Source organism: Collinsella sp. CLA-AA-H167, from assembly GCF_040095305.1.
Lineage (GTDB): Bacteria > Actinomycetota > Coriobacteriia > Coriobacteriales > Coriobacteriaceae > Collinsella.
Genome location: NZ_JBBNGA010000012.1, coordinates 1 through 56,288, shown reverse-complemented (window position 1 = coordinate 56,288; position 56,288 = coordinate 1). Strand labels below are relative to the sequence as shown.

57 protein-coding genes and 1 riboswitch (1 of these 58 running past the window's edge) are annotated in these 56,288 nt (G+C 60.8%); of the genes, 44 read left to right on the top strand and 13 right to left on the bottom strand.

Features of this window, described 5'->3' with window-relative positions:
* The 5 genes from AAAT03_RS08160 to xdh all read left to right on the top strand — a co-directional run.
* A protein-coding gene (locus tag AAAT03_RS08160; RefSeq protein WP_055285183.1) for a solute carrier family 23 protein crosses the window boundary here: on the top strand, positions 1–632 show its end. 763 nt of this gene lie to the left of the window's left edge; 632 of the gene's 1,395 nt are visible here — the last part of the coding sequence; its start codon lies off the left edge, out of view; the stop codon is at positions 630–632.
* A 195-nt stretch (positions 633–827) separates the two neighbouring features.
* Positions 828–2,183, top strand: a complete 1,356-nt coding sequence (gene ssnA, locus AAAT03_RS08155) for a putative aminohydrolase SsnA (protein ID WP_349103064.1) — start codon at positions 828–830, stop codon at positions 2,181–2,183.
* Between the two features lie 149 nt (positions 2,184–2,332).
* Positions 2,333–5,332 (top strand): putative selenate reductase subunit YgfK, encoded by a 3,000-nt coding sequence (ygfK, locus tag AAAT03_RS08150; protein ID WP_349103063.1) that lies wholly within the window; start codon positions 2,333–2,335, stop codon positions 5,330–5,332.
* An 11-nt stretch (positions 5,333–5,343) separates the two neighbouring features.
* The gene (locus AAAT03_RS08145) at positions 5,344–5,823 is read left to right on the top strand and encodes a 4Fe-4S binding protein (protein WP_117778544.1); all 480 of its coding nucleotides are present in this window, start codon (positions 5,344–5,346) and stop codon (positions 5,821–5,823) included.
* A 12-nt stretch (positions 5,824–5,835) separates the two neighbouring features.
* The gene (xdh, locus tag AAAT03_RS08140) at positions 5,836–8,613 is read left to right on the top strand and encodes a selenium-dependent xanthine dehydrogenase (protein ID WP_349103062.1); all 2,778 of its coding nucleotides are present in this window, start codon (positions 5,836–5,838) and stop codon (positions 8,611–8,613) included.
* Between the two features lie 653 nt (positions 8,614–9,266).
* Here xdh and AAAT03_RS08135 read toward each other — a convergent pair.
* Positions 9,267–10,265: a hypothetical protein gene (locus AAAT03_RS08135; RefSeq protein ID WP_349103061.1), complete on the bottom strand. Its 999-nt coding sequence runs from the start codon at positions 10,263–10,265 to the stop codon at positions 9,267–9,269.
* Between the two features lie 820 nt (positions 10,266–11,085).
* Here AAAT03_RS08135 and AAAT03_RS08130 point away from each other — a divergent pair.
* On the top strand, positions 11,086–11,493 hold the full coding sequence (locus tag AAAT03_RS08130; RefSeq protein WP_233508999.1) for a DUF4143 domain-containing protein: 408 nt from the start codon (positions 11,086–11,088) through the stop codon (positions 11,491–11,493).
* A gap of 75 nt (positions 11,494–11,568) precedes the next feature.
* Entirely contained in the window at positions 11,569–11,697 is a 129-nt protein-coding gene (locus AAAT03_RS08125; protein ID WP_255413173.1) for a hypothetical protein, read from the top strand.
* A 139-nt stretch (positions 11,698–11,836) separates the two neighbouring features.
* Here AAAT03_RS08125 and AAAT03_RS08120 read toward each other — a convergent pair whose 3' ends face one another.
* Positions 11,837–11,962 carry a hypothetical protein gene (locus tag AAAT03_RS08120; RefSeq protein WP_255413174.1) on the bottom strand — a complete coding sequence of 42 codons (126 nt, stop codon included), beginning with the start codon at positions 11,960–11,962 and terminating at the stop codon, positions 11,837–11,839.
* A gap of 257 nt (positions 11,963–12,219) precedes the next feature.
* On the opposite strand from AAAT03_RS08120, the gene AAAT03_RS08115 reads away from it, so the two are divergent.
* Positions 12,220–12,810, top strand: coding sequence for a 3'-5' exonuclease (locus tag AAAT03_RS08115; protein WP_349103060.1), 591 nt, complete (start codon positions 12,220–12,222; stop codon positions 12,808–12,810).
* Between the two features lie 221 nt (positions 12,811–13,031).
* Here AAAT03_RS08115 and AAAT03_RS08110 read toward each other — a convergent pair whose 3' ends face one another.
* The 3 genes from AAAT03_RS08110 to AAAT03_RS08100 all read right to left on the bottom strand — a co-directional run bounded on the left by AAAT03_RS08110 (position 13,032) and on the right by AAAT03_RS08100 (position 15,641).
* Complete coding sequence (locus tag AAAT03_RS08110) at positions 13,032–13,484, bottom strand: hypothetical protein (protein ID WP_349103059.1); 453 nt, start codon at positions 13,482–13,484, stop codon at positions 13,032–13,034.
* Positions 13,485–13,492: 8 nt separating this feature from the next.
* Positions 13,493–13,583, bottom strand: a riboswitch (SAM riboswitch).
* A 297-nt stretch (positions 13,584–13,880) separates the two neighbouring features.
* Positions 13,881–14,864, bottom strand: coding sequence for a hypothetical protein (locus tag AAAT03_RS08105; RefSeq protein WP_349103058.1), 984 nt, complete (start codon positions 14,862–14,864; stop codon positions 13,881–13,883).
* A 123-nt stretch (positions 14,865–14,987) separates the two neighbouring features.
* Complete coding sequence (locus AAAT03_RS08100) at positions 14,988–15,641, bottom strand: helix-turn-helix transcriptional regulator (RefSeq protein WP_349103057.1); 654 nt, start codon at positions 15,639–15,641, stop codon at positions 14,988–14,990.
* Positions 15,642–15,918: 277 nt separating this feature from the next.
* On the opposite strand from AAAT03_RS08100, the gene dpaL reads away from it, so the two are divergent.
* The 6 genes from dpaL (at position 15,919) to hydA (ending at position 23,129) form a co-directional block, all read left to right on the top strand.
* Entirely contained in the window at positions 15,919–17,133 is a 1,215-nt protein-coding gene (dpaL, locus tag AAAT03_RS08095) for a diaminopropionate ammonia-lyase (protein WP_349103055.1), read from the top strand.
* Positions 17,134–17,205: 72 nt separating this feature from the next.
* Entirely contained in the window at positions 17,206–18,591 is a 1,386-nt protein-coding gene (locus AAAT03_RS08090) for a YgeY family selenium metabolism-linked hydrolase (RefSeq protein ID WP_099432046.1), read from the top strand.
* A gap of 201 nt (positions 18,592–18,792) precedes the next feature.
* Entirely contained in the window at positions 18,793–19,995 is a 1,203-nt protein-coding gene (ygeW, locus tag AAAT03_RS08085; protein ID WP_055252229.1) for a knotted carbamoyltransferase YgeW, read from the top strand.
* Between the two features lie 14 nt (positions 19,996–20,009).
* A complete protein-coding gene (arcC, locus tag AAAT03_RS08080; RefSeq protein WP_117746609.1) occupies positions 20,010–20,960 on the top strand; it encodes a carbamate kinase in 951 nt (316 codons plus the stop codon).
* 177 nt (positions 20,961–21,137) lie between these two features.
* The gene (locus tag AAAT03_RS08075; protein ID WP_117854464.1) at positions 21,138–21,752 is read left to right on the top strand and encodes a nucleotidyltransferase family protein; all 615 of its coding nucleotides are present in this window, start codon (positions 21,138–21,140) and stop codon (positions 21,750–21,752) included.
* A 9-nt stretch (positions 21,753–21,761) separates the two neighbouring features.
* Positions 21,762–23,129 (top strand): dihydropyrimidinase, encoded by a 1,368-nt coding sequence (gene hydA, locus AAAT03_RS08070; protein WP_117758830.1) that lies wholly within the window; start codon positions 21,762–21,764, stop codon positions 23,127–23,129.
* Between the two features lie 79 nt (positions 23,130–23,208).
* On the opposite strand, the gene yqeC is transcribed toward hydA, so the two are convergent.
* Positions 23,209–23,946 carry a selenium cofactor biosynthesis protein YqeC gene (gene yqeC, locus AAAT03_RS08065; RefSeq protein ID WP_349103053.1) on the bottom strand — a complete coding sequence of 246 codons (738 nt, stop codon included), beginning with the start codon at positions 23,944–23,946 and terminating at the stop codon, positions 23,209–23,211.
* 102 nt (positions 23,947–24,048) lie between these two features.
* Between yqeC and yqeB the strand changes: the two genes are divergently transcribed.
* From yqeB to AAAT03_RS07950, 23 genes are all read left to right on the top strand, one after another.
* Entirely contained in the window at positions 24,049–24,843 is a 795-nt protein-coding gene (gene yqeB / locus AAAT03_RS08060; RefSeq protein WP_349103052.1) for a selenium-dependent molybdenum cofactor biosynthesis protein YqeB, read from the top strand.
* 9 nt (positions 24,844–24,852) lie between these two features.
* A complete protein-coding gene (locus AAAT03_RS08055; protein WP_349103051.1) occupies positions 24,853–25,896 on the top strand; it encodes an XdhC family protein in 1,044 nt (347 codons plus the stop codon).
* A 325-nt stretch (positions 25,897–26,221) separates the two neighbouring features.
* Positions 26,222–26,779: a 50S ribosomal protein L5 gene (gene rplE, locus AAAT03_RS08050; RefSeq protein WP_006235260.1), complete on the top strand. Its 558-nt coding sequence runs from the start codon at positions 26,222–26,224 to the stop codon at positions 26,777–26,779.
* A gap of 79 nt (positions 26,780–26,858) precedes the next feature.
* Positions 26,859–27,044: a type Z 30S ribosomal protein S14 gene (locus tag AAAT03_RS08045; RefSeq protein WP_022094280.1), complete on the top strand. Its 186-nt coding sequence runs from the start codon at positions 26,859–26,861 to the stop codon at positions 27,042–27,044.
* Positions 27,045–27,163: 119 nt separating this feature from the next.
* Positions 27,164–27,562 (top strand): 30S ribosomal protein S8, encoded by a 399-nt coding sequence (gene rpsH, locus AAAT03_RS08040; RefSeq protein WP_006235262.1) that lies wholly within the window; start codon positions 27,164–27,166, stop codon positions 27,560–27,562.
* Positions 27,563–27,595: 33 nt separating this feature from the next.
* A complete protein-coding gene (gene rplF, locus AAAT03_RS08035) occupies positions 27,596–28,132 on the top strand; it encodes a 50S ribosomal protein L6 (RefSeq protein WP_117564182.1) in 537 nt (178 codons plus the stop codon).
* Positions 28,133–28,207: 75 nt separating this feature from the next.
* Positions 28,208–28,576, top strand: a complete 369-nt coding sequence (gene rplR, locus AAAT03_RS08030; RefSeq protein ID WP_006235264.1) for a 50S ribosomal protein L18 — start codon at positions 28,208–28,210, stop codon at positions 28,574–28,576.
* 14 nt (positions 28,577–28,590) lie between these two features.
* On the top strand, positions 28,591–29,115 hold the full coding sequence (gene rpsE, locus AAAT03_RS08025; protein ID WP_055252236.1) for a 30S ribosomal protein S5: 525 nt from the start codon (positions 28,591–28,593) through the stop codon (positions 29,113–29,115).
* Positions 29,116–29,117: 2 nt separating this feature from the next.
* Positions 29,118–29,300 carry a 50S ribosomal protein L30 gene (rpmD, locus tag AAAT03_RS08020; RefSeq protein ID WP_006235266.1) on the top strand — a complete coding sequence of 61 codons (183 nt, stop codon included), beginning with the start codon at positions 29,118–29,120 and terminating at the stop codon, positions 29,298–29,300.
* Between the two features lie 3 nt (positions 29,301–29,303).
* The gene (gene rplO / locus AAAT03_RS08015) at positions 29,304–29,753 is read left to right on the top strand and encodes a 50S ribosomal protein L15 (RefSeq protein WP_006235267.1); all 450 of its coding nucleotides are present in this window, start codon (positions 29,304–29,306) and stop codon (positions 29,751–29,753) included.
* Positions 29,747–31,033 carry a preprotein translocase subunit SecY gene (secY, locus tag AAAT03_RS08010; RefSeq protein ID WP_035137447.1) on the top strand — a complete coding sequence of 429 codons (1,287 nt, stop codon included), beginning with the start codon at positions 29,747–29,749 and terminating at the stop codon, positions 31,031–31,033. The genes rplO and secY overlap by 7 nt, the downstream gene beginning before the upstream one ends.
* 18 nt (positions 31,034–31,051) lie before the next feature.
* Positions 31,052–31,678: an adenylate kinase gene (locus AAAT03_RS08005; protein ID WP_349103050.1), complete on the top strand. Its 627-nt coding sequence runs from the start codon at positions 31,052–31,054 to the stop codon at positions 31,676–31,678.
* A complete protein-coding gene (gene map, locus AAAT03_RS08000) occupies positions 31,675–32,463 on the top strand; it encodes a type I methionyl aminopeptidase (protein ID WP_117639640.1) in 789 nt (262 codons plus the stop codon). Before AAAT03_RS08005 ends, map begins: the two co-directional genes overlap by 4 nt.
* A gap of 148 nt (positions 32,464–32,611) precedes the next feature.
* Positions 32,612–32,830, top strand: coding sequence for a translation initiation factor IF-1 (infA, locus tag AAAT03_RS07995; protein WP_035137443.1), 219 nt, complete (start codon positions 32,612–32,614; stop codon positions 32,828–32,830).
* Between the two features lie 150 nt (positions 32,831–32,980).
* Positions 32,981–33,094 carry a 50S ribosomal protein L36 gene (rpmJ, locus tag AAAT03_RS07990; protein WP_349103049.1) on the top strand — a complete coding sequence of 38 codons (114 nt, stop codon included), beginning with the start codon at positions 32,981–32,983 and terminating at the stop codon, positions 33,092–33,094.
* A 14-nt stretch (positions 33,095–33,108) separates the two neighbouring features.
* Positions 33,109–33,483: a 30S ribosomal protein S13 gene (rpsM, locus tag AAAT03_RS07985; RefSeq protein ID WP_022094275.1), complete on the top strand. Its 375-nt coding sequence runs from the start codon at positions 33,109–33,111 to the stop codon at positions 33,481–33,483.
* Positions 33,484–33,497: 14 nt separating this feature from the next.
* Positions 33,498–33,902, top strand: a complete 405-nt coding sequence (gene rpsK, locus AAAT03_RS07980) for a 30S ribosomal protein S11 (RefSeq protein WP_006235274.1) — start codon at positions 33,498–33,500, stop codon at positions 33,900–33,902.
* Between the two features lie 19 nt (positions 33,903–33,921).
* The gene (gene rpsD / locus AAAT03_RS07975) at positions 33,922–34,518 is read left to right on the top strand and encodes a 30S ribosomal protein S4 (RefSeq protein WP_006235275.1); all 597 of its coding nucleotides are present in this window, start codon (positions 33,922–33,924) and stop codon (positions 34,516–34,518) included.
* 32 nt (positions 34,519–34,550) lie between these two features.
* The gene (locus tag AAAT03_RS07970) at positions 34,551–35,492 is read left to right on the top strand and encodes a DNA-directed RNA polymerase subunit alpha (RefSeq protein WP_006235276.1); all 942 of its coding nucleotides are present in this window, start codon (positions 34,551–34,553) and stop codon (positions 35,490–35,492) included.
* A gap of 30 nt (positions 35,493–35,522) precedes the next feature.
* The gene (gene rplQ / locus AAAT03_RS07965) at positions 35,523–35,990 is read left to right on the top strand and encodes a 50S ribosomal protein L17 (RefSeq protein WP_006235277.1); all 468 of its coding nucleotides are present in this window, start codon (positions 35,523–35,525) and stop codon (positions 35,988–35,990) included.
* A 92-nt stretch (positions 35,991–36,082) separates the two neighbouring features.
* Positions 36,083–36,907, top strand: a complete 825-nt coding sequence (gene truA / locus AAAT03_RS07960) for a tRNA pseudouridine(38-40) synthase TruA (protein WP_117629206.1) — start codon at positions 36,083–36,085, stop codon at positions 36,905–36,907.
* A 203-nt stretch (positions 36,908–37,110) separates the two neighbouring features.
* Entirely contained in the window at positions 37,111–38,109 is a 999-nt protein-coding gene (locus AAAT03_RS07955; protein ID WP_349103048.1) for a glycosyltransferase, read from the top strand.
* Between the two features lie 132 nt (positions 38,110–38,241).
* Positions 38,242–38,679 carry an ArgR family transcriptional regulator gene (locus AAAT03_RS07950; RefSeq protein ID WP_006235280.1) on the top strand — a complete coding sequence of 146 codons (438 nt, stop codon included), beginning with the start codon at positions 38,242–38,244 and terminating at the stop codon, positions 38,677–38,679.
* Between the two features lie 184 nt (positions 38,680–38,863).
* On the opposite strand, the gene AAAT03_RS07945 is transcribed toward AAAT03_RS07950, so the two are convergent.
* Entirely contained in the window at positions 38,864–41,080 is a 2,217-nt protein-coding gene (locus AAAT03_RS07945) for a PBP1A family penicillin-binding protein (protein ID WP_349103047.1), read from the bottom strand.
* Positions 41,081–41,242: 162 nt separating this feature from the next.
* Between AAAT03_RS07945 and AAAT03_RS07940 the strand changes: the two genes are divergently transcribed.
* The 4 genes from AAAT03_RS07940 to AAAT03_RS07925 all read left to right on the top strand — a co-directional run bounded on the left by AAAT03_RS07940 (position 41,243) and on the right by AAAT03_RS07925 (position 47,546).
* Positions 41,243–43,201 carry a peptidase U32 family protein gene (locus tag AAAT03_RS07940; RefSeq protein WP_349103046.1) on the top strand — a complete coding sequence of 653 codons (1,959 nt, stop codon included), beginning with the start codon at positions 41,243–41,245 and terminating at the stop codon, positions 43,199–43,201.
* Between the two features lie 97 nt (positions 43,202–43,298).
* Entirely contained in the window at positions 43,299–44,510 is a 1,212-nt protein-coding gene (tyrS, locus tag AAAT03_RS07935; RefSeq protein WP_117629202.1) for a tyrosine--tRNA ligase, read from the top strand.
* 222 nt (positions 44,511–44,732) lie between these two features.
* Positions 44,733–46,553, top strand: coding sequence for an adenine deaminase C-terminal domain-containing protein (locus tag AAAT03_RS07930; protein ID WP_118206522.1), 1,821 nt, complete (start codon positions 44,733–44,735; stop codon positions 46,551–46,553).
* Positions 46,554–46,751: 198 nt separating this feature from the next.
* On the top strand, positions 46,752–47,546 hold the full coding sequence (locus tag AAAT03_RS07925; protein ID WP_118206523.1) for an HAD family hydrolase: 795 nt from the start codon (positions 46,752–46,754) through the stop codon (positions 47,544–47,546).
* A 116-nt stretch (positions 47,547–47,662) separates the two neighbouring features.
* On the opposite strand, the gene AAAT03_RS07920 is transcribed toward AAAT03_RS07925, so the two are convergent.
* From AAAT03_RS07920 to AAAT03_RS07895, 6 genes are all read right to left on the bottom strand, one after another.
* Positions 47,663–48,505 (bottom strand): Cof-type HAD-IIB family hydrolase, encoded by an 843-nt coding sequence (locus tag AAAT03_RS07920; RefSeq protein ID WP_349103045.1) that lies wholly within the window; start codon positions 48,503–48,505, stop codon positions 47,663–47,665.
* An 85-nt stretch (positions 48,506–48,590) separates the two neighbouring features.
* Complete coding sequence (locus tag AAAT03_RS07915) at positions 48,591–50,009, bottom strand: citrate synthase (RefSeq protein WP_349103044.1); 1,419 nt, start codon at positions 50,007–50,009, stop codon at positions 48,591–48,593.
* Between the two features lie 79 nt (positions 50,010–50,088).
* Positions 50,089–50,376: an ACT domain-containing protein gene (locus AAAT03_RS07910; protein WP_006235289.1), complete on the bottom strand. Its 288-nt coding sequence runs from the start codon at positions 50,374–50,376 to the stop codon at positions 50,089–50,091.
* 396 nt (positions 50,377–50,772) lie between these two features.
* Complete coding sequence (locus tag AAAT03_RS07905) at positions 50,773–51,480, bottom strand: site-specific integrase (RefSeq protein WP_255413538.1); 708 nt, start codon at positions 51,478–51,480, stop codon at positions 50,773–50,775.
* An 18-nt stretch (positions 51,481–51,498) separates the two neighbouring features.
* A complete protein-coding gene (locus AAAT03_RS07900) occupies positions 51,499–51,750 on the bottom strand; it encodes a helix-turn-helix transcriptional regulator (RefSeq protein ID WP_006235292.1) in 252 nt (83 codons plus the stop codon).
* 9 nt (positions 51,751–51,759) lie between these two features.
* On the bottom strand, positions 51,760–52,272 hold the full coding sequence (locus AAAT03_RS07895; RefSeq protein ID WP_006235293.1) for a DUF2975 domain-containing protein: 513 nt from the start codon (positions 52,270–52,272) through the stop codon (positions 51,760–51,762).
* A 552-nt stretch (positions 52,273–52,824) separates the two neighbouring features.
* Between AAAT03_RS07895 and AAAT03_RS07890 the strand changes: the two genes are divergently transcribed.
* From AAAT03_RS07890 to AAAT03_RS07880, 3 genes are all read left to right on the top strand, one after another.
* Entirely contained in the window at positions 52,825–55,047 is a 2,223-nt protein-coding gene (locus AAAT03_RS07890) for a hypothetical protein (RefSeq protein ID WP_349103043.1), read from the top strand.
* A 5-nt stretch (positions 55,048–55,052) separates the two neighbouring features.
* Positions 55,053–55,793 (top strand): ABC transporter ATP-binding protein, encoded by a 741-nt coding sequence (locus AAAT03_RS07885; protein ID WP_117769450.1) that lies wholly within the window; start codon positions 55,053–55,055, stop codon positions 55,791–55,793.
* Between the two features lie 153 nt (positions 55,794–55,946).
* Positions 55,947–56,288 (top strand): hypothetical protein (locus AAAT03_RS07880; protein ID WP_349103042.1); only part of this gene is annotated, 342 nt, incomplete at its 3' end.

Genomic DNA, 56,288 nt, shown 5'->3' with positions numbered 1-56,288 from the left:
TCGTGTTCCCCATGGTTGCCATCCAGGTTATCGGTGACGTCTCCGCCGCCTGCCTGGGCTCCATCGACCGTATGCCCACCGAGCGCGAGCTCTCCGGCGCTATCGTGTCCCAGGGCCTCACTTCTATGGTCGGCGGCCTGCTGGGCGGTCTTCCCACCAGCGCCCTTGGCCAGAACGTGGGCATCATCTGCTCCAACAAGGTCGTCAACAAGTGGGTCTTTGTGATCATTGCGGCCGTCTTTGCCATCGCCGGTCTGTTCCCGCAGCTCTCTGCCGTCCTTTCCGCTATCCCGCAGCCCGTCATCGGCGGTGCTACCGTGGGCGTGTTTGGCACCATCACCATGAACGGCGTGCGCATGTTCACCCGCGAGGGCCTCACGCAGCGCACTACCACCATCGTCGGTACCTCCGTCGTCTTTGGCCTGGGTATCTGGATGGCCAGCGGTTGCCTTGCCGGCGAGGGTATGCCCGCCTGGGTGTCCACCGTCATCGGCTCCAATGCCGTAACCCCCACCGCCATCATGGCCATCGTCCTTAACCTGATTCTTCCGCAGACGCCGGTCGTGGCTCAGCACATCGATGCTGCCAAGGACGCTGCCGTGGATCTGGTCTTGCCCGAGAGCAAGAAGTAACCAATTCGGTGCTATTCGTCGGCGGACGCATCGCCTCGTCCGCCGACGTCATGCGGCGTCAAGCCGCACTTCAAAGGGTTTGTCCCTTTGGTGAAGCGTTGACGGGAGAGGGCCCGTTTCCGGTGTAGGCCGGCGCTTCGCACTCCGCCATGTCAGAGGTGTCAAACCCCGCCCCTGATGTTGAAGGGAGCATCCATGCTTCTGGTCGCTAACGGTTCTGTCTTTACCCGCAATGCTCAGACCCCGTTCATTCCAAACGGTGCGGTCGCCATTGACGGAGATACGATCGTCGAAGTGGGCCCCGAGTGCGAGCTCAAGGCCAAGTACCCGGATGCCGAGTACGTCGACGCCCAGGGCAACCTCATCATGCCCGGACTCATCAATTGCCACACCCACATCTACTCGGGTCTGGCCCGCGGCCTTGCCATTAAGGGCTGCAACCCCACCAACTTCCTGGAGAATCTTGAGCAGCAGTGGTGGAAGATCGATGACAACCTGACGCTCGACGGCACCAAGGCGAGCGCCTATGCCACGATTCTTGACTCCATCCGCGATGGCGTCACCACGATCTTCGATCACCATGCGAGCTTCTGCGAAATCCCGGGAAGCCTCTTTACCATTAAGGATGCAGCTCAGGAGCTGGGCATGCGTTCGTGCCTGTGCTACGAGGTCTCCGACCGCCGCGGCCAGGAAAAATGCGACCAGGCCATTGCCGAGAACGCCGAGTTTGCCCAGTGGGCCGCCAAGGAGCGTCGCGATAACGACAACCACATGATCGCCGCCATGTTTGGCGGTCACGCCACCTTTACGCTGTCGGACGAGACCATGGATAAGATGGCCGAGGCCAACAACGGCCTGACCGGCTTCCACATCCATGTGTGCGAGGGCATGAATGACGTGTGGGACTCCCGCCTCAACCGCGGTGGCATCAGCCCCGTCGAGCGCCTGCTGCAGCACAATTTGCTGGGTCCCGACACCATGCTCGGCCACTGCATCCACGTGACGCCCGCCGAGATGGATATCGTCAAGGAGTCCGGTACCTGGCTCGTCAACAACCCCGAATCCAATATGGGCAACGCCGTGGGCTGCGCCCCCGTGCTCGAGTTCTTCCGCCGCGGCATCCCCGTGTGCATGGGCACCGACGCCTACACCCACGATATGTTCGAGAGCCTTAAGGTCTTCCTGATCATTCAGCGACACAACGCCGCCATGCCCAACGTGGGCTGGTGCGAGGCCATGACCATGCTGTTCGAGAACAACGCCAAGATGGCGAGCAAGTACTTCGATCGCAAGCTCGGCGTGCTCGAGGCCGGCGCTGCCGCCGATGTCATCGTCATGGACTACAAGCCCTTTACGCCGCTGAGCGAGGAGAATATCGACGGCCACATGCTCTTTGGCATGATGGGCAAAAACTGCCGCACCACCATCATCAACGGCCGCGTCCTGTACAAGGATCGCGAGTTCGTTGGCATTGATGAGGACAAGATCAACGCGTGGACCATGGCCGAGTCCAAGAAGCTCTGGAGCACGCTCAACGATCGAACCTACTAATTCACAAGTAGATTCGCGCGCGTCGGATGTTTCGCCGCATCCGACGCGCGCATAGGCGGCCTCCGCGGGGTCGCCGGCGCTGTGCTAGCGCTACACCGTATTTGCGCCCGCCGCGCGGTCTCGCCGGGCGTTACAGAGAGGAGCTCACTATGAGCGACATCATGAGGCCGATCCCGTTTTCGCAGCTGATGAACTGGATCATCGAGGAGCACAAGACCCAGGACGCCATCTTTGGCGTGCGTAAGATGGTCACGACCAACCAGGAGGGTGCGCTTCCCATTTTTGACGAGCGCATCGAGACTCCGTTTGGCCCGGCTGCCGGTCCCAATACGCAGCTGGCCCAGAACATCGTGGCCTCTTATGTGGCCGGTTCTCGCTTCTTTGAGCTCAAGACCGTCCAGGTTATGGACGGCGAGGAGCTCTCCAAGTGCGTCAACAAGCCCTGCATCGTGGCTCAGGACGAGTGCTACAACTGCGAATGGTCGACCGAGCTCGAGGTTCCGCAGGCCTTTGCCGAGTACGTGAAGGCATGGTTTGCCTGCCACCTGATCGCTCGCGAGTACGGTCTGGGCAGCCCGGACGGCTTTGTCTTCAACATGTCGGTGGGCTATGACCTGGAGGGTATTAAGAGCCCCAAGGTCGATGCCTACATCGAGGGCATGAAGGACGCCAGTGGCTCCGACGCCTGGAACGAGTGCCGCGCATGGGCGCTCGCCAACCTGGACAAGTTTGAGCATGTCGACGCCGCGTTTGTCGAGTCCATCCCGGCACGCGTCTCCAACTCCATTACCGAGTCTACCCTGCACGGCTGCCCGCCGGCGGAGATCGAGCGCATCGCGACCTACCTCATCACCGAGAAGGGCCTCAACACCTACATCAAGTGCAACCCCACGCTGCTGGGCTATGAGTTTGCACGTCAGCGCCTCAACGAGCTGGGCTTTGACTATATCGTCTTCGATGACACACACTTCCGCGAGGACCTGCAGTGGGTCGACGCCGTGCCCATGTTCGAGCGCCTGATTGCCCTGTGCGCCGAGCGCGGCCTGGAGTTTGGCGTCAAGCTCACCAACACCTTCCCCGTCGACGTGACGAGGAACGAGCTGCCTTCCACCGAGATGTATATGTCCGGCCGTTCGTTGTTCTCGCTGACCATCGAGGCTGCCCGCCGCATTACCGAGCAGTTTGACGGCAAGCTGCGCATCAGCTACTCCGGTGGTGCCACGGTCTACAACATCCGCGCCCTGTATGATGCCGGTATTTGGCCCGTTACCCTGGCGACCGACGTGCTCAAGCCCGGTGGATACGAGCGCTTTAGCCAGATGGCCGGCGAGTTTACCGACCTGGATGGCAAGCCGTTCGCGGGCGTCTCTCTCGAGGCCGTGACTGCGATCCAGACCGACTCGCTCACCAACCCGCTCTACAAGAAGCCGCTGCGCCCGCTGCCCGACCGCAAGGTCGCCGGTAAGAGCCCGCTTTCCGACTGCTTTACCACGCCTTGCCGTACGAGCTGCCCCATCCAGCAGGATATCCCTGCCTATCTGGCGGCTGTTGACGAGGGCCGCTACGAGGACGCGCTCAACATCATCATCGAGCGCAACGCCCTGCCGTTCATTACCGGTACCATCTGCCCGCATCCCTGCGGCCGTGCCTGCGAGCGTGCATTCTACGAGCCCGAGGGCGCCCAGATTCGCGCCAGCAAGCTCAAGGCCGCCCGCGAGGCCATGACCGCCGTGCTGCCCAAGCTGCGCGCCCAGGCCATTGCCAACGACGCCGAGCGCAACGTTGCCGTTATCGGCGGCGGCCCGGCCGGTCTGGCGACGGCGTTCTTCCTGACGCGCGCCGGCGTGCCCGTCACTATCTTCGAGGCCCGCGACTCTCTCGGCGGCGTGGTCCGTCACGTGATTCCCGAGTTCCGTATCGCAAGCGACGATATCTCGCACGACGCCGAGCTCTGCCTGGCCTTTGGCGCCAAGGTTCAGCTTAACGCCCGCGTGGAGTCCATTGACGAGCTCAAGGCCCAGGGCTTTACCGACGTGGTCGTGGCCACCGGTGCCTGGATGCCCGGCTCTGCGGGCCTGGGCGAGGGCGCCGAGCTCGACGTGCTGGAGTTCCTCGAGGCCGCCAAGAAGGGCGAGAAGCTCGAGCTGGGCGAGGACGTCGTGGTCATTGGAGCCGGCAACACCGCTATGGACGCCGCCCGCGTGGCCAAGCGCCTGGCCGGCGTGAAGAACGTGCGTCTGGTGTATCGCCGTACCAAGAAGCAGATGCCCGCCGACGAGGAAGAGCTCGATCTTGCTCTTGCCGACGGCGTTGAGTTCTGTGAGCTGCTGGCGCCCAAGGCGCTCAACGGCGCCGTGCTGACCTGCGACGTCATGGAGCTTGGCGAGCCGGACGCAAGCGGCCGTCGCAGCCCCGTCGCCACGGGCGAGACCGTCGAGCTGCCCGCCACCACGGTGATCTGTGCCGTGGGCGAGGGCATCGATGCCAGCCTGTACGACGCCGCGGGCGTCGAGCGCGACCGTCGCGGCCGCCTTGCCGCCACCTCCACCGGCGTTGAGGGCGTCTGGGCTGCAGGTGACTGCCGTCGCGGTCCGGCCACCGTGGTCGAGGCTATCGCCGATGCCGCCGAGGTCGCCCGTGCCATCGCTGGCGTGGACTTTAACAAGTACGCCGACCAGAATGCTCAGGTCGGTCGCGAGGACGCCTGCTACGAGCGCAAGGGGTCGCTGTGCCGCGACAAGCGCAATTGCACCAAGACCCGCTGCCTGGGCTGCGGCTCGGTGTGCGAGGTCTGCTGCGACGTGTGCCCCAACCGCGCCAACGTGGCAATTAAGGTGCCGGGCCTGGCCAAGCATCAGGTCGTCCATGTCGACGGCATGTGCAACGAGTGCGGCAACTGCGCCGTGTTCTGCCCCTACCAGGAGGGTCGTCCCTACAAGGACAAGCTCACCCTGTTCTGGAGCGATCAGGACATGGAGAACTCCGAGAACGAGGGCTTCCTGGCCGTGGACGAGGACCACTTTAAGGTTCGCGTCGCCGGCACGGTCCGCACCGTCTCGGTCGATGCCGTCAACACCGGTCTGCCCGAGGCCGTCCGCCTGACCATCAAGGCCGTGCGCGACAGCTATCCGTATCTCCTTAAGAAATAGGCGAGTCTCTTATGGCCAAATCCATTCAACATAACGTGGCCTACGTTGCCTGCGGAAGCGGTTGCGCCTCCGCAGGCGGCGACGCCCGCTGCAGCGAAGGCTGCATTGGCTGTGGCGCCTGTGTCGCGGCCTGCCCCCACGGTGCCATTGCGCTGGTCGATGGCATCGCCCGCGTGGACCGCTCCAGGTGCACGGGCTGTGGCCTGTGCGGCATGGCGTGCCCGCAGCGCGTGATTGCCTTCGTTCCCGGCTACCAGAACATCCTGGTGCGCTGCAACAACACCGACAAGGGCGCCATTGCGCGCAAGATCTGCGACACGAGCTGCATCGGTTGCGGCATGTGCGCCAAAAAGTGCCCTGCCGGCGCTATCCGCATCGAGGACAACTGCGCCCATATTGATGGCGCGGATTGTCTGTCGTGCGGCATGTGCGCCGTCGTCTGCCCGCATGGCGCCATCCACGACCGCACCGGCATAGCCGCCGGCGTGTAGAAGGGAATCACCATGGCACAGGAATTCACTTTTACCGTTAACGGCGTCGAGCGCACGACGACCCAAAACAAACCGTTGCTGCGCTACCTGCGCGACGACCTGCACATTCACTCCGCCAAGGACGGCTGCTCCGAGGGCGCGTGCGGTACCTGCACCATCCACGTGGACGGTGCGGCCGTCAAGGCGTGCGTGCTGACCACCGCCCTTGCCGCCGGCCGCAACATCGTGACCGTCGAGGGCCTGCCCGAGGACGTGCGCGAGGCCTTTGTGTACGCCTTTGGCGCCGTGGGTGCCGTGCAGTGCGGTTTTTGCATCCCCGGCATGGTCATGGCGGGTGCCGCGCTCATAGCCGAGGATCCCGAGCCCACCGAGGAGCAGATCAAGTACGCCATCCGCGGTAACGTCTGCCGCTGCACCGGCTACAAGAAGATCATCGAGGGCATTTCGCTGGCAGCTGCGGTGCTCCGCGGCGAAAAGCAGATCGACGAGGACCTGGAGCGCGGCGACGACTACGGCGTGGGCAAGCGCGCCTTCCGTATCGACGTGCGCAAGAAGGTGCTCGGCGAGGGCAAGTATCCCGATGACATCGACGAGCTCGATCAGCCGGGTCTGACCTACGCCAGCGCCGTGCGCTCCAAGTATCCGCGCGCCCGCGTGCTCTCCATCGATACCTCCAAGGCCGAGGCCCTGCCCGGCGTGGTGGGGATCCTGCGCGCCGAGGACGTGCCGGTCAACCAGGTCGGCCACCTTATCCAGGACTGGGACGTCATGATCGCCCAGGGCGATATCACCCGCTGCGTGGGTGACGCCATCGTGCTGGTGGTTGCCGAGGACGAGGCGACGCTCGAGAAGGCCAAGAAGCTCGTAAAGATCGATTACGAGCCGCTGAAGCCCGTGCGCAACATTGTCGAGGCCAGGGCTGCCGACGCCCCGCGTCTGCACGACAGCTTCTTTGCCTTTGGCAACACGGTGGAGCTCAAGGACAACGTGTGCCAGAGCCGCCATGTGACGCGCGGCGACGCCGCCAAGGCGCTGGCAGAGAGCGCGTTCACCGTGACGCAGCGCTTTACCACGCCCTTTACCGAGCATGCCTTCTTGGAGCCCGAGTGCGCCGTTGCCTTCCCGTACAAGAACGGCGTCAAGGTGCAGTCGACCGACCAGGGTGCCTACGACACACGCAAAGAGTGCGCCCACATGTTTGGCTGGGACAACGAGCCCGAGCGCGTGGTCGTCGAGACCATGCTCGTGGGTGGCGGCTTTGGCGGCAAGGAGGACGTGTCCATCCAGCACTTGGCCGCGCTCGCCGCCTATAAGTTCCAGCGTCCTGTGAAGTGCAAGCTCACACGTGCCGAGTCGCTCGCTTTCCATCCCAAGCGCCACGCCATGGACGGCACCTTTACGCTGGGCTGCGACGCCGAGGGCAACTTTACCGGCCTGGACTGCGAGATCAACTTTGACACCGGCGCCTACGCGTCGCTGTGCGGCCCGGTGCTCGAGCGCGCCTGCACGCATGCCGTCGGCCCCTACAAGTACCAGAACACCGACATTCGCGGCTTTGGCTACTACACCAACAACCCGCCCGCCGGCGCGTACCGCGGCTTTGGCGTTTGCCAGTCCGAGTTTGCGCTCGAGAGCTTGATCGACCTGCTGGCAGAGAAGGTTGGCCTGGATCCGTGGGAGATTCGCTACCGAAACGCCATCGAGCCGGGCGAGGTTCTGCCCAACGGTCAGATTGCCGACTGCTCCACGGCGCTTAAGGAGACGCTGCTCGAGGTCAAGGATGCCTACTACGCGCATCCCGGCCACGCCGGCATTGCCTGCGCCATGAAGAACGCCGGCGTGGGCGTGGGCCTGCCCGATGCCGGTCGCTGCAAGATTCGCGTCGAGGATGGCTGCGCCGTGGTCTACGCCGCCACGTCCGACATCGGCCAGGGCTGCAACACCGTCTTTTTGCAGGACGTTGCCGAGGCCTGCGGTCTGCCGCTGAGCTGCATTGCCAATGGCGAGTGCTCCACCGAGAACGCTCCCGACTCCGGCACCACGTCTGGCTCGCGCCAGACGGTCGTGACCGGCGAGGCCGTGCGCGGTGCCGCCTTCCTGCTGCGCGATGCCATGGTTGGCATCGAGGCCGGCAAGCCTGCGCCTACCGCCCCGGTGAGCGCGCATGGCGACGGCGTCAAGATCGAGTGCGACGACGGTCGCGCCTATCAGCTGCGCACGCAGGAGCTCGTCGCCGGCCAGGGTATGCATCCTCAGGATCCCGCGACCGCCATCAAGGCGCTTGAGGGATGCGAGTTTGGCTACGTGTATCTGGAGCCGACCGACAAGCTGGGCGCCGACGTTCCCAACCCCAAGAGCCACATCTGCTACGGCTTTGCCACGCATGTGGTCATTTTGGATGATGACGGCCGCGTGAGCGAGGTCTATGCCGCGCACGATTCCGGCAAGGTTGTCAATCCCATCTCCATCCAGGGTCAGATCGAAGGCGGCGTGCTCATGGGTATGGGCTATGCGCTTACCGAGGACTGGCCGCTCAAGGACTGCGTACCCCAGGCAAGGTACGGCACGCTCGGGCTGTTCCGTGCGCCCGAGATTCCGGATATCCACGCCATCTACGTGGAGAAGGACGAGCTGTTGCCTGTGGCATACGGCGGCAAGGGCATCGGCGAGATTGCAACGATCCCCACGGCGCCCGCCGTGCAGAATGCCTACCGCGCGTTTGACGGCAAGCTGCGTCCGGATCTGCCCATGGTGGATACGCCGTACAGCCGCGCTCGTCACCGCGGGTAGAGTAGAGCGCGGACGGCCATTGCTGACGGGCCGTTCGCGCTCAACATCAACTGCATAAGCTGTGCCTTTGGCTCCGGCTCCATCGCGAGCCGGAGCCTTTTGTTTGGAGCGGAAACTGCGACCCGGAATTGGCGCTCAGAATGGGATGCAGTTTCTGGATCGGCTCTCAGGCGGAAACTGCAACCCGGAATCGATGCTCAGAATGGGATGCGCTTTCCGGTAGAGCCTCTGGCGGAAAGCGTGTCCCGGAATTCGGCTCCAGAGTGGGACGCGCTTTCCGGTTGGAGCTTCAAACGGAAACTGCGTCCCAAAATTTTGCTTCAGAGTGGGATGCCGTTTCCGGCTGAACCCTCTGGCGGAAAGTTCATCCCAGAATTGACGTTCGGAGTGGGACACGGTTTCCGGATCGGCCCTCAGCGGAAAATGTATCCCAGTTTGAGCGTCTATTCCGGGATGTAATTTCCGCTGGGCGTTCAACCGGAAAGCGTGTCCCGTTCTAGGCCTTGATTCCGGGACGCGCTTTCCGCTAGGCATGCCATCTGGAAAGCGCGTCCCATTTTGAGCATTCAATCTGGGACATGGTTTCCGCGGGTGCTGCCAACCGGAAAGCGTGTCCCGGTTTGGCAGGCAGACGGGCATAAGCTCAGCAGCTCCTACAGGTCTACCTCGTTGAGCCATGTCGGCAGCGCGGTCTGCCGGATGCCTGCCGTCTGCAGCTTTTTCGCGAGCAGTCCTGCCGAGCGGACTTCGCTCATGGTAAAGCGCAGCAGAGGGTGACCGTAGAGCGATAGGTGCGCCTCGCGCTGTCGTTCGGCAACGAGCGCCTCGGCGGTGGTGCGTCCGGCCAGCATGGTCTGGTCGGTATATTTGATGAGCCCGTCGAGCTCGCCCAGCGTGAGTTCCCGCGCCTGGCGCTCCCAGACAAAGTCCGTTCGTATGGGCTTGGCCGAATCGAAGGGGTCCGTCAGCTCGTATTGAAGCCAGTCGGGCGCAAAGCCCGTCTCGATCATGACGGCTCGGGCGACCGATTCCCCGCCGCTCTCGGCGCGGGCGTCGGCATATCGAAGCGTTGTGAGGGCGGTGCGAATCGCGCGACCATTGCGGGCAGTCGCTCGTTGCTCAACGGCCTCCATCAGCTGTTCCGGCGCAAGGCCGAGCTTTGAGATCGCCGAATCGGCAATGGGCATGCCGTCGGCAAAACCAGTTTGCAGCAGGCAATCTGTGGCCGTTTGGATGGGCGGCGTTACCGATACGCCGGCTCTGCGTATTGCTCCGGCCGGCTCAATCTGGTGTCGCTGAATATGTGCGCCCGGACGAGCCGACGGCTTTGTCGAGCTGCAAACATGCACGACGTTCAGGTGTCGCCACGAGACCTCGAGCCCCAGCAGGCAAGCTGCCGAAAACGAGCAGAACGTCCAATCGGGATGGATGATCGCAAGGGCGCGGATAATCTCGCAATGACGCTGTGCCCGGTTGAGTTCATCCCAGTGCGTTTTTCGCGCAAACAACCCCGGCATGGGCGAGACAACCGTGCCGCCGGTGCGCCGAAGGAGCGCTTTTCGGATCGCCGAGCTCGGGGGAATCAGACAGCGCCCCTCTTGTTCGGCTTGAGTGAGCAGTTGGTCGATGAGCTGGTCATTGCAATGGGTCATGAGCTACCGCCTCCTTTTGGGTAGCAAAAACGTATCAGCTGGAACTTGCCGCTCAGCTGACCAAAAGCTGACCAAAATCTAACCATGCAGGTAGATGACCTGCTTTTGGCGACATATTTCTTGTTTGAATCGGTGGGCGGTAATCGGCGACCGTGAACGGTAGCTAGATATGAAACCTTGGTAAGTTTAGGGACGTGTACTTTTTTGAAAAAGAGCATTCTATCTGCTGTTTTGTGTTTCTGGATCGCATGTTTGAAGGCATGTGATAAGGGCGGCGGACTGTCGCCTTGTATCTGCGGAAACTGTGACCAGGAATTGCCACTCGGAATGGGACGTGCTTTTCGGATCGCCCTTCAAGCGGAAACTACATCCCAGATTTCGGTTCCAAACCGGGATGTGCTTTCCCGGCGGCGTCTCTGGCGGAAATTGCACCCCGGAATGAGCGCTCAGAGTAGAACATGCTTTCCTAACGAAGCCGCATGCGGAAACTACGTCCCGGATTCGATGCTCAGGACGGGATGCCGTTTCCGATAGAGGCATGGGGTGGAAAGCCTCCCATTTCTAATGTTCAAGAAATGGGAGGCAGCTCATCGCGAGTCGGGGCCTTTTGTTTGGAGCGGAGGCAGCATCCCGGAATTCGGGCAATCCGGTGGTCAGGGGTTGAGCGAGCGTCGCGCTAAGGATGCCAAGCATAAAACCTTCAATGAGAATGGCGTAAAAACTACATTGAAAGTAGCGTAAAAACCGCATTGAGAATGGCGTAATTTCGCATATCGCATGATCGCCCGAGCTTGCACACGGCCTTTTGCGAGCTCTTGCCATGAACGAGAGCCAGGCTGTCACGTACAAGACGCTCATGAAGGATGCCTCGTACGGCGAGGCGGGTCCCGACGAGAGGACCATCGCTGCGTACCTGGACCTCTTCAACAGGCTCAAGCTGACCGAGGACCTGTGCGGATGGGAGCCGCCCATGCGCTCGAAGGCCCGCGTTCGCGTGCGCCCCAAGCGCTACTTCTGCGACCCGTTACTTGCGGCGACGTTGCTGGGGGCTACCCCTGAGCGGCTGCTTGGCGATATGCAAACGTTTGGGATGCTCTTTGAGAACCTCGTTCTGCGCGACGTGCGCGTGTTCCTTTCCACCTACGGCGGTGTCGACAACAGTGTCCATTATTTCCGAGATGAGAAGGGCCTTGAGGTCGATCTGATCGTTGAGCACGACGGGCGCTGAGGAGCCATCGAGGTCAAGCTGAGCGATGCGAAAGCAGACGATGGAGCGAGAAATCTCAAGGCGCTGGAGAGGAAAGTGCTCTCCAATCCTGACGCCCAGAATGCCGCGCCGGCGTTTTTGCCGGTCGTGGTTGGAAAGGGGAGCATTGCCTACACACGCGACGACGGCGTGGCGGTGATCCCCGTGGCGGCACTTGGGGCGTAGTGTTTTTGCGGGCGTGCCGTGCTTCCTTTACCGAAAATCCATTTGGTAAACCCGGTGCCCGTGGGTAAAATAAGGTCGACGGCAGCCCAAGTAGTGAAGAGCTGGGCAGCGCCGTTGCTTGGATTAAGGGGTCATCGCCTTAGCGGCGTCGACCCCTCTTTTTATGCTTCGTATGCTGCTTGAGTGCCTCGGTAAGTCCGATAAGCGCCGTGAGGAGCGAGACCAAAGCGGTCAGGAGCTTCACAAAATCAGTCAGATCGGTCATGGGCATCACCTCCCGTCGCATGGAGGGCGCTGCCCGGCACATGGAACTGCCGTCAACAATAACCAGTCTATCAAACTGCAGCCATAAATACGAATATATGTTCGATAATAACAGCGACGTGACCATCTCAAAGCGCAGCTTTACGCAAGGATGCCGGAAAGCTGCACTGTGCGATTTCATGTCCGCACGGGCGCCTATCTTTACGGCAATGTAGCCGCCTATGTAGCAAGCGGCAGGCAACGGAGAAAGGCCCAACCGTGTCAGCTGAAAAGACGCCGTGTATCTCGGCTATCGATACGACGAACTTTGCGCGCCAGATCGTGCTGGACTTTGAGTTTGCGCCGGCGCCAAAGCAGCGCCAGCGCCGTGGACTGCGTAACGAGATTATCGAGGTCGGCGCCGTCAAGCTCGATTACCACGGCAACGTTATGGGCGAGTTCTCGCAGTTTGTACAGACGGAATTTACCGAAGGCGTTGCGTTCCCCGTCCGCGAGCTCACAGGGATATCGGCCGTGGGCACCGCGATGGCCGATCCGCTCTACATGATGATCAAAAGGCTCAGCGATTGGATCGGGCGCTACTCCGCCCAGGTGGTCTGTTGGAGCGGGGCGGATCGTCGACAGCTTTTGATCGAGTGCCAAGCAAAGCACATCGATCTTTCCGCATTTCCTACGGACTGGGCCGACCTGCAGGCGTTTTACACCTCGATCATGGACATGAGCAGCCACGGGTGCGTCTCTTTGAGTGACGCAGCGACGTGGTTTGGCATCGAGTTCGACGAGTCGACGGGTCACGCCCACAGCGCCCTAGCCGATGCGCGCGTGACCGCCAGCTGCTCAAGCAGATGATGGACGGGGACTACCGCGTGAGCCCGCGCGCCCAGGAGGTCCGTCAACGGTGGGGGATGGGCGAGCGAGCTCAGACGCGCCTTTCCAGCAAGTGCTCCGAGCTGGGCGACCTGCTGCTAAAGCTGAAGGCGGAGGGGATAGGCCTTTTGAGAACGCCATTCGGTTTGGCATGGCAGCGCTGTAAGCGCGACTCCGCCCTGCTGTTTGAATCGAAGCGTCAATCAGTATGACGAGTGGCTCGGTCCGCCTACCTGCACTTCCGCAATCCCGCCCGCTGCACTCAGCAGCTCGTACTCCCTTTGGCTCCACTGACGCAGCTCGGCTGTGCGTACGGCGTCGCGACACAGGTCCAGAAACACCTCAGCGCCCTCGCAGAAGCGCTCGCGGGCAAAGGCTCCGGACCCGCTTGCGACACACGCGCCGTCGGCAAAGAGCTTCCAGCTAGACGGCTCGCGCGAGTCGTCTCCGAGCAGCTGAATCTGCAGTACGTGCGGATTGCCAGCAGCACAGAGTTCCTCCTCGAGCTTCTGTATGGTAAAGCGCATCTGGTGGGAGAGGCCGCTCTTCACCAAAGCCGAGGTGCAGCCGCTCGGCTCGTCTAAAAGATGCATTCGTTTTGGCTTGACGATCAGGTTGTGGAAATTGCGCTCACTGCGCACGGAGAAATTGTCCATACGGACTCCTTTCATCGATGTTGGCAGGGCCACCGTGCCTCTTGGCCGGTTGGCGTCGGGATCGTGGAGCCAACTCTCTACCCCGACTCTGGATAAAACGCGCCCGCTCTTTGCGGGCACGATGGAGTCTATCAGCGAGTGCGGACACAAATCAAGCGCGCTTGCGAAATGACGCGCGGATGGCGTTGGTTTCCCAAGTGATTATTCGGCTTTCATCCGAAAAAGTGTCGAAATCAGTCGTGTAAAAGTACGGAAAAGTGTCGAAATCGGCACCTCAAAATTACGGAAAAGTGTCAAATTCGATAGGCAAATTATCCGGAAAAGTGTAGCTGGATGACAAAACAGCACTTAGAAGCCGGTGCTGGATGCGGAATCCTGTGGCCGCCTTAACCCCCGCTACTCGTCCCCGTCGTTGGGGTCGCCCTTGAGGGTGTTGATGTCCAGGTGCTGATTGTCGTTCTCTTTTTGCTGCGTTGCCGATTCGGACGCGGTGGGGCCGCGGAACAGCTGGAATCCCTCAAACGCAATGACACCGAGCAGGGCAATGATAATGGCGATAAAGGCAACCTTGACTGCCTGCGGAAATTCCGAGAAACGCAGCGCCTTTTCCTCGGCGTAGTAATCGGCGAAGCGCTCTTCGCCCGTGCTTTTGGTATACGCCGGCGCGGACGCGGCCTCCGGGTCATATTCCGGTGCAGGCGTGGCAGCGTACGGATCGTTGAGATAATCGCTCGATGCGATGCCATAATCCTCGGTCTCGATGCGATCGGTGCCAGCATAGCCATCGGAATAATCGGAATATGCTGCACCGCCCTCATAGTCCGCGGCGCTCGTGTTGGCGGCAAAAAGCGGGTTAACTGGAACGTCGAGCGCCGGCATACCGGTAGAGGTCTCATCCAGATCGGCTGCAGCCCAGGAATCGTAGGCAACCTGATGGGCAACGGGCTCATCGAGCCTTGTGACCGGAGACTTGCGTGCCGCAGGAACGGGCAACTGCTGGGCACTGTACATAACGGTGCTGTCGGCCGATTTGCTCCGCGTCGCCGCAGCGAGAAATGCCGCCGTCTCGGACGGGTCGCTTGCGGGGCGGGGAGCGGGTGTGGGCGCCGAAATGGGTGCGGGCGTAGACACGGGCGTCGAAACAGGCGGCTGCGCAGGAGTCGGCGCAGATGCGGGCTTAGGCGCAAGTGCGGGATTGGGGCTTGACGGGCGAGCCCCGCCGCCCATGGGTTCGTCGGCGGTCCACGGGCGATCATCCATCACGTCGTCAAGGCTCAGCGAAAACAGGTCGTCTTCACCCTCATCGAACATGCGGTGCACATGTCCACCAATTGCCGGAATCAATCCGCGACCGGTGCATGATGCCTTGCTCAACGCCATTCTGTTCCACCCTTTCGAAATACTAATGACATCGATTATATGGAACTTCCCAAGCGGCTCGGTCTTGGATTCATGCTTTCCAGAACTCGCGCCCAAAAGGGGAGGGACAATCCAGGCGAGTGCCTACTTGTCGTCGGCCGCCGCCTTGGCCTCATTGAGGTAGCTATAGAAGCTGTACTTGGAGATGCCAAAGAACTCGCAGGCGCGCTCGCTCGACTTGGAAATGAGGAAGGCGCCGCGACGGTCGAGGTAGCCAATGGCACGAATGCGCTCGTCTTTGGTCATGAGTGCCGCGGGCTTGCCCACAAACTGTTCGCACTCGTGCAGCAGGTCCTCGAGCAGGTCGCCGATGTTCTTGGTAATGGGCTCGGGCTCGGTGTAGCCCGTGCCGCCGGTGCCGGTAAAGGCGTCGAGCGAACGCTCAAAAGCCTTCATGAGCGTAATGTCAAAGTTAATGCCCAAAATGCCGACGGGCTTGCCCTCGTCGTTGCGGATAAAGATGGTCGAGGACTTGAGCAGCTTGCCATCGGCGGTTTTGGTGAGGTATGGCTCGCGGTCGTGCACGTCGGTGGTGCCCTCGTGCATGGACTCAAACACAATATGGCTGGGGCCGTCACCCAGTTTGCGCCCGCTGACGTGGCCGTTTTCGATCACTACGATGGAGTGGTCCACATCCTCGGTCTCGAGGTCGTGGACGACGATTTCGCAGTTGGGGCCAAATTGGAGCGCCAGGCCGTGTGCAAGGCGCTTATAAAACTCAATCTGTGCGGGGGTCATAGGTGCCTTCCTAAAAATTAGTTTGGGCACACTTTGCCATAAACCCCACTTGTTCGCAAATAACGAAAGCGTCGCTGCGTTATGCGACCGTTCGGCGGCGAAAAAGTACCGATTGCGGCAACTAACAATTTGTTAGGTTATCCAATCAAAAAGTGTGATAGAACATTGCTAACAAACTTTTTGTTTGGCATCCACATAAAAGTTCAGCCGTGTGAATGGGATCGGGCTGAAACGCGTATGCGGGGGCCGGCAAGAGAGGACTTAAGGAGTTCACCGTATGGCCGATAAGATCCAGTGGGCGGGCAACACGATGCCCGAGAGCGATGACAAGCACTTGGGAATCATGAGCCTCGACCACGTGAAGAAGGCCCGCGCCTTCCACCAGTCGTTCCCTCAGTACACCGTTACTCCGCTTGCCCGCCTGGACGGCCAGGCCGCGCGCCTGGGCCTGTCCAACCTGTGCGTTAAGGACGAGAGCTATCGCTTTGGCCTCAACGCCTTTAAGGTCCTGGGCGGCTCGTTTGCCATGGCCAACTATATTGCCGACGAGACCGGCAAGGACGTTGCCGACTGCACCTTCGATTACCTGACCTCCGATCAGCTGGCCGAGGACTTTGGCCAGGCTACCTTCTTTACCGCCACCGACGGCAACCATGGCCGCGGCGTGGCATGGGCCGCCAACAAGCTGGGCCAGAAGGCCGTCGTGCACATGCCCAAGGGTTCCAGCAAGCCCCGCTTCGATAACATTGCCGCCGAGGGCGCCACGGTGACCATCGAAGAGGTCAATTACGACGAGTGCGTGCGCATGGCCGCCGCCGAGGCCGACGCCTGCGAGCGCGGCGTCATCGTTCAGGACACCGCCTGGGAGGGCTACGAGAAGATCCCGTCCTGGATCATGGAGGGTTACGGCACCATGGCTTCCGAGGCTGCCGAGCAGCTGCGCGAGATGGCTATCAACCGCCCGACGCACGTCTTTGTCCAGGCTGGCGTGGGCTCGCTGGCCGGCGCCGTGGTGGGCTACTTCACCAACCTGTATCCCGATAACCCGCCCACCTTCGTCGTGGTTGAGTGCGCACCGGCCGCCTGCCTGTACAAGGGCGCTGCCGCCGGCGACGGCGACCCGCGTATCGTGGACGGCGACATGCCCTCCATCATGGCCGGCCTGTGCTGCGGCGAGCCCAACATCCTTGGCTGGGATATCCTGCGCAACCACACCACCGCCTTCGTGTCCTGCCCCGACTGGGTCACCGCTCGCGGCATGCGCACACTGGGCGCTCCCGAGAAGGGCGACCCGCGCGTCATCTCCGGCGAGTCCGGCGCCGTGACCACCGGCCTGGTCGAGACCCTCATGCTCGATCCCGAGTACGCCGAGCTCAAAGAGCTCATCGGTCTGGACAAGACAAGCTCCGTGCTCTGCTTCTCCACGGAAGGTGACACGGACCCCGACCAGTATCGCCGCATTGTTTGGGAAGGCGAATATCCGACTTGCTAATACTGGGCGGAGCAAATAGGTATCGCTCTGCCACCTCACAGGTAGATTCCTTCGTTTGAAAGGTTATGAACAATGACTAAAGAACTCGATTTTGATGCCATTAAGGCTGCGGCTGAGTCCCATCGTGCTGATATGACGCGTTTTCTTCGCGCAATGATTAGCCACCCCTCTGAGTCTTGCGAGGAGGGTGAGGTTGTTGCCTGCATCAAGGCCGAGATGGAGAGCCTTGGCTATGACGAGGTCAAAGTCGACGGCCTGGGCAACGTCATGGGCTTTATGGGCGAGGGTGACAAGATCATCGCCATCGACTCTCACATCGACACCGTCGGCATCGGCAACATCGAGAACTGGGATGCCGATCCCTATGAAGGCTACGAGACCGATGAGATCATCTACGGCCGCGGCGGCTCCGACCAGGAGGGCGGCATGGCTTCTGCTACCTATGCTGCCAAGATGATGAAGGACATGGGCCTTATCCCCGAGGGCTATAAGATCATGGTCGTCGGCACCGTCCAGGAAGAGGACTGCGACGGCATGTGCTGGCAGTACATCTACAACAAGGACGGCATTAAGCCCGAGTTCGTCATTTCCACCGAGCCCACCGACGGCGGCATCTATCGCGGTCACCGCGGCCGCATGGAGATCCGCGTCGACGTTCACGGCACCTCCTGCCACGGCTCCGCTCCCGACCGCGGCGACAACGCCATCTACAAGATGGCCGACATCATCGCCGACGTCCGCGCCCTCAACAACAACGGCTGCGACGAGTCGACCGACATCAAGGGCCTCGTCAAGATGCTCGACCCCAAGTACAACCCCGAGCACTTCGAGGACGCCCGCTTCCTGGGCCGCGGCACCTGCACCGTCAGCCAGATCTTCTACACCAGCCCCAGCCGCTGCGCTGTCGCTGACTCCTGCGCCATCTCCATCGACCGTCGCATGACCGCCGGCGAGACCTGGGAGTCCTGCCTGGACGAGATTCGCAACCTGCCGGCCGCCAAGAAGTACGGCGACGACGTGAAGGTCTCCATGTACATGTACGACCGTCCGTCCTGGACCGGCGAGGTCTACGAGACCGAGGCTTACTTCCCCACGTGGATCAACAAGGAGACCGCTCCGCACGTCAAGGCCCTCGTCGACGCCCACAAGGCCATGTTCGGTGACGAGCGCATCGGCTGCGAGCCCAGCATGGACAAGCGCACCGGTCGTCCGCTGTGCGACAAGTGGACCTTCTCCACGAACTGCGTTTCCATCCAGGGCCGCTATGGCATCCCCTGCGTCGGCTTTGGCCCGGGTGCCGAGTCTCAGGCTCACGCTCCCAACGAGGTCACCTACAAGGACGACCTGGTCACCGCTGCCGCCATGTATGTTGCTGCTTTGAACCTCTACGATCCGAGCCAGGCCGATGGCGACGCTACCGTGTTCCGCGCCGGTCTGACCAACAACAAGATCGACTAGTCCCATTCCTTGATCTTGTTGAGCCGGGGGCCGCTCGTGTCCCCGGCACCCCCTGTTGACTTGGGGCCCGCGGTCGTTATCTCCCATGCTTCCTCAACGGTAGCGGGTCCTCGTCATAGCGCTCTGCATGTTCTAGCCACACGCGCATGCCGGAGCACATCTACTCATTGCGATCGTTTCATCTATGGAAAGGATATTTACATGGACGCCAAGTTTACCGAGCTCGTCGAGCAGCTGAACGGCCTCGATTTTAAGGGCATGTACGGCAGCGACTTCCTGCACACCTGGGATAAGACCACCGATGAGCTCAAGGCTCTCTACATCGTTGCCGACGCCCTGCGCGAGCTGCGTGAGAACAACGTTTCGTCCAAGATCTTCGACTCGGGCCTGGCCGTCTCCCTGTTCCGCGACAACTCCACCCGTACGCGCTTCTCCTTCTCTAAGGCCGCCAACCTGCTCGGCCTCGAGCTACAGGACCTGGACGAGAAGAAGTCCCAGATCGCTCACGGCGAGACCGTCCGCGAGACCGCTACCATGATCTCCTTCATGGCCGACGTCATCGGCATCCGCGACGACATGTACATCGGCAAGGGCGACGCCTACATGGCCGAGGTCTCCGAGTCTGTCCAGCAGGCCTACGAGGACGGCGTTCTGGATCACCGTCCCACGCTCATCTCCCTGCAGTCCGATTCCGACCACCCCACGCAGTCCTCTGCCGACATGCTCTACCTCATCAACGAGTTTGGCGGCCTCGAGAACCTCAAGGGCAAGAAGGTTGCCGTCACCTGGGCCTATTCGCCTTCTTACGGCAAGCCGCTGTCCTGCCCGCAGTCGCTGATCAGCCTGCTGCCCCGTTTTGGCATGGACGTCACCCTGGCCCACCCCGAGGGCTACGATCTCATGCCCGAGGTCGTCGAGCGCGCCAAGGGCTATGCCGCCGAGTCCGGCACCACCTTTAAGCAGGTCAACACCATGGCTGAGGCCTTCGAGGGCGCCGACATCGTGATCCCCAAGAGCTGGGCTCCGTTTGCCGCCATGGAGAAGCGCACCAACCTGTACGCCGAGGGCGACGACGCCGGCATCGCTGCGCTCGAGAAGGAGCTGCTCGCTCAGAACGCCACCCATCAGGATTGGTGCTCCACGACCGAGCTCATGGAGAAGACCGCCAACGGCCAGGACACCATCTTTATGCATCCGCTGCCCGCCGACATCTCTGGTGTCTCTTGCGAGCACGGCGAGGTCAACGCCGACGTCTTTGACATGCACCGCGTGGGCATGTACAAGGAGGCCAGCTACAAGCCGTACGCGATCGCAGCCATGATGTTCCTGCAGAAGGTTGCCGATCCCGCCGCTACCCTCAAGGCCCTCGACGAGCGCAACACCGCCCGTTGGTTCCAGGCCTAAAGCTGGGCTGAGAAATGGCTAAGCGTATTGTTGTCGCCCTGGGTGGAAACGCCCTCGGCGCCAACCTTCCCGAGCAGATGGAGGCCGTCAAGACGACTTCCAAGGCTATCGTCGACCTGATCGAGGAGGGCAACGAGGTTGTCGTCGTGCATGGCAACGGTCCCCAGGTGGGTATGATCGCCAACGCGATGGCCGAGCTCACGCGCTCTAACCCTCAGAAGTACGTTCCCTGCCCGCTGTCCGTTTGCGGCGCCATGAGCCAGGGCTACATTGGCTATGACCTGCAAAATGCGCTGCGCGAGGAAATGCTCGACCGCAATATCGACAAGGGTGTCGCCACCGTGCTCACCCAGGTCGAGGTTGCGGCAGACGACCCGGCCTTTGCCGACCCGGTCAAGCCGATCGGTCCGTGGATGAGCGAGGCCGAGGCCAAGGAGCTGGAGGCCGACCGCGGCTACCAGTTCATCCACGACGAGAAGCAGGGCTTCCGTCGCGTGGTGGCTTCGCCCAAGCCCGTGAACATCGTCGAGCTCGACACCATCAAGTCGCTCGTCGAGTCCAACCACGTGGTGATCTCCTGCGGCGGTGGCGGCATTCCCGTCACCAAGGCCCAGGGCAACCACCTTAAGGGCGCTGCCGCCGTCATCGATAAGGACTTTGCGGCCGAGAAGCTCGCCGAGCAGCTCGATGCCGATGCCCTGATTATCCTGACGGCCGTGGAGAAGGTTGCCATTGGCTTTGGCACCGACCACGAGCAGTGGCTCGACACGCTGACCGCGGCTGACGTAAAGCGTCTGTCCGAGGCCAACGAGTTCGGTCGCGGCTCCATGCTGCCCAAGGTCCAGGCCGCCTCGACGTTTGCCGAGAGCAAGCCGGGCCGCACGGCGCTCATCACGCTGCTCGAGAAGGCGCGTGACGGTCTTGCCGGCAAGACCGGTACCACGTTTACCGGCGACGCTGAGTAGGCATATCTGCACCATTGAGGAGGGTGCCCTGCGTCGCGGGGTGCCCTCCTTTGTGCTATGGGGAGCCAAGAGGCGTTCGCTGGAAAACGAGTGCGTGCCTGTTCCGACGGAGTGTGAGCTTGCTATGGTGGGTATAGCAACTATGGTGTCCAAGGCAGCCAGGGGAGGTTTGCGGAGATGAAACTCGGTTGCGTCATTATGGCTTCGGGCGAGGGCAAGCGGTTTGGCTCTAACAAGATGCTCGCCGATATCTATGGCGAGCCGCTGATTGCCCGGACCATCGATTCGGTCCCCGGGGGCTTTGATGTTGTGGTTTCGACGCGTTGGCCCGAGGTCGCCCATATTTGCGAGGACAAGCATTGCCCGTGCGTGCTGCACGATGGCGAGCTGCGCAGCGAAAGCGTCCGTGCGGGCCTTTCGTGGGGAGTCGAACGCAACTGGAAAGGTTGCCTCTTTTTGCCGGGCGACCAGCCACTTGTGAGTTCGGATTCTTTTGAGGCGCTCGCCGGTGCTTTTAAGGCCAACGGCGGCGTCGCGCCCGTGCGTCTTGCCCTAAACGGCGAGCCGGCCTCTCCGGTGCTGTTCCCCGCGAGCTTCTTTCCCAACCTTATGGGGCTTAAAGGAAAGGACGGCGGATCGTCGCTGCTGCGCGGCCGTGCCGATGTCCAGCTGGTCGAGGCGCGTGCCTACGAGCTGTGGGATGTCGACACCGCCAAGGGCCAGCGCCGCGTCTCGGAGCATATCGCCGCCTGCTCGTATTTTGATCGCGTGGCCAACTGCATCAATCAATAAGGAGCAATTATGATCATCATCAAAAACGGCGCACTCGTGACGCCCCAAGGGCTTCGCCGCGCCGATCTTGCCATGGATGGCGATAAGATCGTACGGATTGCCGCGGCGATTGAGCCGGCCGAGGGCGATACCGTCGAGGATGCTGCGGGCTGCTGGGTGTTCCCGGGCTTTATCGATGGGCACACGCACATGCAGTGCTGGACCGGCATGGATTGGACAGCCGATAGCTTTGAGACCGGCACGCGCGCGGCTGCCTGCGGCGGCACGACGACCATTGTGGACTACGCGACGGCCGATCGCGGCGTGACCATGCCCGATGCCTTGGTCGAGTGGCATCATCGCGCCGACGGCACCTGCACCGCCAACTATGCCTTCCATATGGCGCTTGCCGAGTGGAATGAGCGCAACCGCGCCGATCTTTCGGCCATGCGCGAGGCGGGCGTGTCGTCGTTTAAGACCTACTTTGCCTACGACCATCTGCGCCTGGACGATGCCGAGACGCTCGAGGTGCTGGAGGAGCTCAAGCGCGTGGGCGGTATCCTGTGCGTGCATTGCGAGAACGGCACGTTGGTCAACGCGCTGCAGAAGCGCGTGTTTGAGCAGGGTATCCACGGGCCCGAGGGCCATGCGCTCAGCCGTCCGGACGTGTGTGAGGCCGAGGCCGTGAGCCGCCTGCTGTATCTGGCGCACTTGGCCGGGGACGCTCCGGTCAACGTGGTGCACCTTTCGACCAAGCTGGGGCTCGAGGCCATTCGCGCTGCCAAAGCGCACGGGCAGAAGAACATCTATGTCGAGACCTGCCCTCAGTATCTGATGCTCGACGACACCTGCTATCTGGAGCAGGGCGAGGACGGCTTTGCGGGCGCCAAGTACGTGATGAGCCCGCCGCTGCGCCATGCCGGTGACCGTGCCGCGCTGCGCGAGGCGCTTGTGGCTGGCGAGATCGATACTATTGCGACCGATCATTGCAGCTTTAACCTGCACGGGCAAAAGGACCGAGGACGCGATGATTTCCGCGCGATTCCCAACGGCGGGCCCGGCGTGGAGCATCGTCCCGTTGCGATTGCCACGAGCTTTGAGGGACAGCTGGGTCCCGAGGATCTGTGCCGCTTGATGAGCGAGAATCCGGCGCGCGTTTTTGGCATGTATCCGCGCAAGGGCTGTCTTGCCGAGGGCGCCGATGCCGACGTGTGCGTGTGGGATCCGTGCGCGCGTTGGACGATCAGCGCCGCGACGCAGCATCAGGCCGTGGACTACACGCCGCTCGAGGGCTTTGAGGCACATGGCCGCGCCAAGGCCGTGTTTGTGAACGGCGTGCTGGCGGCACGCGACGGCGAGCCCACCGGAGCCCAACCCGGCCGCTACGTGCCCCGCTAACGGGAAGACCGCCGGGGTAGCTAATTTGGGAGATGATTTTTTGGGACGGGGTAGCAAAAAGAGCCCCGTCCCAAATTTGCTACCCCTGGAGGCTGGTGGCGATGAGGGGGCGGTTGAGGGCTGCCTCGAAGCGATCTGCCATTGTTGGGTCGGCAAGCGTGTCGGCTTGGTTGAGCATGATACGGGCATTGTTGAGGTTCAGCATCTGCAGCTCGGCATTGAGCACCTGGGCGACGCGCTCTGGGGTGGCAGCGTCGGTGGGCTCGCAGCCGCAGCGCTCGCAGAAGAGCTCGGGGCGGTGGACAACCTCGGCGACGGGCTTGCCCAGCCCCGAGGCGCCGACGACCCAGACAACGTTTGTCGCGGCGGCGGGAATTACCGGCTCCCAGGCGGCATGTGCCTTGAGCGGGAGTCGCTTGCTGCCATCTGCCTCGGCCAACACATAGTCAAAGCGCTGCGCCAGCTGGTCGAGCGGCTCAGCGGGGGCGGAGAGCTTGCCTGTCTCCGGGTCCAAAACACCCGTCTGGCAGATGCTTCCGCGGACAAGTCCCGCGCATGCCTCGCAGGTGCAGCCGGGAACATGTAGGGTCCCCGGCTTCCAAGGCGCGGCGTCCAGGCGACGGCTCGACCCGTCCCATGGCACGCCGGCGACGGGAAACATGTGCGTGGTGGTACAGAGGAGCACGCGGCCGCCAGCGCGCATGAGCTCGAGACCCAGCGTCTTCAGCAGCGTCGACTTGCCGCCACTGCCGATAATCGCGGTAATGCCCGACTCGATCCTGAGCGCGGAGGCAAGATTGCCGCTAACCGTTTCCATCTGTTCACCGCCGTATAATACTGTGATAATAAATAATCATCAGAGTAGCGGCCGAACCGCTTTTGCTCTGCTCAAACCGTAGCACAGGGAGGTGCCCCGGGAATGCTCGTTTATGTTCGCGGCGCCGGCGATATCGCCACGGGCGTCGCCGCTCGCTTGGTGCGCGCCGGCGTTTCGGTCGTTATGGCCGATATCGCGGTTCCCACGTGCATCCGCCGCACAATCTGTTTTTGCGAGGCCATTCGCCTGGGCGAGGTCGAGGTCGAAGGCATTCGCGCTCGCTTGGCACGGACGCCGGCTGAGGCGCTTGAGATTACCGAGGCTGGAGACGTCGCTGTTGTGGTGGACCCTCAGGCCAAGATGCTCGGCGAGCTGAAACCCGCGGCTGTGGTCGACGCGATTTTGGCTAAGCGCAACTTGGGCACCACGCGCGACATGGCGCCTGCCGTCATCGCTGTGGGGCCGGGCTTTACCGCGCCGGTTGACTGCGACGCCGTGGTCGAGACCATGCGCGGGCATTTTCTCGGCCGTGTCATTACCCAAGGTTCGCCCCAGCCCAACACGGGCGTGCCGGGCATTATCGCCGGCTATGGCAAGGAACGTGTTATCCACAGCCCCGCCGCCGGCGTGTTTCGGTCCGACCGCGCAATCGGCGACATCGTGAGCGCCGGAGACGTGATTGGCTACGCGGGCGATACGTCCATGTGCACGCAGATCGATGGCTGTCTGCGCGGGCTTTTGGCGAACGGCGTGCAGGTGACTGAGGGCTTTAAATGCGCCGATGTCGACCCGCGCGGCGATGCCAGCTATATCAACTACATTTCGGACAAAGCGACGTCGGTCGGCGGCGGCGTGCTCGAGGCACTCGCTATGCTCACCGATGTCTTTAGAGGATAGAAGGCGGCAATGGAAAAGCTCGATGTTGTGAATGCGGCGCTTGCCGCCCTGCGTGCTGGCGAGACGTGCGAGCTGGTGGTCGTGGCCGGTACGGCGGGGTCGTCCCCGCGCGGTGTGGGCGCCTGGATGGCCGTCTTTGCCGATGGCAGCCAGGCGGGCACTATCGGCGGCGGCAAGATTGAGCTCTTTGCGCTGGATGAGGCGCGCGAGCTCCTGAGCGCGGGACAGTCGCGTCTGGTCCGCTACACCATGGGCGGCGAGAACTCCGATACCGGCATGATCTGCGGCGGAGCCATCTGCCTGTGCTATCTGCGCCTGGATGTATCGCAGGCGCCGTTGTTCCAGTCGGTTGCCGACATCTTGGCCTATCGGCGCATCGGCGACTTCGTCATCGACTTTGAGCCGTTTATCGCGAGCGTGCTCGAGGGCGATGTGGCCGAGTACCATGGCGAGGAATCGCGCCGCACCATTGCGGGCTGCCCCGGGCTTTCGCTGGTGGAGGAGGGGAGTAAGGTCACCTACACCAACGCCGCCTCCGAGATTCCCACGGCGCACATCGAGACGCTCTGCCCCGAGGGCCTGACCTATATCTTTGGCTGCGGCCACGTGGGCGCTGCGACGGCGCGGGTGCTCACGGCGGCGGGCTTTGCCGTCGTGGCTTGCGACGACCGCCCCGGCACGTTGACCCCCGAATGGGTGCCCGGCGTCTACGACCGTCGTCTGGTCGATTATAAGAACCTGAGCGAGCTGTGCCCCATCGGCCCGCGCGACCTGGTGGTCGTCGCCACGGCGGGTCACAAGTCCGATATCGATGTGGTGATTCAGGCCATGCGCGCCAAACCCGCCTATCTGGGCTGCTTGGGCTCGCGCCGCAAGACCGCCTTTGTGCGCGCCCGCCTGGAGCAGGAGGGCTTTACGCAGGAGCAGATCGACGGGCTGCACCTGCCGATTGGTGTCGCCATCGAGGCCGAGGACCCCGAGGAGATCGCCATCTCCATCGCTGCCGAGATGATCCACCTGCGCCGCACCAAGCTCGTCCCCCGCAAGCGCTAGTCGCATCCCCATCAATAAGTTGCGGTGAAATGCGGGCTGTTTAAGCCAGTTAAGCCGTCAAACAGTCCCTATTTCACCGCAACTGCCATTTTCCTCCGTCGCATGCGGATCGGTTTGTGCGGGGGAGTTGTGGAGTTGTGCAGGCAGACGAGGTTTTTCTGGAAAAACGCTCCCGATGCGCGTATAGTACCGATTGTTTTGTCGGCTCCTGCTGTGTCGAGTCCAAACCGCGAAATGCCATGAGCGGCGCGGATGCAGCCAGGAGGCACGAGGACAACCCATCGTGGCCACGCCCCGTGCTTAAAACCCCAAGAAGGAGTGAACAATGGCAGAAGAGAAGTATGTGCCGCGTCTGAAGACCAAGTACAACAACGAGGTCAAGCAGCAGCTTCAGGACAAGTTCCAGTACGAGAACGTCATGATGATCCCCAAGTTTGAGAAGATCGTCGTGAACATGGGTGTCGGCGAGGCCGCTACCGATTCCAAGGCCATCGACGGTGCCGTGCGCGACCTGCGCGCCATCACCGGCCAGCAGCCGATGATCACCCGTGCCCGCAAGTCCATCGCTACCTTCCGCCTGCGCGCTGGTATGCCGATCGGCTGCAAGGTTACCCTGCGTGGCGACCGTATGTGGGAGTTCTTCGATCGTCTGACCTCCGTCGCGATTCCCCGTATCCGCGACTTCCGCGGCATCTCCGCCAAGAGCTTCGACGGCCGTGGTAACTTCTCCATGGGCGTCACCGAGCAGCTCATCTTCCCCGAGATCGACTTCGACTCCGTCGATCACCAGCGTGGTATGGACATCACTTTCGTGACCACCGCCAATACCGATGAGGAGGCCAAGGCCCTTCTGGACGCCTTCGGTTTCCCGTTCAAGAAATAGGTTCACCTGCCCTATGAGCGCCGTTCCCAGAAGGGGGCGGCGCTTGGGGCGAACAATACTCTATGTGAGGAGGATATAAGTGGCTAAGACATCGATGATCGTCAAGTGCAATCGCAAGCAGAAGTTCTCTACTCGTGAGTACACGCGCTGCCAGCGCTGCGGCCGTCCGCACTCTGTGTACCGCAAGTTCGGCCTGTGCCGTGTCTGCTTCCGCGAGCTTGCACTCAAGGGCGAGCTTCCCGGCGTTAAGAAGGCCAGCTGGTAAGTCACTACCAGCGTTTCAAGCATCCGTTTGGAACAGGGAAAACGCGCTAGTTAGGCTTTGCCGTTAAGGGCGGCGAAGAACCAAGAGCACGTGTTCATCAAGAACGAAGGAGAATCTGTATGAACCTTACAGACCCGATCGCAGATATGCTTACGCGCATCCGTAACGCTAACTCTGTGAACAAGGCCACGGTCTCCATGCCGAGCAGCAAGAAGCTCGTCGAGATCGCTCGTGTTCTGCACGAGGAGGGCTACATCGAGGGCTACGATGTCGAGGACACCGTTCCCCAGAAGACTCTGCACATCACGCTTAAGTATGGTCCCAAGAAGGCTAAGGTCATCAACGGCATCCGCCGCATTTCCAAGCCGGGCCTGCGTAAGTACACCGGCGTTGCCGACATGCCCCGCGTCCGCGGTGGCCTTGGTACCGCCATTATTTCCACCAGCCATGGCGTTATGACCGACCGCGATGCTCGCAAGCACAACGTCGGCGGCGAGATCATCGCTTACGTCTGGTAATTCGCTCGGTAGGTAGAAGGAAAGGAGATCACCGTGTCTCGTATCGGTAATAAGCCTGTCCAGATTCCCGCCGGAGTCGAAGTGGCAGTCAACGGCAACAACGTTGTCGTCAAGGGCCCCAAGGGCCAGCTCGAGCTCGATGTCTTTGAGAAGCTCGCTATCAACATCGAGGACAACGTCCTCACCGTTTCCCGTCCCGACGACGAGCGTGAGACCCGTGCCCGCCACGGCCTCACCCGTGCCCTCATCCACAACATGGTTGTTGGCGTTTCCGAGGGCTTCGAGAAGAAGCTCGAGCTCGCCGGCGTCGGTTACCGCGTGCAGCAGAAGGGCAAGAACCTCGAGTTCTCCCTGGGCTTCTCGCACCCCGTGATCGTCGAGGCTCCCGAGGGCATCACCTTCGAGGTTCCCGACAACACCCACGTGAACGTCAAGGGTATCAACAAGCAGCAGGTCGGTCAGATCGCCGCTGAGATCCGCGGCCATCGTCCTCCCGAGCCTTACAAGGGCAAGGGTATCCACTACGTTGGCGAGCACATCCGCCGCAAGCTGGGTAAGGCCGCCAAGTAGTCGTAACCGACTCACTCGCATAAGACCAGCACCCCGTCAGGTGCTGGCAAGATCAACCTTTTTAGGAGTTTACGTATGAACAAGCATAAGGCGAAGCTGGAAGGCCTCAAGCGTCGTCAGCGTCGTGTTCGCGGCAAGGTCTCGGGTACCTCCGAGCGTCCGCGTCTTCGCGTGACCCGTACTAACGCCAACATCTATGCCCAGATCATCGACGACAGCAAGGGCTCTAGCCTGACGCTCGTCTCTGCCTCGACCCTCGAGGCCGAGTTCAAGGGCACCCACACCTCGAACAAGGAGGCTGCGGAGAAGGTCGGTCAGCTCGTTGGCAAGCGTGCCATCGAGGCCGGCATCACCAAGGTCGCCTTCGATCGCGGTGGCCGTATCTACCATGGCCGCGTCAAGGCCCTCGCCGACGGTGCTCGTGCCGCCGGTCTCGAGTTCTAGGAGGTATGTAGCACATGGCTCGTAATCAGAAGCAGCAGCGCGAGGCCTCCGAGTTCGAGGAGCGCGTCGTTTACATCAACCGCGTGTCGAAGACCGTCAAGGGTGGTCGTCGCATGAGCCTCGTCGCTCTCGTCGTCGTTGGCGACGGCAAGGGCAACGTCGGCGTTGGCATGGGCAAGTCCGCTGAGGTGCCCCTGGCCATCTCCAAGGCGTCTCTCGATGCCAAGAAGAACATGTTCCACGTGCCGGTGACCGAGCAGGGCACCATCCCGCACGAGGTTCTCGGCCACTTTGGTGCCGGCCGCATCATCATCAAGCCCGCTGTCGAGGGTACCGGCGTTATCGCCGGCGGCGCTGTGCGTCCCCTCTTCGAGCTTGCTGGCATCAAGAACGTCCTGTCCAAGTCCCTCGGTACCGACAACGGCCTCAACATCATCAAGGCTGCCGTCGAGGGCCTCAAGGAGCTCTCCAGCCCTGAGGACGTCGCGGCTCGCCGTGGCCTGACGGTCTCCGAGATGTTCGTCGGTAAGGAGAACTAAGCATGGCTGACACCATCAAGATCAAGCAGGTCCGCAGCACCAACGGTTGCAAGCAGGACCAGGTCCGTACTGTCCGTGCCCTCGGTCTCCACAGGATCCGCGAGGTTCGCGAGATTGCTGACAACGAGTCCGTCCGCGGCATGATCTTCAAGGTCAAGCACCTTGTCGAGATTGTAGAGGAGTAGCAAATGCAGCTTCACGATCTTACTCCCGCGCCCGGTTCCACCAAGAACCGTAAGCGCGTCGGCCGTGGCAATTCTTCGGGTCACGGCACCACTTCTGGCCGCGGCCAGAAGGGCCAGGGTTCCCGCTCTGGTGGCACCAAGGGTGCCGGCTTCGAGGGTGGCCAGACTCCGCTGGCTATGCGCCTGCCCAAGCTTCCGGGCTTCCGCAACCCCCGTCGTATCGAGTACACCGCTGTTAACGTTGAGCGTCTCGAGCGTAAGTTCGAGGACGGCGCTGTAATCGACGGTGCCGCTCTTAAGGCCGCTCGCATCACCAAGAGCGAGTTCGAGCCCGTCAAGGTGCTCGGCAATGGTGAGCTCACCAAGAAGTTCACGGTCAAGGTCGACAAGGTCAGCGCTTCTGCGCAGGCCAAGATCGAGGCCGCCGGCGGAAAGGTCGAGCTGCCGTGCTAAATGGTCTTAAGAATGCTTTCCGCATCAAAGAATTGCGCGAAAAGATTCTTTTTACCATAGCTATGCTCGTCGTGTACCGCATTGGTGCGCACGTTCCTGTGCCCGGCATTCCCTTCCAGGGGATGCTGGGCCTTTTCTCGACCGATAACAATTCGGTCGCCGCAGGTGCTATGGCCCTCCTGAATCTTTTCTCTGGCGGCGCATTGAGCTATGTGTCGGTGTTTTCGCTGGGCATCATGCCTTACATCACCAGCTCGATCATCCTCCAGATGCTCCAGGCCGTTGTGCCTTCCCTGCATGAGCTTGCCCGCGAGGGCGAGGTCGGTCAGACCAAGATTACGCAGTATTCGCGTTACCTCACCTTGGCTCTGGCAATCCTCAACTCCGTGGGTTACCTCTTCCTCTTTAAGAGCTTCGGCATCAGCTTTAATGGCGCTGGCGCTCCCGAGATCATCTTCGACCTCATGATCGTCGGCACGCTCACTGCGGGCGCCATGCTGATCATGTGGATTGGTGAGCTCATCACCCAGCGCGGTATCGGCAATGGCATGTCCCTGATCATCTTTGCGAACATCATGGCCGGCCTGCCGCAGGCGATCTTCTCCAGCACCGAGGGTAATGCCGGTGGCATCATCACCATGGTGATCATCTGCGCCATCATCCTGCTGGTTATCCCGCTGATTGTTTTTCTTGAGCGCGGCCAGCGCCGCATCCCGGTCTCCTACGCTAAGCGCGTCGTGGGCCGTCGCATGATGGGTGGCCAGACCACCTACCTGCCCATCAAGGTCAATACCGCGGGTGTCGTGCCGATCATCTTCGCTTCGGCGCTGCTGTACTTCCCGGCTCAGATTGCCGTGTTCTTCCCCGGCATCGGCTGGATTCAGGCAGTTGCCTCTGCGCTTTCGACCGGTTGGCTCAACTGGGTGCTTAATGTTGTCCTCATCGTGTTCTTCGCGTACTTCTACACCTCCATGGTGTTCAACCCCGATGACACGGCCGACAACCTTAAGAAGCAGGGCGGCTTTATTCCGGGCGTCCGTCCGGGTAGGGCTACCGCGGCCTACATCAAGAACGCGCTCAACAAGATCACGCTTCCCAGCGCTGTCTTTTTGGCGCTCATCGCCATCGTGCCTTCGATCATCTTCTCCTTCACGGGTAACCATCTGATCCAGGCATTTGGCGGCACGTCCATCCTCATCATGGTCGGCGTCGTGCTCGACACGGTCGATAAGCTCGAAGGCCAGATCAAGATGTATGATTACGATGGATTCTTTAAATAGGCTAGAGGAGGATTGCTCATGAACCTCGTATTGCTCGGAGCTCCGGGTGCCGGTAAGGGCACCGTCGCACAGGAGCTCGTCGCCGAGTTTGGCGTCGCTCACATTTCCACGGGCGACCTGCTGCGTGCTGCCGTCAAGGGTGGCACCGAGCTTGGTATTCAGGCTAAGAAGTACATGGACGCTGGCGAGCTTGTTCCCGACCAGCTCGTGATCGACCTTGTCAAGGAGCGCCTTGCTGCCGATGACGCCCAGCAGGGCTTCATCCTCGACGGCTTCCCGCGCAACATCGCCCAGGCTGTGACGCTCGATTCCGAGCTCTCCGCCATGGGTCGCGAGATCGACTGCGCCCTTCTGGTCGACGTGGCCCCCGAGGTCATCATCGATCGTCTGTCTTCGCGTCGCACCTGCCGCGCCTGCGGTTACACCGGCACCGCTGCCGATGCTACCTGCCCCAAGTGCGCCGGCGAGATGTATCAGCGCGACGACGACAAGCCCGAGACCATCAAGAACCGTCTCGACGTCTACGAGAAGTCCACGAGCCCGCTCGTCGACTACTATCGTGGCCAGGGTCTGCTCAAGTCGGTCAACGGTGACCAGGCTCGCGAGACCGTGTACGGGGATGTCAAAGAGGCTCTTGGTCTATGATCAAGATTAAGTCTGCAACGCAAATCGAGCAGATGAAGAAGGCAGGAGCGCTATCTAAGATGGCGCTCCGCCACGTTGGAGCCATGGTGCGCCCTGGTGTTTCGACCTTTGAGCTCGATCAGCTCGCGGAGCAGATTATCCGTATGCATGGCGGCACCCCGGCCTTTAAGGGTTACGGCGGGTTCCCCGGTACCATTTGCGCATCGATTAACGATGCCGTGGTCCACGGTATTCCCAACCCCGACATGATCCTGCGCGATGGCGATATCATCTCCATCGATACGGGAGCCGTTGTCGACGGTTGGGTTGGCGATAACGCTTGGACGTTTTTCGTCGGCACCCCTACGCCCGAGGCCAAGGCCCTGTGCGAGGTCACGCGCGATTGCCTTAAGGCTGCCATCGAGCAGGCTATTCCCGGTAACCATATCGGGGACGTCGGTTATGCCGTTCAGTCTCTCGCCGAGTCTCACGGTTACGGCGTGCTTCGCGACTATGTGGGCCATGGCATTGGCCGTGTGATGCACGAGGACCCCAACGTTCCTAACTATGGAAAGAAGGGGAGAGGCGTTCGCCTCCAGGCTGGCATGGTCATTGCCATCGAGCCGATGGTTACGATGGGTTCCAACCATGTGAGCACGGGCTCCGACGGTTGGATCGTCACGACCAACGACCACCTGCCCGCCGCGCACTACGAGAACACCGTCGCCATTACCAATGACGGACCGGTGATTCTCACCACGGATGCCCAAGGTGCTTGGTGTTCCTTGCAGGGCGGTGAAATGTAGGGGTCCCGTTCAAATACGTCGGCATCTACATTTCTGTAAAGTAACAAGTTCCGCTTAGTTGTGGAGCCATTACGAAGATATTACGATACGTGCATGCGTATTGTAGAATACTCAATCGCTGTCGTTTTCTAGAGAAAGATGATTGCTTGTGAAGAAGGAAGACGCAATTGAGCTCGAGGGTACGGTAAAGGAACCGCTGCCCAACGCCATGTTTAAGGTCGAGCTCGAGAACGGTCATTCGGTTCTGTGCAACATTTCTGGCAAGATCCGAATGAATTACATCCGTATTCTCCCCGGTGACAGGGTTGTCGTGGAGCTTTCCCCGTACGACCTGACCCGCGGCCGCATCACCTATCGCTACAAATAGCGGCACGCATACACGCACTCCATTTCCGGCTGCAGGCTTAGCTCAACCTACGGTCGGATTGTGTGTGAAGACCAGCCATAGTTTTAAACGCCTGCGGCTGGGCGAGTAGATAGTAGGGAAGTAGTTTGAGCGCTACCGAAAGGAAGAACGATGAAGGTACGTCCTTCGGTCAAGAAGATGTGCGATAAGTGCAAAATCATTAGGCGCCATGGCAGGGTCCTCGTCATTTGCGAGAACCCCCGTCATAAGCAGCGTCAGGGTTAAGAGAGGAGACTACGTTGGCCCGTATTAATGGTGTCGACCTCCCGCGTGAGAAGCGCGTTGAGATCGGTCTGACCTACATTTACGGCATCGGCCGCACCACTGCGACGAAGATCTGCGTCGAGTGCAACGTTAACGTGGATACGCGTGTTAAGGACCTCACCGAGGATGAGGTTAACGCCATCCGTGATTATATCGATAAGAACCAGATCATGGTTGAGGGCGACCTCCGCCGTGAGCGCAACCAGAACGTCAAGCGCCTTATGGACATCGGCTGCAACCGCGGCCTTCGTCACCGCAAGGGCCTCCCGGTCCGCGGCCAGCGCACCCACACTAACGCTCGTACCCGCAAGGGCCCGAAGCGTCAGATCGGTGCTAAGAAGAAGAAATAAGGAGCGCTAGATAGATGGCTACTGCTAAGAAGAACGTTCGCGCTGCCCGTCTGAAGCGCGCGGACCGTAAGAACATTTCCGTGGGCCAGGCTCACATTCGTTCTACGTTCAACAACACGATCGTTTCGATCACCGATCCCCAGGGCAACGTCATTTCCTGGAAGTCGGCTGGCCAGGTGGGCTTCAAGGGCTCCCGTAAGTCCACGCCGTTCGCTGCCCAGATGGCTGCCGAGGCTGCTGCCAAGCAGGCCATGGAGCACGGTATGAAGAAGGTTTCCGTCTTCGTCAAGGGCCCCGGCTCCGGTCGTGAGACCGCCATTCGCTCCCTCCAGGCTGCTGGCCTCGAGGTCTCGAGCATCCAGGACAAGACCCCCATTCCGCACAACGGCTGCCGCCCCAAGAAGCGTCGCCGCGTGTAACTGAAAGGATCGTATCAATATGGCAATCGACAGGACTCCTGTTCTTAAGCGCTGCCGTCAGCTCGGGATCGATCCCGCTGAGCTCGGTTACAGCAGCAAGAAGGAATCTATCCGTCAGCCCAAGCGCCGTCGCAAGGAATCTGAGTACGGCATGCAGCTGCGCGAGAAGCAGAAGGTCAAGTTCATCTATGGCGTTCTGGAGAAGCAGTTCCACGGCTACTTCAACAAGGCCCGTAAGATGAACGGCGTCACCGGTGAGAACCTCATGATCATCCTTGAGTCTCGCCTTGACAACGTCGTCTTCCGTCTTGGCTTCGCCCGCACCCGCAAAGAGGCTCGTCAGTCCGTCCGTCACGGTCACTTCACCGTGAACGGCAAGCGCGTGGATATTCCGTCCTACCGCGTCAAGGCCGGCGACGTCGTCGCTGTCGGCGAGAAGTTCCGTGACCTCCTCCCCATCAAGGAGGCTCTGATTTCCTCCGAGCGCTTTGAGGTCCCTGGCTGGCTCGAGGTCGATATCGAGAAGCTGTCTGGTAACGTGCTCGCTCTGCCGACGCGTGAGCAGATCAGCGGTGATATCAACGAGCAGCTCATCGTCGAGCTCTACTCTAAGTAGTCCATCCGGGCTGCTGAGGCTGGAGGTAATACATGTCAGAATTCATTAGGCCTCAGGTTCAGGTCGAAGAGATCAACGAGACGTCTGCTCGTGTCTCCGTCGAGCCGCTCGAGCGTGGCTACGGCGATACGCTGGGTAACTCCCTTCGTCGCGTACTTCTGTCCTCGCTCGAGGGTGCCGCCGTCGAGGCTATTCAGATCGATGGTGCACAGCACGAGTTCATGACCATCCCTAACATGGTCGAGGATGTCACCGACATCGTCCTGAATGTCAAGGGTCTTGTCTTCAGGGCTCTCGGCACGACCGACGAGGCGACCGCCACCATTTCTGTTGACGGCCCCTGCGAGGTCACCGGTGCGGACTTCTTTATTCCGTCCGAGTTTGAGCTGGTCAACCCCGAGCAGCACATCGCTACGCTTACCGAGGGTGGCCATCTCACCATGAGCATGCGCATCGGCTATGGCCGCGGCTATGTCTCTGGCGAGGCTAACAAGCGCGACAACGATCCCATCGGTGTGATCCACGTCGACTCGCTGTACTCGCCGGTGTCCCGTTGCGCCAAGCTCGTTGAGGCTTGCCGTGTCGGTCAGCACACCGACTACGACCGCCTTGTCCTCGAGATCGAGACCAACGGCTCCATCGCTCCGCGCGACGCCGTGGTCCAGGCTGCCAATATCATCAACCAGCATATGGCTGCCTTTATGAACCTTGCCGAGACCCCCGAGGTCGAGGAGGAGGCTTCGATCTTCGCTCCCGAGGTCACCAACGACAACGCCGAGCTGGACAAGCAGATCGAGGATCTGGACCTTTCCGTCCGTTCCTACAACTGCCTTAAGCGCGCCAGCATTCACTCGGTCCGTCAGCTCGTTGAGTTCTCGGAGAACGATCTGCTTAACATCCGTAACTTCGGTGTTAAGTCGATCGAGGAAGTGAAGGACAAGCTTGAGTCCATGGGCCTGAGCCTGAAGGCTTAATGCTTCGCATATTTGAGGAGAAACTAGACCATGCGTCACAACGTTAAGAAGGGCCTGAAGCTCGGCACCGATGCGAGCCACACCAAGGCCATGAAGAAGAGCCTGGCCAAGGCCCTCTTCGAGAACGACCGCATCAAGACCACCGAGACCCGCGCTAAGGCGCTGCGTTCGGTCGTCGATCCGATCATCACCTGGGCCAAGAAGGGCGACCTGCACTCTCGTCGTCTGGCCATCGCCAAGCTCGGCGATAAGCAGCTCGTTGCCGAGATCTTCGACAAGGCTGCCCAGGGCATGTGGCAGGACCGCAACGGCGGTTACACCCGCATCATGAAGCTCGGCAACCGTAAGGGCGACAACGCTCCTATCGTTATCATGGAGCTCGTCACCGAGCCTTGCACGCCTAAGGCCAAGAAGGCTGCTCCGGCCCCCAAGAAGGCCGCTGCTCCCAAGAAGGTCGAGGCCGTCGAGGAGGCTCCTGCTGAGGAGACCGCTGAGTAGACAATCCGTCTGCATAGGCTATATTCGAGGGGTACGTTCGCGTACCCCTCTTTTTTTGTCGCGATACCGTTGATTGTTTGTTGGGAGCGCCCATGACCGCGCCGTCTGATTTCAATTCGATTCCTGAGCTCGATGCCACGCTTGTATTCTGTGTTGCCTATGATGGCTCGTCCTATAGCGGATTTGCCGAGCAGCCGGGCCAGACGACCGTTGCGGGCGAGTTGCGCCGCGCTATCGAGACGCTGCTGCGCCGCCCGATCGATCTGACGTGTGCGGGTCGTACCGATGCCGGCGTGCATGCGGTGGCCCAGTACATTAGCGTGCCCGTAACGGACGCTGAGCTTGCTCTGACGCGCCGTAGGTGGCTGAGGGCTATGGATGCCCTCCTGCCCAAAGATATCGCCATAAACGAGGTCTACAAGGCCCGTAGGGGCTTTTCTGCCCGCTTTGACGCGCGGTCCCGTACGTATACGTACCGTATTGCCGATCGCGATGCGCGCCCCGTGCTCTCGCGCGGTGCGGTGTGGTGGCATCGCTATCCCCTCGACGTCGATGCGATGGCGGCCGCCTGCCCTGCGCTTTTGGGCGAGCAGGACTTTAAGAGCTTTTGCAAGGTTGCCTCTGCTGTGGGCAAGCCCACGCACCGCTGCGTGATGCGTGCGGAGTTTGGCCACGAGGTCGCTTTTGGCGAGGATATCCTGACCTTCACTATCGAGGGCAATGCGTTTTTGCACTCGATGGTGCGTACCATTGTAGGAACGCTCGTGGAGATTGGCATGCATCGTCGCGATCCCCAGTGGATGCGCGAGGTTATTGACGCCCGTGACCGAACCGCTGCGGGTCCCACGGCGCCTGCCTGCGGCCTTACGTTTATGGGTGTGGATTACGGCCCCGACGAGCTTGTCGTTCTCGACTAGGGGAGTGCTCGGCGCGTCTGTGCCTTGCACATACTATGTGTGAGCTGCGCGTGTGCAACATCTGTTCTTGGCGTGCAACGTGTTAGGCGGCTCGTTGCTTTTATAGCTCGGGTGTACCATGAACGACAGTTTGATTTGGTGCTATCGAGAGGATGGAAAACTTGGTTCGACGTGGCTCGCATCCGCGACTTTCGGTGATCCTTGTGGTAGAAAGTTCGCCCAGCTATGCGATGCGTGCGCTCGAGAGTATCCAGAACCAAGACCTCTACGATTTGCAGATTGTCGTTGTCTGTCGCGATACTGCGCCCGGTGTGCGCCATTCGCTTCAAGTTGCTGCCGACAGGGACATCCATATTGATTTGATTGACGTCGAGGACGCGAAGCACAGCGCTTGTCTTCGTGCCGGTTTTGCTGCCTCGCGCGGCTCTCAAATCATCGCTATGAACGCCGATGAGTGGTTTGCTCCGCAGTCCCTTTCCAAGATGGTCGATATCGCGTGCGATACTGCGGCAGACATAGTGTTCCCCACGGTGTCGCTCGACCGCTATGATGCACATCGAGAGCGCCATTCGCGTGTCTTGGATGCTGCCTCTATTGCCATAGAAGACGAGTCTTCTATGGTGACTGGGCTGCCCCAGTTGATTTTGGGCGGCCTAGTCGCTCAGACCTCTGGCGTGATGTATAGCCGTCCGCTGTTTGAGGCATGCCTGTCGCGCGGCAAGGCGTACCGTACGGTTGAGTTTATGGCTTATGCGCTCTCGCAGGCACGATTTGTGTCCGGCTGCGGCGACGCTTGTTTCCACGCGGCGGCACCTAAGCTTACAGATGCCTTTGATCCCACCATGTATGCCAGGATATCCGATGACACTCGAGCGCTCGACGAGCTTGCGGACTCACTCTCGGAAGCAGATAGCGGTGGTCGGCTCAAGCTGGCAAGCCAAAAGTTCTACTTTGCCGGACTGGTCGCCTGCATCGAGAATTTGTGTCTGAGCCCGCATGGGGTGTCGTCAATCGAGCGTTCCGCCCGCATGCGTGATATGCTCGAGGCGCCTCGAACCCGTCAGATGGTCGCCGCGCTCAAGGATAACCATCGGGGACTCGGTCTGTTGTTTGGGCCGATCGCCAGCGCCAAGCCCGCGCGCTGCGTGATGTGTACGCATCTGGCAGCTTTTCTTAACCGGACGGGCGCAAAAACCGCCTAAACGGCTCATTACGAAACAAACTTGCATAGAATTGTTTCGAAATGCGTTCTTATACACAAAAGCCTTCAAATAGCGTTAAACTATTCAATCACTGATTGATTGTCTCCGCCATCTTTTGGAGAGAGGGTTTGTATGGCTAAAAAACGCAATGGGCGCCAGGATGCCATTAGAGATATTGTGCGCAATAAGGATGTCCGCACGCAGCGCGTGCTGGTCGATGAGCTCCGTGCTATGGGCTTTGATTGCACGCAGGCGACTGTCTCTCGCGATATTGCCGATATGGGGCTGCGTAAGCTCCCTGAGGGCATCTATGTTCTGGCAGAGGACCTGCACCTGCAGCGTATGGTTTCCGAGCTCGTAACGGGCGTTCTGCGTACTGATAATCTGGTTATGATCAAGGCTCAGCCTGGCACGGCTTCCGGCATCGCCGCCGCCGTTGATGCGGCAGAGTTACCCGATGTGCTTGGCTCGCTTGCCGGCAACGATACGATTTTGGTTATTGCCCAGACGGCCGAGGACGGCGAGCGTCTCGAGGCGCTGATCAATAAGTTGAGCAATTCTCGCAAGTAGGTGTGCGGGTCGTGCGCTCGGCATTGTGTGCGCTGACATAGTGGCTTGTAAGGGGCATCGACGTTGGTCGGTACCCCTTTTTGTTTGCCGGTATAAAGACCGCCCACCAGGTCGCTTCAAACTAAAAGGCCCCGAGCAGTTCAATAAGCTGCTCAGGGCCTTGTTGGCTTTAGTCGCGTACTTCTTAGCCGACCGTATCGTCAGGCGTGGGCGAGGGGTCGGGAGTGGGAGTGGGCGTAGGCGTAGGCGTAGGCGTAGGCGTGCCGCCATCGCCGCCGGTCGAACCACCAGTGGAGCCGCCCGTCGAGCCACCGGTCGTACCGGTGCCGCCGGTGGTGTCGCCGCCCGTGGTCTCGGTGGTCGTGGTCGTCGTGGTAGTCGTTGTGGTGGTTTCCTCTTCGTCCTCGTCCTCGTTCTCGTCCTTGTCGTCGTTCTCCGACTTCTTGGTGTTGTTGGTGCCGTAGAACTTCCAGACGCTGTTGTTCTTATAGGTGGGAGCCGTTCCGGTCACAAACTCCTCGCGCTCGGTACCGGTCAGAACGGTGTTCATAAACCGCTTAAAGACAGGCAGGTTGGTGCTGTCGCCCAGCAGGTCCGTGCCGTATTTTTGGATGGGGATCTCGCCCGCGGAATAGCCGGTCCACAGGGCGCACGCCAGCTGCGGGGTATAGCCGCAGAACCACAGGTTGGTGGTGTTGTCGGTGGTGCCCGTCTTGCCGGCATAGGGCTGGTTGACACTCAGGGCGCCGGCAGCACCCGTACCGCTGCCCTTCATGACGCCGGACAGAACATCGGTGACCGCGGCGGCCTCGCCCTCGGTAAGCACCTGTGAGGGATTGTCGGTGTGCTGGTACAGCACCGAACCGGTACGAGAATCAATCTCGGTGATGGCGATCGGCTGGCGATAGTAGCCGCCGTTGGCAAACGTCGCGTAGGCGGCGGCCATCTCGAGTGGCGAGATCGAGCCGGTGCCGAGCGTCATGACGGGAACGTCCTCGATGTTGTCCTTGGCGGGGTCGATGCCGAGCTTTTTGACGAGCGAGATGATCTTGCTGTTGCCGACGGCTTCCGCCACCTGGATGTAGCCGGTGTTGGAGGAGTATGCCGTCGCCTGCTTAAGCGTGATGTTGCCGTAGCTCTGGTTGGCGTAATTTTGGACCTCGGTCGTGGTGCCCTTGGCCTTGAGCGGCGAGTTGCAGTTGAGGGTGACGTTGGGGTTCATGCCGTTTTGGATGGCAGTTGCCAGCGTAAAGGCCTTAAAGGTGGAGCCGACGGGACGCTTGGCCGTGGCATGGTTTACGTGGTTCTCGTCGGCGTTGTAGTCGTAGCCGCCCACCATGCACTTGATGTAGCCGGTCTTGGGGTCGACGACGACCATGCCCATGTCCAGGCCGTCAAGCGAGAGCGTGTCGAGCTGCTCGCGGACGGCATTCTCTGCCACCTGCTGCATCGTGGGGTCGATGGTGGTCTTGACGGTCAGGCCGCCCTTAAAGAGCACGTCGGTCGAGAACTCCTGCTCCAGCAGCTGCTTGACGTAGGAGACAAAGTAGGGCTGCGAGTATACGTCGACGCCGCTGCCCGAGATTTCGGTCACATTGAGGGTGATGGGCTCGGCCTGTGCGGCATCGTGCTCCTCCTGGGTGATGTGGCCCAGGCGCAGCATGTTGTCGAGAACCTTGTTGCGGCGAGACAGTGCCAGATCGGGATTGACCGTGGGGTCGTACTGCGAGGGCGAGTTGGGAAGGCCGATCAACAGCGCGGCCTCGCTCAGGGTGAGGTCGGCGGCGCTCTTGGACAGATAGGTCTCGGCGGCGGCCTCGATACCGTAGGCGCCGTGGCCGTAATAGATGGTGTTGAGGTACATCATGAGGATCTCGTCTTTGGAGTACATGTCCTCCATCTTGATGGCGATGTAGGCCTCGCGCACCTTACGCTCGATGGTCGAGTCGAACTGCTCCTCCTGCAGGATGGTGTTGCGCACAAGCTGCTGGGTGATCGTCGAGGCGCCTTCGTGTCCGCCGCCGAGGGTTGCCACCGCAGCACGCGCGATACCCCACAGGTCGATACCGCCGTGCTCGTAGAAGCGCTCGTCCTCGACGTCAACGGTGCCTTGCAGCACGTAGGGGGAGACCTCGTCCTTGGTGATAGACTTGCGGTTTTGCGTGTAGAAGCTCGCGATCTTGTTGCCGTTGCAGTCGACGATCTCGGTGGGCTCGCTCACCAGATACGCGTTGGCGTCGGTGTAGTCGGGCAGATCGGACAGCCAGCGGTTGACGTTGCCGACCATGCCGATGCCAAACGCCACGCCCGCAATCAGCAGAAAGCCCAAAAACGAGAGCAGGATTATGGGCAGGGCGTGCGTCTTTGAACGGCTGTGTCCCTGTCGTTGGCGAGGACCCATATATTGACCTCCAGGTATGTCGTGCCGGACGGTGGATGTGCCGTCGGGGCAGGATGGACATAAGTTATTACACGATAAACCAAACGGGGCGCGCGAGGCCTCGTGTATGCTGGAAGACGGCATTTTTCAGAGTGAATGCATACCTTGGTAAGGAGTTTGTCGATGGCGATTCGGGCGATGGGGCCGAGCGGACAATGCGAGACTGGATTGGATGTCGTCAGTGCGGCGCTGCCCGAGCTGCTGGCGCCGGCGGGCGGACTCGACCAGATGCTTGCGGCTATCGCCGCGGGTACCGATGCCATCTATGCGGGGTTGGGCGGCTTTAACGCCCGTGTGAGCGCCCACGGCTTTACGGATGACGAGTTTGCGCGCGGCCGCGCCGTGGCGCATGCCCATGGCGTGCGTGTGTACGTGACGCTCAACGTGTTCGTGTTTGACGATGAGTTGTCCGACGCGGTGGCGTTGGGAGCTCATGCACTGGAGCTGGGCGCCGATGCTCTGATTGTGGCCGATGCCGGGTTGGCCTGCGCGCTGAGCGCGGCGATTCCCGGGGTCGAGATTCACCTGTCTACGCAGGCGGGCGTTCATAGCGAAGGCGCCGTGCGGCTTGCCGCCGATGAGTTGGGGGTCGAGCGCGTGACGACGGCACGCGAGCTGACGGTCGACGAGATTGCGGCGCTCTGTGCCACGGGCGTGCCCATCGAGGTATTCTGCCACGGTGCGATTTGCATCGGCTATTCGGGGGCGTGCGAGTTCTCGGCCCTGCGGCGTGGACGATCGGCGATGCGCGGCGACTGCACACAGCCGTGCCGTCTGGCGTACGACCTAGTGGACGAGGCGGGACAGAGCGTTGTCGCCGTCGAGGGGGATCGTCTGCTGTGTCCGCATGACTATCTGGGTATTGCGCATCTGCCCGAGCTTGTAGATGCCGGCGTGGCGTCGCTCAAGATCGAGGGGCGCATGAAGAACCCCGATTACGTATTCAACGTGGTGCGGGTTTGGCGCCGGGCGCTCGATATGCTGCGCGACGGCGCGTGGGACCCCGGTGCCGTGGAAGAGCTTGAGCGCGAGCTGGGAAGGTCGTTTAACCGTGGGTTTACCGATGCGTACCTGCGAGGGCGTTCGGGTGCCGAGCTGATGAGCTTTGAGCGTGCAATTAACCAGGGCGTGCGCGTGGGGCGCTTGGTCGCTGTGGGCCACGAAGAGGTGACCGTTGAGCTCGATGCCGCCGTGGCGGCGGGTGACACGCTCGAGATTCGGTTCTATCCGGGCGTCGACGCGCGCCCCGATGTGCCCAAGCGCTGGCCGCAGGTGCCCTGCCCGGTGGATGCCGCAGCGGGGAAGCGCGTCGTCGTGCATTGCAAGCGTAAGGTGGACGCGGGCTGCGAGGTATACCTGATTCGCAGCGCCGGCGTGTTGGATCAGACAGCGGCGGTGTTGGAGCGCATGCGGGCCGAGGCGGATGCGATTGCACCCGTTGCGCGCGCCGTTGAGGTGCTGCCCTTTGAGGACGTTGCGGTGGATGGCGGTGCGTCGACGGAGTTGGCGGAGCGCGCGGTTCCCGCTCACATGGTTTTTGCTTGGCAGCTGATGGATGCCGATCCGCGCGGAGAACGCGATTTATCCGACGCCGTTGTGGTGCTGGACGAGGTGTGCCGCACGGGTGACGTTGATCGGACCCGCTCACTTATGCAGCGTGCCGGGCGCGTCGTCTGCCGCAACCTGGGACAGGTGGTGATCGCTCGCGAGCTGGGCATGACGTTTGACGTGGCGGCGCCGGTGTTCTGCGCGAATCGGGTCACGCTTACCTGGCTGCGCGGACTCGGGGCGGGGCGGGTGTACTTGTCGGCCGAGTTGCTCGGCAATGATGCGGAGCGTGTTGCCGAGCTTGCCGCTTGTCCCGGTGTCTTGGGGCCTGTCGATGCCGACCGTTCCGAGCTCATGGCGTGCGAGCACTGCTTGCTGACTGCCGAGGGCGCCTGCGCCACGGATGCAACGGGGCAGATCCGTTGCCGTGACTGCTCGCGCCGTCAGCGGGCGCGCTTTTTGGTCGAACGTGACGGCACGCGTTTGCCGGTCGTTATCGACGCGTGCGGCAGGACGAGGATTTTCCTGTCGTAGGTGTTCGGCCGCGCCGTTTTGGTTATCATAAGAGAGTTTATGAACTTCCAGCACCGCCGTATCCGGTGAGGGTGCTATAGCAAAAGGAGGATACCCAATGCTGTCTGTTGACGAGCAAATGCGTATCATCACCTCGGGTGCAGCGCAGATCGTCCCCGAGGCCGACCTTCGCAAGAAGCTTGAGAAGGGCGAGCCCCTCAACATCAAGCTCGGCGTCGATCCCACCAGCCCCGACCTGCACCTGGGCCATGCCGTGCCCCTGCGCAAGATGCGTCAGTTCCAGGACCTGGGCCACAACGTCACCCTTATCATCGGCAACGGCACTGCGCTGATCGGCGACCCCTCGGGCAAGAACTCCACCCGCCCGCAGCTTTCGCAGGAGCAGATCGAGGCCAACGCCGAGACCTACGTGAGCCAGGCCATGAAGATCCTGGACCCCGAGAAGACCACCATCGTGCACAACGGCGACTGGATCCTTTCGATGGACCTGGCCGGCCTGCTGCAGGTGTGCTCCAAGTTCACCGTCGCCCGCATCCTTGAGCGCGACGACTTTACCAAGCGCTACCAGTCCCAGACGCCGATTGCCCTGCACGAGTTTCTGTACCCCGTGATGCAGGCCTTCGACTCCGTGCAGATCAAGGCCGACGTCGAGATGGGCGGCACCGATCAGCTCTTCAACCTGCTCGCCGGCCGCGAGCTCATGGAGAAGATGGGCATGGAGCCGCAGATCGCGCTTACCATGCCGCTGCTCGAGGGCACCGACGGCGTGCGCAAGATGTCCAAGTCCTATGGCAACTACATCGGCCTGACCGACGCTCCCAAGGATATGTTCGGCAAGACCATGTCCATCCCCGACGAGATGATCGGCAAGTACTATCGTCTGGCCAGCTCGCTCGCCCCGGCCGAGGTCGACAAGATCGATGCCGCCCTGGCCGACGGTTCCGCCGACCCCTACGAGCTCAAGCGCGCTCTAGGCCGCGACCTGTGCGACACCTACCACGGCGCCGGCGCCGGCGACGAGGCCCAGGCCGAGTTCGACCGTGTGTTCAAGGAGGGCCAGCTTGCCGACTTCCCCGAGAAGCACGTTGAGCTGACCGTCAACGACGAGGGCCAGATTTACCTCGCTGGCCTGCTCAAGGACCTGGGCCTTTCGGCCAGCGCCGGTCAGGCCCGCCGCGACATCGACGGCGGCGGCGTCAAGATCAACGGCAAGGCTGTGGCTCCCAAGAGCTACAACATCGATCCGAGCGCCCTCAAACTGGGCGACACCCTCTCCGTGGGCAAGCGCAAGGGCTTTAAGTTGGTCTAACGAGCGAGTTGACCTCACAAGTGCAATAAGGCCGCAGCCGGGAATCCCGACTGCGGCCTTTTTGGTTGCGACGATCCCTTGGGGACGGAGGGATCATTTGGCGGTGCCGTTAAGCGGAAGGGGTGTTAGCGGGACTTTCTTTTTGGCATACAATGGCTATTGGCTTGCTGCGGTGAAGGTCTGTCCGCTCCGCAGCTTTTTTCTACGGTTAAAGGAGTATGTATGTCCGTTGAGGTCATGAGGTCTGTGATCGATGCTGCCGAGGGGCGCGTGCCCGTCGACACGCTGTTTGCCAATGCGCAGATTGTCGACGTGTACGGTCAGCGCGTGGCGCCCGGTAGCGTTGCCGTCAAGGACGGTCTGATCGTCGGCGTGCTCTACGATGGTCGCGACGATGCCGCTGACACCTACGAGGCAACTGAGGTCATCGACTGCCAGGGTCGCTATCTCGCTCCTGGTTTTATTGACGGGCATCTGCATATCGAGTCTTCGAACATCCGCCCCGCCGAGTATGCGCGCATGGCGGCGACGCGCGGTACCACCACTGCCATTGCCGACAGCCACGAGATCGCCAACGTGGCGGGCCTGGACGGCCTGCACTTTATGATCGAGGACGGTCGCCGCGCGCCCATTTCCATCAAGTACATGATGCCCTCGTGCGTGCCCGCGCTACCCGATGAGCAAGCGGGCGCTGTGATTACCGCCGCTGACATGCAGGCGTTTTTTGCCGAGCATCCGGGCGATGTTTTTGGCCTGGGCGAGATGATGAACCTGCCGGGTGTCTTTATGGCCGACCCCGAGACCTGTGCTCGCATCGATGCTGCCAACCAGACGCCGTCCAAGCAGGTCGACGGCCATGCACCGCTCGTTGCCGGCAAGGACCTTAATGCCTATGCCGCGGCGGGCATTATCGCCGATCACGAGTCGACGATTCCCGAGGAGGCGCTCGATAAACTGTCTCGTGGCATGTACGTGATGCTGCGCGAGGGTACGTGCAGCCATGACCTGGCCAATCTGTCGCCGATGCTGCTGGAGAACCCCGCGCGCGCCCGCCGCTGCTGCTTTGCGACTGACGACCGCGCCCCTTCCGATGCGCTTGCGACTGGCATGATCGACAATGCCTGCCGCGTGGCGATTGAGGCCGGTATCGACCCCGTGGTCGCTATCTCTATGGCGTCCCTCTCCACGGCCGAGGCGTTTGGCCTGGATCACGGCTGCCGCGACCCGCACGAGCTGCGTGGTGCGATTGCCCCGGGCAAGCGCGCCGACCTGCTGGTGCTTAATGACCTGACGTTCGCCACGGCTCCGCATCGCGTATATGCCGCCGGTGCTCTGGTGGCGCAGGACGGCACCTTTGTGGGCGAGATCGCACCCGAGATGGCTGAGGTTGCGGCGCTTGCCGATGAGCTTCGCGCCTCCGTTAAGCTGCCGAAGCTTTCGCTCGACGTGTTTGACTATGCCTTTAAGCCGGGCGAGGCCGTTATCGATGTCATCCCGGGTATGGCTATCACGGGTATGGTTCGCCCCGAGAGTGCCGAGGGCCTGCGCCGCATTATGCTGATCGAGCGCCACGGCCGCGGCGTGTCGCTGCAGGCCGAGGGCGCCGACGGTGACGGCCCCGCGGGTCTGGGCTTGGTTGGCAAGCATATCGGTCGCGGCTGGGTGCGCGGCTTTACCATCACGGGTGGCGCCATTGCCTCCACGATTGGCCACGACTCGCACAACGTGTGCGTGGTGGGCGACAATGCGGCGGACATGATGGCTGCCGTTGAGGCCGTGGGCCAGGGCGGCCACGTGCTGGTGCGCAACGGCGAGGTCGTGGCGCGCATTCCGCTGGCGCTCGGTGGCCTTATGAGCGAGGGCACGGCCGAGGATGTCGCCGCGCAGCACGACGACTTTATGGTCAAGGCGCGCGCCATGGGTATCGAGCCGCCGCTCGACCCCATCATGGGCATCATCTTCCTGCCCCTGCCGGTCATCCCGACGCTCCGCATCCGCCCCGAGGGCATGTTCGACGTCACGACCTTCACCTACGCCGACTAGTCATCGGGGACGTTCTTAAACGACTATCCGTCGGGGTGGCGTGTCGCCTGACGCCGCGACCGTGAGACCTCTGGCATGTGTGAGCTATTTGCCAGGTCCTTGTAACGTTTACGCCCGCGGAGTCTTATTTGAGCTCCCTTTGGGTACGTTGGAATCGGATACACGTTCGATTCCAACAAGCCCGAAGGGAGCTTTTCTATGTTTAAACTGATTGCATCCGATATGGACGGCACATTGCTTGACGAAAACGGCCAGGTGCCTCCCGAGACCTACGAACTGATTCTGGCGCTACACGAGCATGGCGTGCATTTCGCCGCATCGTCAGGTCGTCGCTACGATCGCCTGTGCGAGTTCTTTGCGCCCGTTCGCGACAAGATGGACTTTGTCGCAGCTAACGGTGCCCAGGTCTTCGCCGACGGCAAAATGGTAGACCGCGAGGTGTATTCGCACCTGGCGATTCGAAGGCTCGCCCAAGCCGTCAGGACGTTTCCCAATCTGCATCTTGCGCTCTTTGACCGGACCAAGTCCTTCCTGCTCGATGACGAGTGCAAGTTCGTGCGTGAGGTCGATAAGGACCTTCCCAATGCCGAGCGTATTTGGGAGCTGCCCGATCCCAGCGTAAATATCATCAAAGCGAGTATCTTTTGCGACGACAGTGCGGTTATGGACAGTGCGTACGTGCTACAGCGCGAACTTGGTCAGCTCTTTACTTTTGCGCCTTCGGGCAACGCGTGGATCGATGCCATGCAGCCTGGTGTGTCGAAGGCCTCGGGTATCGCGCAGCTCGCGGAGCATTACGGCATTGGTCGCGACGAGGTCATGGCGTTTGGCGACTCGATGAACGACTACGAGATCATTCGCTTTGTCGGCACGGGCTGCGCGATGGAAAACGCGCGCCCCGCGCTCAAGGCGGTGGCCGATCGTGTCGTAGGCTGCAACCGCGACCACGCCGTTCAGCATGAGCTCCGTCGCGTGCTGGAGAGTCTCTCCTAATCCGGCAGCTGGCGACGTTCCTTTTCTGCCGACAGTGGGGGACAGTCCTTGCAGCTTTTTGCGAAGAGTGTCCCCAGTGACTAGTCTTAAGAACATCCCCAGTGACTGGCCAATGACTAGGCGAGGGCGGCCATGATGGTGCGGGCGACGCCGTCGTGGTCGTTGTCGTATTCGGTGATGGCGTCGGCGGCCTCGCGGTCTTCGGACTCGGCGTTGATCATGGCCATGCCGTGGCCCGCTGCCTGCAGCATGGGGATGTCGTTGATGTTGTCGCCGAACGCCCAGGCGTCGGCGAGACGCTCGCCCAGATGCTCACATAGCCACGTGAGGGCTGTCCCCTTGGTGGCGCCCTCACCCATGACCTCGATATTCATGGCGTAAGAACGCGTGATCTCAATGCCTCCGAGCGTGTCGAGCGCCGCCGCGATGGCGTCGCGATCGGCCGGGTCGTGCCAGTACATGGCGATGCGTTCGAGCGTCTCGACCTCGTCGATCTTGCTGTCGATATCCATGTCGATCGGTGTTCGTGTGCGCTTGAGCGAAGCCGCGATGTGGGGGTCGCCGCCGCAGAACTCATCCAGGCGCTCGTAAAGCGAGCGGGGGAGGAAGCACTGTCCATCCGCGAAGATATCGAAGGTCACATCGTGGCCGGCGGCAATGCGATGGATGCGGTGGGCAATGCCGCAATCGAGCGGACGGCTCAAGATGCGCGTGGCGCACGAGGCGTCGGTGGGCACATCGTCGTCGAGTTGCCAGACGCTGGCGCCGTTGGCACAGACCGCGTAGTGTACGGCGGAATGGGCGAGAATGGGCTCAAAGATGCCCGACAGCGGACGCCCCGTGCAGGGAACAAACTCGATGCCACGACGTGCGAGCTCGTCGAGCATTGCCCAAGTGGCGTCGCTCATCTGCTTATCGCTCGTCAGCAGTGTTCCGTCCATATCGGAAAACACAATCATTTGATGCAGCCCTTTCTATTGGCAAAAAAGCGTGGCCAAGGGCTTGGGTCCCTGGCCACGCTCAAGATCTATAACGGTCCGCGTCCTATCGGTCGGCGAGTGGCTTGTACTCCAGCGGCTCGATCACCGGACGATAGGCCGGGCGAATAATACGGTGCGCGCAGAAGAGCTCTTCCATGCGGTGCGCCGACCAGCCGGCCATGCGGGCGACGGCGAATAGCGGCGTAAAGAGCGTCTCGGGCACGCCGAGCATCTTGTAGATAAAGCCTGTGTACAGGTCGATGTTGGCGCAGATGGGCTTGGTCATGCCGTGGTCGCGCATGACCTGGGGTGCCAGGCGCTCGATACGCTCGATGAGTGCGAATTCCTCGCCCAGGTCCTTCTTGGCGGCAAGTGTGCGCGCGTAACGGCGGCATACCTCGGCGCGCGGGTCGCTGAGCGTATAGACGGCGTGGCCCATGCCGTAGATGAGGCCCGTGCCGTCGAAGGCCTGCTTGTCGAGGATCTTGCCCAGGTAGGCCGCGACCTCGTCCTCGTCCTCCCAATTGGAGACATGCGCACGGATGTCCTCGTGCATGGACACGACCTTGGCATTGGCACCGCCGTGGCGCGGGCCCTTGAGCGAGCCGATAGCCGCGGCGTAGGCGGAATACGGGTCGGTGGCCGAAGACGACAGCACGCGGCAAGCGAAGGTGGAGTTGTTGCCGCCGCCGTGCTCGGCATGCAGCATGAGCATCACGTCGAGCAGCATCGCCTCATCGCGGGTGAACGCCATGCCGCCGCGCAGGACCTGTAGGATGGTCTCGGCGGTGGAGAGACCGGGCGTGGGGTGCGGCACGTGAACCTCGGAGCCGCGAAGCTTGGCGACCGAGGCCATGTGTGCGAAGGCGGCGATGCGCGGGAGACGTGCGAGCATGGAAATGGCGACGTCGATCTCATGCTCGGGCGTAATCGCGTCGGGCTCGGCGTCGAAGGCGTAAAGCAGCAACACGGCGCGCTGGAGCACATTCATGATGCTCGACGACACCGTGGTCATGGGGAACTCTTTGACGTATTCGTCGCTCAGATGCCTAAAGGCGCCCAAGCGCTCGCAAAAACCGTCGAGCTCCTCTTTGTTGGGCAGCGAGCCCGTGATAAGCAGATAGGCGACTTCTTCGTAGCCATAGCGATTCTCGGACTGGGCATTGTTGACCAGATCCTCGATGCTATAGCCGCGCAGCGTGAGCTTGCCCTGGTCGGGCACGACTTTGCCGTCGACCTTGTTGTAGCCGTGCACGTCCGAGATACGGGTAAGGCCCGCGACCACGCCCGAGCCGTCGGCATTGCGCAGGCCGCGCTTGACGTTATGCTCGACGAACAGACCCTCGTCGTACGGATCAGTCGGCAGGCCGTGGTAGAGGTTTTCGCTTTCGGGCGAAATCTGGCGGCTCGCCTCATAATCCAAGACCAGGCGGCTCAGATGGTCATCGAAGCGGTAGTAGATTTTCTTGGCGTCGTAAGCCATGCGCGCTCCTCTCGGGGCCGTATGGGGGGCGGCGTGCTTGGGTGCAGATGCGCCGGCCTGTTCCCGTACGGCCTGTTCGCTACAGGCGGTACATAAAGTTAAAGACGTCCTCGCGCTGGATGGACACGTTGACGCCCGAAAGCTCGCCGGCCTCGGCCAGCGCCTTCTGCAGCTCGGCGAAGTCGAGCTTGGACTCGGCGGTGTCGGCCAGCATGGTCATGGTGAAGATGTCCTCGATAATGGACTGCGTGATGTCGCGGATGTCGACATTGGCCTCGCCCAAAACGCGGGTGACGCCGGCGACGATGCCGGGGCGGTTCTTGCCAAGGACGGTGATGACGATGCGGGAGGACGAGATCTCGGCCATGGGAAACCCTTTCGCGTGGTTGCGGCGCGCGCGGGGCGCTCCGCTACGGTACAGTGTTCATCATTGTACCTGTCTGGCGCAAAAAAGGCGCGCTCGCTGCGGCGTTACATGCCTGCAACATGAGCGTAAGGGGGAAGGCCGTACGGGGAAGAGCCGTCTGGCGCGTGTCCGGCTCGTGTTGGGTTGATTTCCGATCTCAGCCGAACACATTGAGCGGACAGGCCGTTCCCGCAGTCAGCCGAACGCCTCCGACGGCTGATTCCGAACTGGAAGCGGAGGGCATCCCCGCCCTTCGGTAGGGGATACCGCTCCGCGGCGCATGCCGCGGGCGGCGCCCCTATCGGACCACCGTGACCTCAGTTGGGATGGGCCCAGCACTGCCGCGTACTCGGTGAGCTAGAGCCAACTGTTCGTCTTCACGGCGCGTATGGCGATATTTCGGTCGTCCGGCTCGGTGATGCCGTAGCCGAACGCCTGGAGCGTCTCGATGGACTCCTGGATCCTCTGTTGGAACATGGGACCCGGATCGACCCTCGGCCCGAGGTGCCCGCGCCAAAGGCACGGCGTGGCGTGCAGCATGTTATGGATTTTGGAGATGGGCTCGATGTCGGCGTAGACGTTGAGCGTCGCCATGGCGTCCTTGTGGCCGAGGATCGATTGGAGCGCCTTGATATCGCCGCCTTGGCGGATCCACTGCGTTGCGAACGTGTGGCGAAGGCCGTGGAACGTGATCAGCTCGTCGTTGGTGCCCATGAGGCCGTTGGTCTCCGAGAACGTCTTGAACGCCCTGCGGATATAGCTTGTCGTCGCGAAGGTCGCGCCCGGCTCCGACAGGATGTAGCAGTCCCCGATCTCGACCGCCCCGGTAAGGCCGCGCAAGCGCAGCTTTCCGCAGTCGATCTCGTGGGTCTCCTTCAGGAAGGGGAGTAGGCCGACCGGGTCGATGGGGATACCCCTGGCGTCATGGGTCTTGGTGTCCTTGATGAACGAACCCATTCCCTTCGCGTACGCCACCGAGTGTCCGATCGAGATCAGGCCCGTCTCGAAATCCACATCGCACCACCGAAGGCCGCAGACCTCGCCGATTCGCATCCCCGTGTGCAGGGCGAGTACGACCGCCCTCTAATCCTCGGCGGACCAATCGAGTCCGAACTCCTTTCGGGCATCCTCTTCGCTCATGACTTCGAGAAGGTCTCCGGGTTGGCAACGAAGGGCGAGGCATAGCTGCTCGAGTGTGTTGAAGCGAATGCCGCGAATATGCCCTTTTTTAATACGGGACAGGTTCACGGGCGTGGTTCCAATCCTTTCGGCAAGTTCGTTCGAGGAAATCTTTCGCTCGGCCATGATCTTGTCGAGGCGAACAATTACGGGCATGGCGTTTCCTTACGCAATCTCGTCGGAGTCGAGGTACAGCTCTCGGGCGTACAAGAAGAGCTGGGAAAGCATGAACAGGACGATGCCGAGAACCAGAGAGGTCCAATCGAATGATGAAGCGATCTCTTGGGCGCCGACGGCCCCCTCGCCGCCAAACATCGAAACGGAGGTTTTGAGTGAGCCGGCGTAGAGGCTGGTGGCAGCTTGAACAACGAAGAGAATGCCGAGCACCTTCAAGCATGTCGCAGACCCTTTCTTGAAGGGGTCTCCGCTCTTGATCGTCCACACGAGAACGGCGCTGAGGATGGTCGTAGCGATACCGATGACGGCAGGGACCAATGTCGAGATCGCAAGGGCTGGATACGCGGGGGAGTCTGCAATTACAGGGTTGTCGAGCACTTCGATTGCTGGCTTTAAGGAGAACGCCACTTGTGCGATGGCGGTGGCGCAAAGGGTCGCAGAGGCTATCGCACATGCGATGCGGAAGGAATGAAGCCGGGGAGTGCGATTGTCGGAACTCATAATAACCTCCGAAGAATTTAAAAAACTCAGGTTACTTTTTAACAGTTTATGTTAAATTGACTTTGCCGGCAAGTAATCACAGCATGCTGCAACCGAAACCCCTCTAGATTGGAGAGGATTATGTTCAGTACTGTTAAGTAGTGTAAGCTCTTGGTTTTCCTCGGCCTCGCTCTTTGTCTGTTGCTGCCGGGAGCCCCCGCTTTTGCGGATACCCCGATGCCTCCTTCCCAGGAGAGCAGCCAGTGTGCCCTCGTTGAGCCCCTCGGGTATACGGACGACGTCGTCGATACCTACTGGAGCTACAGCTGTCCTCGCGGCGTAAGCGGGCACAGCATCTCGATGTTCAACATCTCTTACAAGACGATCTCCTACCGAAATGGCTATCGCCGATCCGCGCATCATAGGGAATCCCGCCTCGCTGCAATGTGCTCCTGTGGTGTTCTTGGCACAACTGATAAATGGCAATTTGTCTATAGCACCTACTAGATGCGAGGAAGGGCCGAGCATTTTGTTCGGCCCCTCTGTTCCGACTGGATGAGGTTAAGGTTGGCGATGAATATGCTCAAAATCTCGAAGGCGATCTTTAGGTCGCTTCTCTCCTCCAGGTCGCTCTGTGTTGTCGTTGTTGCGTTGATGGTTCTTTGTGCTCTGCCCGTCTTCAGGAGCGCGGCTGGCATCGACGGACGGGTCGAATACCTCGAGTCGGGAATAACCCGTGTTGAGCAGGAATTGTCAGCATCCTATGCGGATGCGCTTGTGAATGCGGGGGAGGACGGTGTCTATACCTCTTCATCAAGCATGCCCGCGCTTCTGTACCCTCTTGCCGCGGGACGTCTTATCTTGGCACCGCTCTCTCCCCTACTTCCGTTTCTGCAGATATCGGATGGAGAGTACACCTATTGTGACGGATCGAAGGAGTACTTGCTATGGGTCGCAACGGCCGTTGCCGTCTCGTTCCTTGCCGCGCGTCTTAACAAACGTGAAAAGCTCATCATCCAGGCACCGATGGGCGAGCTGGGTAGACTTGTTGCATCGAGCGTATGGGCGAGTGTTTTTGCAATGCTTGCCGTCCTCGCCATCAATCTTCCAGGGATAATCGCCGCGCTTGTGAAGAATGGCCCGGGCTCGCCGTTCTATCCGATAGGCTACATTCAATATGCGACTCCGGTTATCAAACCGGCTTGGCTGGTGTTCGCGCAGACGGCCATCTTGCAATTCTTGGTGGCAGCGTTCATCTCGCTTGTCGTTCACCTTGCCGTGAAGATTGCCAATAACCCTACGCTTGGAATCGTGTTCGTATGTGCCCTGATGGGGGTGACGATGGTTCCCGGGTATTACGGAAGATCCATCGCTTTACGTGAGTTCGCCCTGTTGAATCCCCTTACGTATGCGAACACTGAGTTGACCGTCGGCGCCTATAGCCCGTACCCGACAACGCAGATAGTGAATCTGCCTGGACTTTGCTTCGAGCGTGGCGCGATTGCCCTCGTATGCGCAATCGGGATCGAGGTGCTGGCAATTAGCCTGCTTTGCGTTGCTGGAAAGAGCGGCTGCGCGTGCCCGATATCCCCGATTTGTCTTGAGAGAGGTTCCTTCACTGCATCGAGAACGGCAACTCGTTCGAGCGCTTGTGCCTCCGCCGTTGCATACGTAAGAACGATGGGGAAACTGCTCCTGCGTTCTCCTACCCTCGCCGTATGCGCGATTGCAATGTCGACGACGATGCTGGCCCCGGCTCTGGTCGAGATGTTTCCTGACGCTGATAACGTTTCCGCTGTTCGGTATAGGGATGGGGAGCTCCGTTCAATAGATCGGTATCTAGAGCAGAACGCTGCGAATATGGACGTCGAGGGCAAAGCGGCCCTGGAAGACATGCGGGATGCTCTTTCGGGTTTCGTGTACGCGCCTATGCCTGCGGAGGGGTTTCGAAGCCTTGCGACGTACGAGCGCGCTCGAGGTGAGCTGGGCGCGGCAGATGCGACTCTCCTGCAATCGATCGGAATCGAGCCGGAGACTCCTTCTCGTGCGGAGGCGCGCGCCCTTCTGCTTGAGTCGATCGCGAGCTTGCCGGACCCCAAGGTTTACGAGTTAAGTACGAAGATGCCCCCATTAATCCTCCTTTCGTATCTCCAGGCAGCGCTTCCCTCCTTATTTTTGCTGTTGCCCGTGGTTGTCACATCGCTCGCGTGCACCCACCTGCAGTGTCGTTCCCTTCTGGTTCTCCAGATCCCCGCAACAGCGCATGTGCGTTTTCTGACGGCTGTTGCGCTGGCTCTCCTGCTTGGCTTGGTGCTGCTTTTGGTGTCGATGGTTCCCGCTGTCGTTGTGTCCGTGATTAAGAACGGTGCGGGTGGATCGGAGTATCCCGTCGCTCTCATTCGGGCGGGAGCTTCGACAACGTCCATGGTGGGGGAGGCGGTGTTGTGCAGTATTCCGTTGCTGGTCATGGCATACGGCGTGATTTCCGTCGTCGCTGCGTTGACAGCAGCGATTAGCCGCAACCCCGTTGTCACCGGAATGGTTTGCGCGGTTCTCTTGGTGTTGGGTTCGTTGAGCGCTCATGTTGAAAGCGTGGGCATGGGCGTCGCGCTGCTGGCTCCATTCGCCTCGTTTGATCCCGCTTCCCAGGTGGGGACGATTGGGTTCCTTGGGCGAGGGACGAACGCGATGCCTTTTGGAGAGGTCGTCGGCGCATCGGGCGCTCTGCTGGTGGTCTTGGGCGCCGTATCTCCGTTGATGGTGCGCCTGAGTGTTCCAAAGATCGAAAGGGGATGATCTCGATGATTGACCTTCAAACGCTGACGATCTCTTATGGAAAGAAGGTGCTCGTAGATTCGGTGAACGCTGAGTTTGCCCCGGGTACGGTCTACGGTCTCGTCGCTCCGAACGGGCATGGAAAGACGACGTTGCTGCGTGCGATGGCAGGTTTGCCGGGTCCTCGCGTGGACGGGAGCATCGTTCTGGATGAGGTGCAGGGTACGGGTGCGAGAGAGGTCCGTTCTATGATCTTCTATGCACCTGGTGAGGGGACGCTGCTGTATCCCGGATTGCGTGCGGAAGATCACCTCAAGATGGTTTGCGATATGTGGCCGCATGCTCGCGATATCGAAGAGATAGTGGAACAAACGCAGATAGGCGAGTTCGCGAAGATGAGGATCCGCACTCTGAGCCAGGGCATGAAGCAGCAGCTTACCCTGGCGATTGCGTATGCGACGGGCGCGCGGTACCTTCTATTAGATGAGCCCATGAACGCGCTCGACCCCAGCAGGGTGGACTTGCATTCCGAGATTCTCAGGAAGCTGGCCGATTCTGGTACGTGCATCATCATGTCATCCCACATCTTGGATTCGGTCGATAGGCTGTGCGATGAGATTCTGTTTTTGAAGGATGGGAGGCTCATTAGAAGCATTCCGCAAGATGATGCTGCGCCGAAGTCTCCTGGATCCCATTTCGCAAAGCCTGCCGGACGCGCCGAGGGTGCGCTAAGCACGTATCGGAGACTCTACGAAAAGGGCGGGTAGAAATGTAAGTTAAAAATCTATGTGGCCAATGTGATACCGTTGAACCCGCGTATCGATACCGCTCAGCCATTCGCCTCGCCCCCGTCGCACGTATCTTCATTCGGTCTGTCATCATTAATCTAACGATGCTTTGAGGAATGTAGGTGCTTCTAAATGTACTGTCGACTTCTTCTCAAACTAATCCTAAGAGACAAGGCCGTATGGATTTGTACGCTCGTTCTCGCTGCAGCCTTCTCCGTCCCCATTGCGTTCAATTCACCCATCTACGGGCCCTTCTTTATGAAGCAGGGCATGCAGAGCTTTGTCGACGCATTCAATACGCGCGCGCCCCAGGCCAGCGGCACAGACCTATCTCCAGAGCAGCAAAATGACGCGGAGCTTGCAAGATACGCGAACGCCGCCCTTGCCGCTCAAACCGACGCCGCCTTTCTCGATTCTGCCGAGAGCTACTACGCGCTCATGGGCGAAGGCTTCCAATCCGGGTCCATCGTGGGA

Bases quoted from the DNA above. Each gene is read 5' to 3' on its own strand.
- rpsE (WP_055252236.1), top strand. From the start codon at position 28,591: ATGGCTCGTAATCAGAAGCAGCAGCGCGAGGCCTCCGAGTTCGAGGAG.
- yqeB (WP_349103052.1), top strand. From the start codon at position 24,049: ATGCTCGTTTATGTTCGCGGCGCCGGCGATATCGCCACGGGCGTCGCC.
- AAAT03_RS08005 (WP_349103050.1), top strand. From the start codon at position 31,052: ATGAACCTCGTATTGCTCGGAGCTCCGGGTGCCGGTAAGGGCACCGTC.
- AAAT03_RS07890 (WP_349103043.1), top strand. From the start codon at position 52,825: ATGAATATGCTCAAAATCTCGAAGGCGATCTTTAGGTCGCTTCTCTCC.
- AAAT03_RS08075 (WP_117854464.1), top strand. From the start codon at position 21,138: ATGAAACTCGGTTGCGTCATTATGGCTTCGGGCGAGGGCAAGCGGTTT.
- AAAT03_RS07915 (WP_349103044.1), bottom strand. From the start codon at position 50,009: ATGGCTTACGACGCCAAGAAAATCTACTACCGCTTCGATGACCATCTG.
- dpaL (WP_349103055.1), top strand. From the start codon at position 15,919: ATGGCCGATAAGATCCAGTGGGCGGGCAACACGATGCCCGAGAGCGAT.
- rplQ (WP_006235277.1), top strand. From the start codon at position 35,523: ATGCGTCACAACGTTAAGAAGGGCCTGAAGCTCGGCACCGATGCGAGC.
- AAAT03_RS07910 (WP_006235289.1), bottom strand. From the start codon at position 50,376: ATGGCCGAGATCTCGTCCTCCCGCATCGTCATCACCGTCCTTGGCAAG.
- rpmD (WP_006235266.1), top strand. From the start codon at position 29,118: ATGGCTGACACCATCAAGATCAAGCAGGTCCGCAGCACCAACGGTTGC.
- rpmJ (WP_349103049.1), top strand. From the start codon at position 32,981: ATGAAGGTACGTCCTTCGGTCAAGAAGATGTGCGATAAGTGCAAAATC.
- rpsH (WP_006235262.1), top strand. From the start codon at position 27,164: ATGAACCTTACAGACCCGATCGCAGATATGCTTACGCGCATCCGTAAC.
- AAAT03_RS08105 (WP_349103058.1), bottom strand. From the start codon at position 14,864: ATGGCGTTGAGCAAGGCATCATGCACCGGTCGCGGATTGATTCCGGCA.
- hydA (WP_117758830.1), top strand. From the start codon at position 21,762: ATGATCATCATCAAAAACGGCGCACTCGTGACGCCCCAAGGGCTTCGC.
- ygfK (WP_349103063.1), top strand. From the start codon at position 2,333: ATGAGCGACATCATGAGGCCGATCCCGTTTTCGCAGCTGATGAACTGG.
- arcC (WP_117746609.1), top strand. From the start codon at position 20,010: ATGGCTAAGCGTATTGTTGTCGCCCTGGGTGGAAACGCCCTCGGCGCC.
- AAAT03_RS08090 (WP_099432046.1), top strand. From the start codon at position 17,206: ATGACTAAAGAACTCGATTTTGATGCCATTAAGGCTGCGGCTGAGTCC.
- AAAT03_RS07885 (WP_117769450.1), top strand. From the start codon at position 55,053: ATGATTGACCTTCAAACGCTGACGATCTCTTATGGAAAGAAGGTGCTC.
- truA (WP_117629206.1), top strand. From the start codon at position 36,083: ATGACCGCGCCGTCTGATTTCAATTCGATTCCTGAGCTCGATGCCACG.
- AAAT03_RS07945 (WP_349103047.1), bottom strand. From the start codon at position 41,080: ATGGGTCCTCGCCAACGACAGGGACACAGCCGTTCAAAGACGCACGCC.
- AAAT03_RS07920 (WP_349103045.1), bottom strand. From the start codon at position 48,505: ATGATTGTGTTTTCCGATATGGACGGAACACTGCTGACGAGCGATAAG.
- rplR (WP_006235264.1), top strand. From the start codon at position 28,208: ATGAACAAGCATAAGGCGAAGCTGGAAGGCCTCAAGCGTCGTCAGCGT.
- map (WP_117639640.1), top strand. From the start codon at position 31,675: ATGATCAAGATTAAGTCTGCAACGCAAATCGAGCAGATGAAGAAGGCA.
- yqeC (WP_349103053.1), bottom strand. From the start codon at position 23,946: ATGGAAACGGTTAGCGGCAATCTTGCCTCCGCGCTCAGGATCGAGTCG.
- xdh (WP_349103062.1), top strand. From the start codon at position 5,836: ATGGCACAGGAATTCACTTTTACCGTTAACGGCGTCGAGCGCACGACG.
- AAAT03_RS07950 (WP_006235280.1), top strand. From the start codon at position 38,242: ATGGCTAAAAAACGCAATGGGCGCCAGGATGCCATTAGAGATATTGTG.
- AAAT03_RS07970 (WP_006235276.1), top strand. From the start codon at position 34,551: ATGTCAGAATTCATTAGGCCTCAGGTTCAGGTCGAAGAGATCAACGAG.
- rpsD (WP_006235275.1), top strand. From the start codon at position 33,922: ATGGCAATCGACAGGACTCCTGTTCTTAAGCGCTGCCGTCAGCTCGGG.
- AAAT03_RS07930 (WP_118206522.1), top strand. From the start codon at position 44,733: ATGTCCGTTGAGGTCATGAGGTCTGTGATCGATGCTGCCGAGGGGCGC.
- AAAT03_RS08055 (WP_349103051.1), top strand. From the start codon at position 24,853: ATGGAAAAGCTCGATGTTGTGAATGCGGCGCTTGCCGCCCTGCGTGCT.
- AAAT03_RS08135 (WP_349103061.1), bottom strand. From the start codon at position 10,265: ATGACCCATTGCAATGACCAGCTCATCGACCAACTGCTCACTCAAGCC.
- AAAT03_RS08100 (WP_349103057.1), bottom strand. From the start codon at position 15,641: ATGACCCCCGCACAGATTGAGTTTTATAAGCGCCTTGCACACGGCCTG.
- tyrS (WP_117629202.1), top strand. From the start codon at position 43,299: ATGCTGTCTGTTGACGAGCAAATGCGTATCATCACCTCGGGTGCAGCG.
- rplE (WP_006235260.1), top strand. From the start codon at position 26,222: ATGGCAGAAGAGAAGTATGTGCCGCGTCTGAAGACCAAGTACAACAAC.
- AAAT03_RS07940 (WP_349103046.1), top strand. From the start codon at position 41,243: ATGGCGATTCGGGCGATGGGGCCGAGCGGACAATGCGAGACTGGATTG.
- AAAT03_RS08120 (WP_255413174.1), bottom strand. From the start codon at position 11,962: ATGACCGATCTGACTGATTTTGTGAAGCTCCTGACCGCTTTGGTCTCG.
- rpsK (WP_006235274.1), top strand. From the start codon at position 33,498: ATGGCTACTGCTAAGAAGAACGTTCGCGCTGCCCGTCTGAAGCGCGCG.
- AAAT03_RS08130 (WP_233508999.1), top strand. From the start codon at position 11,086: ATGAACGAGAGCCAGGCTGTCACGTACAAGACGCTCATGAAGGATGCC.
- ygeW (WP_055252229.1), top strand. From the start codon at position 18,793: ATGGACGCCAAGTTTACCGAGCTCGTCGAGCAGCTGAACGGCCTCGAT.
- AAAT03_RS07895 (WP_006235293.1), bottom strand. From the start codon at position 52,272: ATGAGTTCCGACAATCGCACTCCCCGGCTTCATTCCTTCCGCATCGCA.
- AAAT03_RS07900 (WP_006235292.1), bottom strand. From the start codon at position 51,750: ATGCCCGTAATTGTTCGCCTCGACAAGATCATGGCCGAGCGAAAGATT.
- ssnA (WP_349103064.1), top strand. From the start codon at position 828: ATGCTTCTGGTCGCTAACGGTTCTGTCTTTACCCGCAATGCTCAGACC.
- rplO (WP_006235267.1), top strand. From the start codon at position 29,304: ATGCAGCTTCACGATCTTACTCCCGCGCCCGGTTCCACCAAGAACCGT.
- AAAT03_RS08110 (WP_349103059.1), bottom strand. From the start codon at position 13,484: ATGGACAATTTCTCCGTGCGCAGTGAGCGCAATTTCCACAACCTGATC.
- AAAT03_RS07925 (WP_118206523.1), top strand. From the start codon at position 46,752: ATGTTTAAACTGATTGCATCCGATATGGACGGCACATTGCTTGACGAA.
- AAAT03_RS08145 (WP_117778544.1), top strand. From the start codon at position 5,344: ATGGCCAAATCCATTCAACATAACGTGGCCTACGTTGCCTGCGGAAGC.